General features: G+C 39.1%; 58 protein-coding genes, 1 pseudogene and 1 other annotated feature (1 of these 60 running past the window's edge). Of the genes and pseudogenes, 14 read left to right on the top strand and 45 right to left on the bottom strand.

Translation table 11 applies throughout. From position 1 onward, the window contains the following. The 16 genes from ACH0AK_RS01465 to ACH0AK_RS01390 all read right to left on the bottom strand — a co-directional run. Window positions 1-610, bottom strand: partial view of a hypothetical protein gene (locus ACH0AK_RS01465; protein ID WP_499796702.1) — the 5' portion only. 80 nt of this gene lie to the left of the window's left edge; only the first 610 of its 690 coding nucleotides appear in the window; its start codon is at window positions 608-610; its stop codon lies off the left edge, out of view. A 766-nt stretch (window positions 611-1,376) separates the two neighbouring features. Beyond that, a complete protein-coding gene (locus tag ACH0AK_RS01460) occupies window positions 1,377-2,030 on the bottom strand; it encodes a hypothetical protein (protein WP_016619796.1) in 654 nt (217 codons plus the stop codon). A gap of 111 nt (window positions 2,031-2,141) precedes the next feature. Further along, window positions 2,142-3,176 (bottom strand): Abi family protein, encoded by a 1,035-nt coding sequence (locus ACH0AK_RS01455; protein ID WP_499796701.1) that lies wholly within the window; start codon window positions 3,174-3,176, stop codon window positions 2,142-2,144. 371 nt (window positions 3,177-3,547) lie between these two features. After that, entirely contained in the window at window positions 3,548-4,099 is a 552-nt protein-coding gene (locus ACH0AK_RS01450) for a hypothetical protein (RefSeq protein WP_499796700.1), read from the bottom strand. Continuing rightward, window positions 4,099-4,359, bottom strand: coding sequence for a hypothetical protein (locus ACH0AK_RS01445; RefSeq protein ID WP_016619800.1), 261 nt, complete (start codon window positions 4,357-4,359; stop codon window positions 4,099-4,101). Before ACH0AK_RS01445 ends, ACH0AK_RS01450 begins: the two co-directional genes overlap by 1 nt. Window positions 4,360-4,614: 255 nt before the next feature. Then, window positions 4,615-4,983, bottom strand: a complete 369-nt coding sequence (locus tag ACH0AK_RS01440) for a hypothetical protein (protein WP_499796699.1) — start codon at window positions 4,981-4,983, stop codon at window positions 4,615-4,617. A gap of 16 nt (window positions 4,984-4,999) precedes the next feature. Beyond that, a complete protein-coding gene (locus tag ACH0AK_RS01435; protein ID WP_499796698.1) occupies window positions 5,000-5,548 on the bottom strand; it encodes a hypothetical protein in 549 nt (182 codons plus the stop codon). Beyond that, a complete protein-coding gene (locus ACH0AK_RS01430; protein ID WP_499796697.1) occupies window positions 5,538-6,041 on the bottom strand; it encodes a hypothetical protein in 504 nt (167 codons plus the stop codon). The genes ACH0AK_RS01435 and ACH0AK_RS01430 overlap by 11 nt, the downstream gene beginning before the upstream one ends. Window positions 6,042-6,139: 98 nt before the next feature. Next, the gene (locus tag ACH0AK_RS01425) at window positions 6,140-6,274 is read right to left on the bottom strand and encodes a DUF2292 domain-containing protein (RefSeq protein WP_206854264.1); all 135 of its coding nucleotides are present in this window, start codon (window positions 6,272-6,274) and stop codon (window positions 6,140-6,142) included. Window positions 6,275-6,606: 332 nt separating this feature from the next. Next, window positions 6,607-7,086, bottom strand: coding sequence for a hypothetical protein (locus ACH0AK_RS01420; protein WP_016619805.1), 480 nt, complete (start codon window positions 7,084-7,086; stop codon window positions 6,607-6,609). Window positions 7,087-7,358: 272 nt separating this feature from the next. After that, window positions 7,359-8,306 (bottom strand): AAA family ATPase, encoded by a 948-nt coding sequence (locus ACH0AK_RS01415; protein ID WP_499796696.1) that lies wholly within the window; start codon window positions 8,304-8,306, stop codon window positions 7,359-7,361. 56 nt (window positions 8,307-8,362) lie between these two features. Then, a complete protein-coding gene (locus tag ACH0AK_RS01410) occupies window positions 8,363-8,584 on the bottom strand; it encodes a hypothetical protein (RefSeq protein ID WP_206854272.1) in 222 nt (73 codons plus the stop codon). Continuing rightward, window positions 8,577-8,726: a hypothetical protein gene (locus tag ACH0AK_RS01405; protein ID WP_499796695.1), complete on the bottom strand. Its 150-nt coding sequence runs from the start codon at window positions 8,724-8,726 to the stop codon at window positions 8,577-8,579. Before ACH0AK_RS01405 ends, ACH0AK_RS01410 begins: the two co-directional genes overlap by 8 nt. A 237-nt stretch (window positions 8,727-8,963) precedes the next feature. Beyond that, window positions 8,964-9,263, bottom strand: coding sequence for a DNA-binding protein (locus ACH0AK_RS01400; protein ID WP_206854279.1), 300 nt, complete (start codon window positions 9,261-9,263; stop codon window positions 8,964-8,966). A gap of 11 nt (window positions 9,264-9,274) precedes the next feature. After that, entirely contained in the window at window positions 9,275-9,979 is a 705-nt protein-coding gene (locus ACH0AK_RS01395; RefSeq protein WP_499796694.1) for a BRO family protein, read from the bottom strand. Beyond that, window positions 9,967-10,194 carry a helix-turn-helix domain-containing protein gene (locus tag ACH0AK_RS01390; RefSeq protein ID WP_206854284.1) on the bottom strand — a complete coding sequence of 76 codons (228 nt, stop codon included), beginning with the start codon at window positions 10,192-10,194 and terminating at the stop codon, window positions 9,967-9,969. The genes ACH0AK_RS01395 and ACH0AK_RS01390 overlap by 13 nt, the downstream gene beginning before the upstream one ends. A gap of 155 nt (window positions 10,195-10,349) precedes the next feature. Between ACH0AK_RS01390 and ACH0AK_RS01385 the strand changes: the two genes are divergently transcribed. Together ACH0AK_RS01385 and ACH0AK_RS01380 are read left to right on the top strand one after the other, a co-directional pair. Beyond that, window positions 10,350-10,970 carry a helix-turn-helix domain-containing protein gene (locus tag ACH0AK_RS01385; RefSeq protein ID WP_499796693.1) on the top strand — a complete coding sequence of 207 codons (621 nt, stop codon included), beginning with the start codon at window positions 10,350-10,352 and terminating at the stop codon, window positions 10,968-10,970. Window positions 10,971-11,020: 50 nt separating this feature from the next. Then, a complete protein-coding gene (locus ACH0AK_RS01380) occupies window positions 11,021-12,247 on the top strand; it encodes a tyrosine-type recombinase/integrase (protein WP_499796692.1) in 1,227 nt (408 codons plus the stop codon). Between the two features lie 37 nt (window positions 12,248-12,284). Here ACH0AK_RS01380 and rplT read toward each other — a convergent pair whose 3' ends face one another. The 3 genes from rplT to infC form a co-directional block, all read right to left on the bottom strand. After that, window positions 12,285-12,644, bottom strand: coding sequence for a 50S ribosomal protein L20 (rplT, locus tag ACH0AK_RS01375; RefSeq protein WP_206854292.1), 360 nt, complete (start codon window positions 12,642-12,644; stop codon window positions 12,285-12,287). A 53-nt stretch (window positions 12,645-12,697) separates the two neighbouring features. After that, a complete protein-coding gene (gene rpmI, locus ACH0AK_RS01370) occupies window positions 12,698-12,898 on the bottom strand; it encodes a 50S ribosomal protein L35 (RefSeq protein WP_010736566.1) in 201 nt (66 codons plus the stop codon). 71 nt (window positions 12,899-12,969) lie between these two features. Beyond that, on the bottom strand, window positions 12,970-13,494 hold the full coding sequence (gene infC / locus ACH0AK_RS01365) for a translation initiation factor IF-3 (protein WP_010736567.1): 525 nt from the start codon (window positions 13,492-13,494) through the stop codon (window positions 12,970-12,972). 43 nt (window positions 13,495-13,537) lie between these two features. After that, window positions 13,538-13,667: a sequence feature (ribosomal protein L20 leader region), on the bottom strand. A 498-nt stretch (window positions 13,668-14,165) separates the two neighbouring features. Between infC and ACH0AK_RS01360 the strand changes: the two genes are divergently transcribed. Together ACH0AK_RS01360 and ACH0AK_RS01355 are read left to right on the top strand one after the other, a co-directional pair. Further along, window positions 14,166-15,536 carry a lytic polysaccharide monooxygenase gene (locus ACH0AK_RS01360; RefSeq protein ID WP_137071930.1) on the top strand — a complete coding sequence of 457 codons (1,371 nt, stop codon included), beginning with the start codon at window positions 14,166-14,168 and terminating at the stop codon, window positions 15,534-15,536. 771 nt (window positions 15,537-16,307) lie between these two features. Then, a complete protein-coding gene (locus ACH0AK_RS01355) occupies window positions 16,308-17,705 on the top strand; it encodes a lytic polysaccharide monooxygenase (protein ID WP_499796691.1) in 1,398 nt (465 codons plus the stop codon). A gap of 132 nt (window positions 17,706-17,837) precedes the next feature. On the opposite strand, the gene ACH0AK_RS01350 is transcribed toward ACH0AK_RS01355, so the two are convergent. Beyond that, window positions 17,838-18,494 (bottom strand): deoxynucleoside kinase, encoded by a 657-nt coding sequence (locus ACH0AK_RS01350; protein WP_023518966.1) that lies wholly within the window; start codon window positions 18,492-18,494, stop codon window positions 17,838-17,840. Between the two features lie 296 nt (window positions 18,495-18,790). On the opposite strand from ACH0AK_RS01350, the gene mvk reads away from it, so the two are divergent. Genes mvk through fni form a run of 4 tightly spaced genes read left to right on the top strand, consistent with a single transcriptional unit; the run spans window position 18,791 to window position 22,846 of the window. Next, complete coding sequence (gene mvk, locus ACH0AK_RS01345; protein ID WP_010736572.1) at window positions 18,791-19,738, top strand: mevalonate kinase; 948 nt, start codon at window positions 18,791-18,793, stop codon at window positions 19,736-19,738. Next, entirely contained in the window at window positions 19,731-20,708 is a 978-nt protein-coding gene (mvaD, locus tag ACH0AK_RS01340) for a diphosphomevalonate decarboxylase (RefSeq protein ID WP_010736573.1), read from the top strand. The genes mvk and mvaD overlap by 8 nt, the downstream gene beginning before the upstream one ends. 12 nt (window positions 20,709-20,720) lie before the next feature. Then, a complete protein-coding gene (locus ACH0AK_RS01335; protein WP_023518965.1) occupies window positions 20,721-21,806 on the top strand; it encodes a phosphomevalonate kinase in 1,086 nt (361 codons plus the stop codon). After that, complete coding sequence (gene fni / locus ACH0AK_RS01330) at window positions 21,803-22,846, top strand: type 2 isopentenyl-diphosphate Delta-isomerase (RefSeq protein ID WP_010736575.1); 1,044 nt, start codon at window positions 21,803-21,805, stop codon at window positions 22,844-22,846. Before ACH0AK_RS01335 ends, fni begins: the two co-directional genes overlap by 4 nt. Window positions 22,847-22,887: 41 nt before the next feature. On the opposite strand, the gene ACH0AK_RS01325 is transcribed toward fni, so the two are convergent. The 15 genes from ACH0AK_RS01325 to tgt all read right to left on the bottom strand — a co-directional run bounded on the left by ACH0AK_RS01325 (window position 22,888) and on the right by tgt (window position 38,145). Beyond that, the gene (locus tag ACH0AK_RS01325) at window positions 22,888-23,691 is read right to left on the bottom strand and encodes a gluconate 5-dehydrogenase (protein WP_010736576.1); all 804 of its coding nucleotides are present in this window, start codon (window positions 23,689-23,691) and stop codon (window positions 22,888-22,890) included. Between the two features lie 15 nt (window positions 23,692-23,706). After that, complete coding sequence (gene kduI, locus ACH0AK_RS01320; protein ID WP_023518963.1) at window positions 23,707-24,549, bottom strand: 5-dehydro-4-deoxy-D-glucuronate isomerase; 843 nt, start codon at window positions 24,547-24,549, stop codon at window positions 23,707-23,709. A 16-nt stretch (window positions 24,550-24,565) separates the two neighbouring features. Next, window positions 24,566-25,573, bottom strand: a complete 1,008-nt coding sequence (locus ACH0AK_RS01315; RefSeq protein WP_010736578.1) for a sugar kinase — start codon at window positions 25,571-25,573, stop codon at window positions 24,566-24,568. Between the two features lie 6 nt (window positions 25,574-25,579). Continuing rightward, window positions 25,580-26,224 (bottom strand): bifunctional 4-hydroxy-2-oxoglutarate aldolase/2-dehydro-3-deoxy-phosphogluconate aldolase, encoded by a 645-nt coding sequence (locus ACH0AK_RS01310; RefSeq protein WP_041684164.1) that lies wholly within the window; start codon window positions 26,222-26,224, stop codon window positions 25,580-25,582. 93 nt (window positions 26,225-26,317) lie between these two features. Then, a complete protein-coding gene (locus ACH0AK_RS01305) occupies window positions 26,318-27,079 on the bottom strand; it encodes an IclR family transcriptional regulator (RefSeq protein WP_010736580.1) in 762 nt (253 codons plus the stop codon). A gap of 51 nt (window positions 27,080-27,130) precedes the next feature. Further along, complete coding sequence (locus ACH0AK_RS01300) at window positions 27,131-28,042, bottom strand: AraC family transcriptional regulator (protein ID WP_023518961.1); 912 nt, start codon at window positions 28,040-28,042, stop codon at window positions 27,131-27,133. Between the two features lie 57 nt (window positions 28,043-28,099). Continuing rightward, window positions 28,100-28,942, bottom strand: coding sequence for a sugar phosphate isomerase/epimerase family protein (locus tag ACH0AK_RS01295; protein ID WP_041684163.1), 843 nt, complete (start codon window positions 28,940-28,942; stop codon window positions 28,100-28,102). A 10-nt stretch (window positions 28,943-28,952) separates the two neighbouring features. Next, window positions 28,953-30,248, bottom strand: coding sequence for a TRAP transporter large permease (locus ACH0AK_RS01290; RefSeq protein ID WP_499796690.1), 1,296 nt, complete (start codon window positions 30,246-30,248; stop codon window positions 28,953-28,955). A 10-nt stretch (window positions 30,249-30,258) separates the two neighbouring features. Continuing rightward, on the bottom strand, window positions 30,259-30,738 hold the full coding sequence (locus ACH0AK_RS01285) for a TRAP transporter small permease (protein ID WP_010736585.1): 480 nt from the start codon (window positions 30,736-30,738) through the stop codon (window positions 30,259-30,261). A gap of 3 nt (window positions 30,739-30,741) precedes the next feature. Continuing rightward, window positions 30,742-31,761 (bottom strand): TRAP transporter substrate-binding protein, encoded by a 1,020-nt coding sequence (locus tag ACH0AK_RS01280; protein WP_010736586.1) that lies wholly within the window; start codon window positions 31,759-31,761, stop codon window positions 30,742-30,744. A gap of 16 nt (window positions 31,762-31,777) precedes the next feature. Continuing rightward, the gene (gene bglB, locus ACH0AK_RS01275; RefSeq protein WP_499796689.1) at window positions 31,778-32,884 is read right to left on the bottom strand and encodes a beta-galactosidase BglB; all 1,107 of its coding nucleotides are present in this window, start codon (window positions 32,882-32,884) and stop codon (window positions 31,778-31,780) included. Between the two features lie 199 nt (window positions 32,885-33,083). Next, window positions 33,084-33,338 carry a hypothetical protein gene (locus tag ACH0AK_RS01270; RefSeq protein ID WP_010736588.1) on the bottom strand — a complete coding sequence of 85 codons (255 nt, stop codon included), beginning with the start codon at window positions 33,336-33,338 and terminating at the stop codon, window positions 33,084-33,086. 278 nt (window positions 33,339-33,616) lie between these two features. After that, complete coding sequence (gene adhE / locus ACH0AK_RS01265; RefSeq protein ID WP_019722420.1) at window positions 33,617-36,214, bottom strand: bifunctional acetaldehyde-CoA/alcohol dehydrogenase; 2,598 nt, start codon at window positions 36,212-36,214, stop codon at window positions 33,617-33,619. 314 nt (window positions 36,215-36,528) lie between these two features. After that, complete coding sequence (gene yajC, locus ACH0AK_RS01260) at window positions 36,529-36,906, bottom strand: preprotein translocase subunit YajC (protein ID WP_010736590.1); 378 nt, start codon at window positions 36,904-36,906, stop codon at window positions 36,529-36,531. 93 nt (window positions 36,907-36,999) lie between these two features. After that, window positions 37,000-38,145 carry a tRNA guanosine(34) transglycosylase Tgt gene (gene tgt / locus ACH0AK_RS01255; RefSeq protein WP_010736591.1) on the bottom strand — a complete coding sequence of 382 codons (1,146 nt, stop codon included), beginning with the start codon at window positions 38,143-38,145 and terminating at the stop codon, window positions 37,000-37,002. A gap of 206 nt (window positions 38,146-38,351) precedes the next feature. On the opposite strand from tgt, the gene ACH0AK_RS01250 reads away from it, so the two are divergent. Further along, window positions 38,352-39,044 carry a DUF975 family protein gene (locus ACH0AK_RS01250; protein ID WP_023518956.1) on the top strand — a complete coding sequence of 231 codons (693 nt, stop codon included), beginning with the start codon at window positions 38,352-38,354 and terminating at the stop codon, window positions 39,042-39,044. Between the two features lie 64 nt (window positions 39,045-39,108). Here the strand turns inward: ACH0AK_RS01250 and ACH0AK_RS01245 are convergent, their stop codons facing one another. After that, entirely contained in the window at window positions 39,109-41,769 is a 2,661-nt protein-coding gene (locus tag ACH0AK_RS01245) for a calcium-translocating P-type ATPase, PMCA-type (RefSeq protein WP_010736593.1), read from the bottom strand. A gap of 571 nt (window positions 41,770-42,340) precedes the next feature. After that, on the bottom strand, window positions 42,341-43,372 hold the full coding sequence (queA, locus tag ACH0AK_RS01240; protein WP_023518954.1) for a tRNA preQ1(34) S-adenosylmethionine ribosyltransferase-isomerase QueA: 1,032 nt from the start codon (window positions 43,370-43,372) through the stop codon (window positions 42,341-42,343). A 261-nt stretch (window positions 43,373-43,633) separates the two neighbouring features. On the opposite strand from queA, the gene ACH0AK_RS01235 reads away from it, so the two are divergent. The 4 genes from ACH0AK_RS01235 to ACH0AK_RS01220 are packed head-to-tail and all read left to right on the top strand — an operon-like array spanning window position 43,634 to window position 47,030. Then, window positions 43,634-44,803 carry a betaine/proline/choline family ABC transporter ATP-binding protein gene (locus ACH0AK_RS01235; protein ID WP_023518953.1) on the top strand — a complete coding sequence of 390 codons (1,170 nt, stop codon included), beginning with the start codon at window positions 43,634-43,636 and terminating at the stop codon, window positions 44,801-44,803. A gap of 3 nt (window positions 44,804-44,806) precedes the next feature. Then, window positions 44,807-45,448 carry an ABC transporter permease gene (locus ACH0AK_RS01230; protein WP_010736596.1) on the top strand — a complete coding sequence of 214 codons (642 nt, stop codon included), beginning with the start codon at window positions 44,807-44,809 and terminating at the stop codon, window positions 45,446-45,448. Then, window positions 45,445-46,362: an osmoprotectant ABC transporter substrate-binding protein gene (locus tag ACH0AK_RS01225; RefSeq protein WP_023518952.1), complete on the top strand. Its 918-nt coding sequence runs from the start codon at window positions 45,445-45,447 to the stop codon at window positions 46,360-46,362. The genes ACH0AK_RS01230 and ACH0AK_RS01225 overlap by 4 nt, the downstream gene beginning before the upstream one ends. Window positions 46,363-46,367: 5 nt before the next feature. Further along, window positions 46,368-47,030 carry an ABC transporter permease gene (locus tag ACH0AK_RS01220; protein ID WP_062806264.1) on the top strand — a complete coding sequence of 221 codons (663 nt, stop codon included), beginning with the start codon at window positions 46,368-46,370 and terminating at the stop codon, window positions 47,028-47,030. A 318-nt stretch (window positions 47,031-47,348) separates the two neighbouring features. On the opposite strand, the gene ACH0AK_RS01215 is transcribed toward ACH0AK_RS01220, so the two are convergent. From ACH0AK_RS01215 to acpS, 7 genes and pseudogenes are all read right to left on the bottom strand, one after another. After that, window positions 47,349-47,585 carry a type II toxin-antitoxin system PemK/MazF family toxin gene (locus ACH0AK_RS01215; RefSeq protein ID WP_010736600.1) on the bottom strand — a complete coding sequence of 79 codons (237 nt, stop codon included), beginning with the start codon at window positions 47,583-47,585 and terminating at the stop codon, window positions 47,349-47,351. Then, window positions 47,585-47,805 (bottom strand): annotated as a pseudogene (gene mazE, locus ACH0AK_RS01210) (type II toxin-antitoxin system PemI/MazE family antitoxin). The gene ACH0AK_RS01215 and the pseudogene mazE overlap by 1 nt, the downstream one beginning before the upstream one ends. A 164-nt stretch (window positions 47,806-47,969) precedes the next feature. Then, on the bottom strand, window positions 47,970-49,793 hold the full coding sequence (kimA, locus tag ACH0AK_RS01205) for a potassium transporter KimA (protein ID WP_499796688.1): 1,824 nt from the start codon (window positions 49,791-49,793) through the stop codon (window positions 47,970-47,972). 300 nt (window positions 49,794-50,093) lie between these two features. After that, entirely contained in the window at window positions 50,094-52,799 is a 2,706-nt protein-coding gene (locus ACH0AK_RS01200) for a YhgE/Pip domain-containing protein (protein ID WP_062805853.1), read from the bottom strand. A 649-nt stretch (window positions 52,800-53,448) separates the two neighbouring features. Further along, the gene (locus ACH0AK_RS01195; RefSeq protein WP_019722700.1) at window positions 53,449-53,811 is read right to left on the bottom strand and encodes a type II toxin-antitoxin system PemK/MazF family toxin; all 363 of its coding nucleotides are present in this window, start codon (window positions 53,809-53,811) and stop codon (window positions 53,449-53,451) included. Between the two features lie 10 nt (window positions 53,812-53,821). Next, window positions 53,822-54,940 carry an alanine racemase gene (gene alr, locus ACH0AK_RS01190; RefSeq protein ID WP_010736605.1) on the bottom strand — a complete coding sequence of 373 codons (1,119 nt, stop codon included), beginning with the start codon at window positions 54,938-54,940 and terminating at the stop codon, window positions 53,822-53,824. Window positions 54,941-54,955: 15 nt separating this feature from the next. Further along, window positions 54,956-55,306, bottom strand: a complete 351-nt coding sequence (acpS, locus tag ACH0AK_RS01185) for a holo-ACP synthase (protein ID WP_010736606.1) — start codon at window positions 55,304-55,306, stop codon at window positions 54,956-54,958. Between the two features lie 303 nt (window positions 55,307-55,609). On the opposite strand from acpS, the gene ACH0AK_RS01180 reads away from it, so the two are divergent. Further along, window positions 55,610-55,768: a cysteine peptidase family C39 domain-containing protein gene (locus ACH0AK_RS01180; RefSeq protein WP_137073070.1), complete on the top strand. Its 159-nt coding sequence runs from the start codon at window positions 55,610-55,612 to the stop codon at window positions 55,766-55,768. 256 nt (window positions 55,769-56,024) lie between these two features. Here the strand turns inward: ACH0AK_RS01180 and cshA are convergent, their stop codons facing one another. Beyond that, a complete protein-coding gene (cshA, locus tag ACH0AK_RS01175) occupies window positions 56,025-57,560 on the bottom strand; it encodes a degradosome RNA helicase CshA (protein WP_010734353.1) in 1,536 nt (511 codons plus the stop codon). Window positions 57,561-57,671 lie beyond the last annotated feature (111 nt).

Genomic DNA, 57,671 nt, shown 5'->3' with positions numbered 1-57,671 from the left:
TATTTTTAAAAATAGTAAGCCCACTTTTTTTTGAGAACCCAATGGTTCTCTTTTTATTTTTTCCATTGGATGCCACATCTATTTGTACCTTAATAAAACTGGCTTTGCCATCACTGATTGCTTTCATGGCTTCTTTATTTTTGTCTACTCTTACACCGTTGAAACTCTTAGTTCTTGCATGTGTATCGGAGGTACTGAACCAAACTTGATCAACTAAAGCTTTATTTCTCACTATCTTAACAAAATCAAAATCAATACCAGAATATGAAACTAATTCAGGATTACTCTGTTTTAAATACTTCAAAAATGGAGTACAAATACCAATACTACAATTGGCAATTAACAATTTTTCTTTAGATGAGTAGTATATTTTAAAGGGATTTACTTCCTTAAACTCAGTAACTGGATTTCCATCAACAATTATATCGGACTTCTTTTCTTTAAAATATTTACAATTAAAAATTTTAAATTCTATATTACCTATTTTTATTGAAGAATCGGTTTTTAATATCTCGCCGACAATTATTGTTGAGTTTTCCGTTCGTGTTACTTCTATTTTTGTTCCATCAATATTAAATTTACTCACTGATCTTATTCCATAAGATTCCATCATAATCCCTCTTTCTTCTATTTATATCCGTTAACATTATTAAATCAAAAGTGGACCTAGAAAACAAGCGTTTTCCTAGCCCACTCAACGGATATAATCATAAGGATTATGCCAATATTATACCATAACTCCCCAAAAAAAGGCGAACGTAAATTCGCAAATAAGTACTCACACTTTTTCGTGGCTGGTTTTTGAGGCCGAGAGCCTTTTCTAGCTGTTCTGGCGTTTCATGCACTAATTGACCAGAGCAGTTTTATTCTCGTTGATTTTCACGCCTCCTAAAGTCGTTCAAAGCGACCTTGTCCATTTCGCAAGATTTTGCGATGACCTCCTGATCCGTTAGATCATCTTATGGGGTAGCGTTCTGCTAGGTCGTTCCTACAGTATGGGTTTATCTGAAAAATCCGATAAACTAAATGTTCTCAAAAATGCGAACATGCTCTATTCAGCGGAATATTCCGCCGAATGATTTTTCATATCGTCCATTTGGGCGGGTATGGATCACGACTGCCGACGGATTTCGTCTCACCCTTAACTAGGTCGAAAATTTCGACGCTGTTCGTTACAGACATTTTTGTCTAACACGGTCATATAAGCGTTGACAGAGGTTCCTAGCTACTCGTTGCCACTTGTAGAGCGTTTGCTGATAGGTCAATTTACCTGTAAACCAAGTTACAATTTGTAGCGCTGTTTACACTCACAAAAAAGAACGAAGGAAAAATCTCTTTCGCCCTCTATAACCAAGCTTATTTGAAACTTTCACATTCTATTCTTGAACATATTCCATCATCGTGTCTATATCCTCAGCTCCGACATTTCCAGCATAGTTTCTAGTAGCAAGCGATAATTTCCCTTGATTGTTATAAAACAGATACATAATATCACCATCAAAAGTTTCAAAAGGAAATGCTGATTCCTCATAAGAATTATTAAATTTTAATTGCAACTGAGTATTTACTTTAACCGACCGTTCCCCTGATTCAGATCCTGGACCATTAAAAAGTGTGATTTCCTTTGTCGGGATATTGGTTATAGTAGCAGAATATATGGCATCGATGATTGGATCGCCTCCCGCACCTTCACTATCTTCAAAACTATAAATATTGATAGTTAGATCTGATCCGTATTTCACACCATCTTCAAAAATAATTAAAGGAGGTGCATTCACTCCAGCACTATACAATGCATGGCTACTAAATCCACTACCTACCAACTCATCAAATGCAACTGCATACGGAAAACTTTCTTCATTGTCACTAGTTTGATTGTCGGGGTGATTTTCAATACTTTCGTTACTATCAGTTTCTGTAGTTGATTCTATTGTAATTGGATTTTTTGATTCACCTGATAATTCTCCATCGTTTTTCGTGCAACCAGTTAAGCTCAGCACACCAAAAGCTAATATAATTAACAGTTTCATTATTTTCACTCCTTAAATCAATAGTATTGAGATTCTATATAGAAAAAGAAAACGGACAAGGAAAAAACTCCCTATCCATTATTTGCTTCTATTCATATACTGAACCATAGTTCATGTTTGTTGATTCGGTACTGCACCACTCAGTAACTCTATGAAGTTTTTAGGAATGCCTACCGAGCAAAGAATTTTATCATGGAGGTACTCATTTTCACAATTCAATTTATTAAACAACTGTCGAAGCTCTTCAAGATACCTGCCGCGAACAGTCCCACGCTTGGAAAGCATCAAGGTAACTGTAAGAAATAATGAAAAAACATCCCCATTTAAAAATCCATCATCGTAAACGTGTATCAGCTCATTCCTATTGACCACATATAGTTGAAGCAGGTTGATTTTTATATTGTGTGCAGACTTATGATTCATGATTCGATTACCATGAGCAGCCCTATTTCTATATTCCTTTACAATCATCAACAGATTAATAAAAAGCTCCATACTCTCCTCTTTATCTGTTAAATGATCAAAAGGAAACTGAGTATAATCAAACAACATTGTTGATACAGTTTTCTCTTTAATATCTCTATTTGACAGTTTATACCAATAAATTAATGAATCAAGAGAGACACTACTTGCAAGAACCCACGGCGGTGTATAGGAGTACTTGCTCCTATAATGAATCAATTGCGGAGATAATCCATCCTGAATGAGCGAGTATAGCCTATCACGCAAGACATCCCGCTCAAAGCCACTAGTCTTTTTTAGCGATCTCCCTTTCTTAATAGCTTGATTTGATAAATAAACAACTTGATCATGCCCATACTTCTTTCCGGTATAGTAAGAAAATATAGCTTTAAAGGAATCTTCTATTCTTAATAGATACTTAAATAAGAGCGCTGAAAGTTCTTTATCAAAGTCATAGGAATCTCGAAGATTTAAAAATGATTCATTACAAAAATCATCTTCGTCACCTTCGCTTAGTTCTGGACAGAATAAATCCTTATAGCCATTGATCACAGCATAGTAAGAGTTATTTTGTAGTGTGTATTTTGCATTCTTTCTTTCTAAATCACTGGCAAAATACAGGTTACGTTCTTCAAGTTTCATTACCTGCTCTTCTAGCGAAAGAAATATTTTCTCCTGAGACATCCGCTCCACCTTCTGCTTGATTATAGGGAAATAGCCCCACTCCACTTAAGTGAAATGAGGCTATCTTACCCTAGGCATCTCGCCCTTCGTCATAATTAATATAACATCATCGACAATTGTTGTAAATAATTTTATCCTAAAATAAATATTAAATTTAAATATTAATTTAACCATATGAAACCCCACTAAATAAAAAAAGATTCATTTAGCTTCGTTTAGATTAGTTTAGCAACTGTATGAAACTTTCCGAAATTTTCTATTTCTCTACATTAAATAACAAAAAAACGAGGTGATTTGAGGTACCCTCATTCTTGACCAAACCATTTTTGGCTTCGGCTAGTCGACTACAACAATCTCAATACATTACACTACTAAAAACTAACTTTCTTCTTAATCTTGTCAGTGACAGACATTTTAAAACTATTATTAGAGTACCTTATACCATTAACCACAAAATCAATTGTATCATGTGTTAAATATGGTTCAAATAAAATAACTTTCCTAATAGCATTATCTTTAAACTCTTGATAACTTCTTTCCTGCACTTCTAAAATCTCATTTAAGCGTGATATTAACTCTTCAACTTCTTCCATTAACGGCTCTTCAATGTCTTCTTGAAATACCGTATAGATTTCTTTAAAAGCCTGACTTCTTAGCTTATTGCCTAACCTCTTGCTCGTTTCATTTACTATCAAATTGCGTTTAGCATCAAGATCCTGCTTTAACGACTGAATTTCACTTAGTTCTCTTTCAGCCGTTAATTTTCTCTTAATATTCTCTTGAGAATACATCCTATCTGTCTGAGTCGCATTTCTCAACTCTTCTCTAAAGTAAGATATACTTCCTTCTAAATCAACTCTATTGAGATCAATCTCTTTATATTTCCTTTTCTGTTCTTCCAGTAACTCATTATATAGCGGCATTATGAAGTGATTCTCCATTCATTAAGTTTATTAACGCTAGTCTTTTTTTCATTTTCTGCAGCATTTCTTGCATTGATTTCTTCAATAAATTTTGAATTAAGTGTGGTTTCAAGCTTTTGTTTACCATCAATTTCCATCAAACCGCTTTTGATTAGCTCGTTATTCATGCTATCAAATAGCCCTCTAACTTCCTCTACACCTTCAAAATTATTATTATTTACAAAATCATTTAATGTTTTATACGCTTGCTCATAGTTCATTTCTTTTCCTTCTCTCTTATTGTAGTATTTTGTAGTACTTTTTTTGTAGTACTCCGATAAAGTACTGCAATCAATTATCTATTTAAAAAGGGATGCAACATGATGCAACGCTCCTTTAGAACGTTGCAACGTTACCTTTGAGCGCTTCTTTTAAAAGATTGTCACATCAATGGTTTGGTTATTTATTACACCCCTTGAATTGTGTTTGTTTTGGGAAAAACCATATATTTTCGGAGTGTTCCTTTTGATGTGCCGTTAACGTTTAAACGGATTGATACGGATTTCACCATCCAATACCTTCTCTCGGTAGTAACACACCGCTTCATAGCTCCATTGATCATGTTCAATCAGCAATTCTTCAATCCTGGCCATCTGAAATTTATACATTAGATTGCTGTTAAAGCCATGTTTATAAGCATTGTTGTTACCAATCGGCGCACCACCTCCCTTATTTCCTACGGCGTTCTTGTTGCCGTATGGCGCTCCTCGCTTTCTAGGTATCTTTACCCTTACTGTCCCTTCAGAACGGCTGAGATCGTAATTATGACGACCTAGGGCGATGAGTACCTCATGTTTGATTCTGCGATGCTTTTTGTGATGAATAAGTAGCTTTTGATCACTCATATGCCGCCACTCCCCACTAATGAAAGTACTCGTTCGGATGAATCGGAACCTTCTCAAATCCTAACATCTGCAAAGACAAGATTCTTTCTTTATCTGTATGATTTGTGAATTTCCTCGCCTCAAGTGGCGTACCTAGAACAAACTGTTCGGAGTACTTACCCTTGTCTAAAAATGCTACTAAGTACAACCGTTTATTCAAACGAAGCACACAAGTCTCTCCAATCTCAGCTAGAATTTGTTGCATTTTCTTTTGTAAAGCATTCTGGGCTAGCCTGCGCGTATTGGCAAAACGATCACTGGTTACTTGATACTTTTTAGCCATCACCTGATCTTGAATGGGCTTAAGCGAATGATAATACCCCGTTTTCTCATTGAAACTGCAAAGCTCCTCTGATCGGTAATACACATCGGTCAGCAGTTTTCTTTCCTCGTCATCAAGGCGTTTTAAAGCATTGAAAAAGATTTTTGCATCGCTTAGTTCGGATTGATTTAAGTCATGTCGAGCAGTTTCATAGTATCGCCACTTTTTCAGATAGTATGAAGCTCTGATGCTATCATAATGCAAAGAAATCACACATCCTTTCTAAATTTTCTTCTACATCTCCTGTTAACTCGTTTTCCAGAACATCAGGCTCAATCCCTTCACGAAAACAGATTGCTGTCTCAATCTCATTAATTTCATCTACTACACTCTCAGTAAGCGCTAGAGGGACATCACTTTCTTTTTGATGAATGAATCGATCATGTAGCAAAGTTCGCTCCAGCGCATCAAGAGAGCCCCAAAACGAGGAAAAATGTTTCTTTCTAAATCGATAGCGATCAATTCGCTGATCTACTCTTTCTATGTTTAACAGTAACTTCTCCACTTCACGATCAGGTCGAAAGCCTTTGGTGACCATCGCATACGTATCTTTTACCAGTCTGACATATTCGATGTGAGTAGCCATGTTCTGTAAATAGAACATCTTTCTCAGCTGTTTCTTGTATGAATAGAGCGTTTGAATTCGCTGATCTAAGGAGAGATAATTTTTTATCAAAATTTCATCGAATGGATCCAAAGAACTACCTCCCTTGTTGGAATAAAATAAGAGGACACAAGCAAGGTTGCCTACTGGAAGGCGCTCCTTTGCTCATGTCCTCTAGTGATCTAGTCAGACTATTTCAGCTTTTTTGATATGGTGGTTTCTGTACGGATCACACGACCGTCTTGTACAATTAATTTTACCGTACCATGGGTAGGCAAGTCCACCTTTTCCGTTTTAGTCTGTCCATCAATATAAACTTTATCCATTGGATCACTCTCCTTTATTTTTACCATCATTTACCATCATTTTTACTAGCAATTACTAGCATCTTTTAGTCACACAGTGGCGATGCATCGCTGGTTTTCGTTGCAACCAAGGCTAAAAGGTTGCAAAAAAATGTTAGAGAGCGTTAGGGTACGCTCCCTTTTCTATGTGTCAGAAATGTCGGGATGCATCGCCTTCTTATGGATGCCGAAAAGATGGCTGCCCCTTTCCCCACTTCTGGGGGTATAATGATTTACACCCCAATTACTGAGTAAGACATGTCCAATTTTGTCTTGGTCTCACTCAGCCGATAATTTCTAGTGTTCGAGATTCCTCATAACATATTCTGACCAATACAGGTACCATCCTTATTTACAATAATTCGACCATTATAAGTTGCAGTTATGAATACTAAATTTAATATATGTTTTTTAGTAGCTAAGAATTGAATCACTTCGCTCTCTAATGGCGAAAATTCTTCTTCAGGATCTCTATAACGAAGTAGCGGCATCAGATCTATTTTGTCTCGGGTTAATGCATCAAAAACTTTTTTTCCATATGCTGTCTTTGTTTCTCTGTTAAGTTTTCTATTTTCTTCTCCATAATTCACACCGTGCCATACATAGCCATCATCTTCCGAATAGGATGTCACCAAGAAGTTCCAACTCCTTGCTTGTTGGAAAACATACCCCATCACCTTGCTAGTTTTTATCCACTCAATTGCGGCACTTTTATTTTCCACTAAAGGCATATTCGCAATTTCTAAAAAATTCCTATCACGCACATCTCTAAATGGTTTTTTCTTTCTAGCCATACCACACACCCCTTCGTAATTCCGTTATTTTTAACATGCTACAATTTAATGTGTATTTTTAACCTCACCCCCCTTTCCCTTGTGTATATCTACTCTCTAACGAGAGATATACACAAGGGTAAAGAAAGGTTGTTATATCAACGTTTATCTTGTAACGTAACATACCTTTTTTTTAACACCCTGACGGACAAGTAACATGTTACTATGGTGTAGCATGTTACAAGAAAAGTTACATTAACATACCGTAACATGTTACAAGCAACGTTACAGTGTTACTTGTTATTTACAGGCTTAACTATCCCTAATTGAACTTCAAAATTATCAAGCTTTTTTATTCTTCGATATAGAGACTCTCTGGCAACCCCTAAGTGATCAGCTAATTCCAATACTGAGACATTCTTTCCCTCTAAGCTCAACTTGTAAAAAGCCTCTTCAAATTCCTGAACAGATTTTTCTTTTTTTAAATTGTTGGCTCGCTTTACATCTTTAAAATTATATCTTCCTATGGCTTGCATTGTTGGATACTCATACTTTAATAGTTGCTGGTCAGTGTCAGTCTTTTGGTAGGTATTATTTTCGATGGATAGCCTGAAATCACTGACTGCTTTATCACCTGTTGGAATCAATTTAGCCACGCTATCGCATAAGGTCTCTATTGGTGGGTTCCCTGCACTCGTAGTAAATGCAATGCACGCATTAGTTTGAATCATCAGGTTGTCTAATAATCGATTAATATGACGACTAGCCTCAAACTCGGAAAAACCTTGTACATAATCGATTGAATCAATAATGATCAATCTATATTTGTTCCCATTTGCGATATTCTGTATACTATCCATAAAATGAATGTAGTTATCCGCCAAAGCATTTCCTTTATAGTTAATGACATCAATTTGCTCTACATTACTAGGTTCAATGTTTAAAGATGAATAAATTTCATGCACTCTACTGAACATCATGTACGTTGATAAACCAAAATTTACAAATAGTACACCACCTTGTGCGCATTCGTTTTCTAGCCAACACGTCCCTTCAGCTACTGCAATCGCCAACTGGATAGCTAAAGATGTTTTCCCAGACTTACTAGCCCCCGAAATAATTAATTTTTGATGTCTTCTCAGCACATTTTTCACTAGTGGTGGCTCATACAATGGTAACTTTTCCCATACACTCATAAGACTGGGCTGTGGTATTTCGTACAATTCTAAGTGCCTATCCATTTTTATCACCTCCTTTCAAAGAATAAAGACGGCTAAGGGTCTGCGGTATTTTCGTTTCATAATAGCAACGCCAAATGCTTCGCCACATCGTTAAGTTCTCCTGCGATGATCAGTTCGCAAAGGTCATCAATAAAATTTTGCCCCCCTTCGGACAACTCGCCTTCGAGACCTTCCTTGAGCCATTTTGCCGCACCTTCTCTTTTTTGTTGATCAGCATTCTTTAATACAGATAAAAATTGGCTAACTGCTTGCTCCAGTAATTCATCGGATTTAGTCATGGCAAAGCACCTCTTGCAAGTTGTTCTCTACGACAATGCCTGTTGTGCCATCACAAAACTGGATCAAAAAAATTTGTGGTTGAACCTCCTGTATAATTGTTCCAATCATGCCGTTAAATTGTCCTTTAATTACGCTTATCATTTAAATTACGCCCTTTCTGTGATAGAATAGGACAAAAGAATAGGGGTGTCCCACCTTTTTAGGTAGGGTGTCCCACTATATGTTGCCTTTTGCTGAAATTCCGCCAAGAATATACACAGCAAAGGCTTTTTCTTTTGTCCTCGTTTCATTTTGTTCCTCTTTCTGACATTTGACTGAGTGACGTTGCAACTAAGTGACGCCAATTCTGGCGATTTCTTCCTGCGCCCCACGCTAGGATTATTTTTTGTGTTTCTCAAGAAATGCATCTGCATCTCGTTGATCAATTTTTTCATAACCATCGATCATTACGACACGTAAGCCTAATTTTTCAATGAATACATACTTCACAGTGTTGTAACTGGTGTTCATGTATTTTGCAGCTTGCGCCATACCCATAAATCTAGGAAGCTCTAGCTTCTTCTTGTACTCCTCGATTAAAAGCTGGGCTTGTTGCTTCCCTTCCTCTGCCGCTGTTTCTTTTATTACGTCAAGCAGTGAGGGAGATAGGTCTAATTCGTCAATACTTAGCTTCGCCATGATTTCACCACCTAACGAGCCGTCTCAGGCATTTTGAGCGTAGTTTGATAAATAACCCCACCATTGGCTAGAATCTCTTTTATTTGCTCGTACTCCATTCCTAGACCTATTAACGTGGCGATTTGTTGCTCTCTTTTATTCACTGCCTCGTGCTCTTCAATAGTTAAAAAATCTAAAATATTGTTGCCTTTCTCAACTCCTCGAGCTTTGCGGATTTGAGTAGCATTAAATCCAATTGCTGACTTATAGCATAAATTAGTAAAGTGCTTATAGAAATGTGGTGAAAACCCTGCATCACGGATTGCATCTGTCATAGATAAACGGATTTGTTTTCCGATTACTCTTTTTTCCTTCCAAATGATTTGACCATCCATAAAAGCAGTAAGGACTTTCCTTGCCCATGCTCTGAATTCACGAGCCTTTGGTTTCTGAGATAAGAAGGAGACCTCCATTATTCCATCACGTGTAAATAATCTACGTTCTCGCTTAACTACTCTATCCCCCTCAACCTCCGACAGTTTGTCGGTAGTTGAAAATTCTTTGTCCTTTAGATACGGATTCCTCTCAACAATTTTCTCAATCCCTTTTCTGTCGGTATATCCAAGTGCTTCAGCAAGCTGATCCATACTCATGAACGGATTTCTATCTTTATCCATCCACAAATCACAATGAATACCTTGGAACAATTCTTCTTTAGCTAAAACTAATCCCTGCATCGCTTACCCTCCTTATTTTTTGGTACGTACTCGATTAGTTCACTAAGTGGAATCTGCAAGTAATCACAAATTTTAACCAATGTATCCAACTGAATGTTCATGGCACGCTGATAGTAAATTTCGCCTAGAGTTGCACGACTCAACCCAGTTGCCCTGTGAACCTCTGAAATCTTTACCAAGCGCTCGCCTAAGATTCGAGAAAAATTATTTTTCATTGTAAATACTCCTTCCTTATAATAAAAAAGTACAACTGAAGATGTACATTGTACAACCGTATGTTACACACGTATTTTGTAAAAGTCAACAAAAAAATAAAAGTAATTGTATTTTGTACACCTGAATGGTACTATTGATGCGTGAGGTGAACATTATGATTGAATTTAGATTGAAAGAAATGCTTGCTAAAAATAATATGACCATGGCTGATATAAATAAGAAAACTGGTATTTCTAAGAATGCATTAAGCCAATTAGCAAGCGGAACTTCCAAAGGGATACAGTTTCATACCCTTGAAAAAATTATTGAAGCATTAAAAGTACCAGTAGAAGACTTGATTGTTTACATTCCAAATTCACAGCAAAATATCAAATTTTCATTCGATTTGAATAAAGCAACAGGAGGGGTTATAGTTCCTGTCTTTAGTGAAAGTATTGGTGGAAGTGATGAAGAGAGTGCATTCGAGTATGTCGATAACATTCGATTTGTTATCCATCCGTTAGAAGTATTGATTGAAGCAGACGGTTTTACAGCCTCATTTAACCTTACTTGCGATATACAGCTTATTATCACTGAATCGAAAGAATTAGATGCCGTTATCGTCACTACTAATTTCCCAAGATCTGCTACTGAACTTTTATCCGTGCGTTTTGATTCTTATGACTTTAGAGAGGCTTTTGTAGAATATATAACCGATCTAGCTTCAGTTGAATTTAGCGAATATGTGACCGATTTTTATCCATCTGAATTTGTTCTAAACGGTGACATAGGTTAACGATCCTACATACCAGCGCCCCACGCTAGGTACTGGGAGGAAAAAATACAATGGCAACAAAGCCAAATCCAATAAAAAAGTATACAAAAAAAGACGGTTCAACCGCCTACATGTTCAAGAAATATTTAGGAATTGATCCCGTTACTGGGAAACAAAGAGAAACCACAAGGCGGGGCTTCGCATCACTAAAAGAAGCCAAGCTAGCCTATGCTAGGTTAGACATCGATGTGGCTGAGAATGGAATTAAACAACGCTCGTCAAATCGAGCATACAAGGAAGTATTCGAGGATTGGTTTAATCTGGTGTATAAAACAAAAGTCAAAGAGAGCACCTATTGGAACACGAGGATCATCTTTGACAAGCATATTCTGCCTGCATTAGGATCTTACAACATCAAAGCGATCACTGTAACAGCTTGCCAAAAACAGGCAAATGCTTGGTGCAAAGATAATCCGAATCGCTACGATCGCTATATCAACTACGCAGGAATGATTTTTAAGTATGCTGAATCCATAGGAGAAATCCAATCTAACCCGATGCAAAAAATAATTCTCCCTACTCCTGTAGAAAGTATAGAAGGCGATGAACCAGAAGTGATTAATTTTTGCGATCGTCAAGAACTGCTATCCCTTCTAAAGGAACTCAAGGAAAATTATCCTTTTAAACGATTTGTATTCTTCTCACTCCTTGCTTATACAGGTTTGCGAAAAGGTGAGGCATTGGCTCTAACATGGCGAGACATTGACTTCAAACATCAGACTCTAACAGTAAACAAAACGCTTGCTGTTGGCAAGAATGGAACTGCCTTGATCCAAAAACCAAAGACTAAAGCAGGAGTTAGAACAATTAGTATAGATTCCGACACTGCAGACCTATTAAAAGAATGGCGCTATCATCAAAAGAAACATATCAATTTACTAGCTATGATGCCGTCCATCGAACAGCTAGTATTTGCAAAAGACGAGGATAACGGCTTGATGAATCCAAGAACACCACAAACATGGCTCGATACCCTTTATCGCAAAAACAAATCATTGCATCAGATAACGCCTCATGGATTCCGTCATACTCATGCATCGCTATTATTTGAAGCAGGTGCAAGTATGAAGCAAGTGCAAGCTCGTCTGGGGCACAGTAATATAAAAACAACGATGAATGTTTACACTCATGTCACTAAAGAAGGCAAAGAAGAAACTGCAGATATTTTCGGTGAATTTATGAGGAATGGGAAAAGTCTGGGTCAATCTCTGGGTCAAAATAAAAACCCCGCTCAATAAAGGCGGGGTAAACGTTGGCGTAACAACGTTAGTTAGATTATTTGTTTAAAGCGTCTTTTGCTTGGTCAGCTAATGCAGTAAATGCTGCTGCATCATGGACAGCCAAGTCAGCTAACATTTTGCGGTTGATGTCGATTTCAGCTAATTTCAAACCGTGCATCAATTTTGAGTAGCTTAAGCCATTCATACGAGCCGCTGCGTTGATACGAGCGATCCACAATTTGCGGAAGTCGCGTTTCTTTTGACGACGATCGCGATATGCGTAGTTGTATGAATTCATTACTTGTTCTTTTGCTGTTTTAAATAAAGTGTGTTTTGAACCGTAGTAACCTTTTGCTAATTTCAGCATTTTTTTGCGACGTTTACGAGTTACTGTTCCACCTTTTACACGTGCCATGTATAATTCCTCCTAATAAAAATAAATCTTTAAATTTCAATTATTTTACGTTCTTATTTCATTTTTGCTAGTTGTTGACGAATACGTTTGAAATCGCCACTAGAAACCATGCGCGCTTTACGTAATTGACGGCGTTGTTTTTTAGTTTTGCCGTGGAAACGGTGACTTGTAAACGCACGGAAGCGTTTCAATCCGCCTTTACCAGTACGTTTGAAACGTTTTGCTGATCCGCGGTGTGTTTTTTGTTTTGGCATGACTATATTTCCTCCTCAAAATCTTTCGTTATCCGACTATTGACTGTCCAACAATCAGTTAGTCATTCAAATTACTTACTGTCGTTTTTCGGTGCCAGCGTCAAGAACATGCTGCGTCCGTCCATTTTCGCTTTTTGTTCCACTGTTGCAATATCAGCAGTTTCTTCAGCTAAGCGATCCAAGACTTTTTGACCAATTTCTTTGTGGGTAATGGCACGGCCTTTGAAACGGATAGAAGCTTTCACTTTATCGCCTTTCTCTAAGAACTTACGTGCATTACGAAGTTTTGTATTGAAGTCATTCAAATCAATCGTTGGACTTAAACGAACTTCTTTTACATTGATCACTTTTTGTTTTTTACGCGCTTCGCGGTCTTTCTTTTGTTGCTCGAAACGGTATTTTCCGTAGTCCATGATTCGCGCTACTGGTGGTTTCGCACCTGGAGCAACTAACACAAGATCCAAGTTTGATTGTTCTGCAATTTGCAATGCTTCTGCTTTTGACTTAACTCCTAATTGCTCACCATCTGAACCGATCAATCGTAATTCACGTGCACGAATGCCGTCGTTAACCATCATATCCTTTGCTATGGTCATTCACCTCCAAATATTATGAGAGAAAGAAAAGCTTACCGAATGAACGGCAATAAAAAAACGAGTTCTTTTGATAGAACCCGCACGTACTCCACCTATACTACATATAGATGAAAACTATCTAGCCCAGTGACTGTATCAACTAAGGCGAGAAGCGGGTGCTTCTGCTTTTATTTCTCAACTTAATTATCATACCAAATCTATTTCTTTTTGTCAATCATTTCTTCACTTTTTTCTATTTAATCGTAGCAGTTCTTCTTCTCATACAGCTCAGCAATTAGATATTTTTGTTACTTCCCTTATCACCAATCGAATCTGTCACCCTTCTGCTACTACCTCATTTACGTTTTATATAATTTCACTTCTTTTATTTTAAGATAACTAAAATAGAATCTGAACAAAATCATTCAATTCTTAATCCCAAGAAATATTTTTTTATAAAAAAATGTTCTCATTTTCCAAATATGGTACCTAAATCCTTAAAAAATCAACGTTATAACAAATCATACTATTTATGTTTCTATCATTTTTTTACCTACACATCGGTATAAACTGATTCGTAACTATTCATTTTATTTGATAATCTTAATCCCAGATAACACAAAAGAGAGATAATTACGAAATTCGTTTTTTATTATTCGTTATCTAAATCTTATTTACATATGGAGGAAAAAATGAAAAAACAAATTTTTGGTACAGTTTTATGCTCGGGGATTTTATTTGGAGCAAGCTTAACGATTGGGGAACAAGACGCTTCTGCTCACGGTTATGTCGAATCACCGATCAGTCGTGCGTATCAAGGACACTTAGACCGTAATGTTAATTTATCCGCTGCAGCAGCAAAATATGGTCCAGTGATTTATGAACCACAATCATTAGAAACTGCTAAAGGCTTCCCAGCAGCTGGCCCTGCTGACGGACGCATCGCTTCTGCAAATGGTGCAGTTGGAGGAAGCTTCTTACTAGATAACCAAACAGAAACGATGTGGACAAAACAAAACTTAGATACTGGTGTGAATACATTCAGATGGCGTTATACACAATCTCACCGTACCACTAAATGGCATTATTATATTACTAAAGTAGGTTGGAACCCAAATGAGCCCTTAAAACGTAGCGATTTGGAATTATTAGCAACTATCGATCATCACGGGGCACAAGCTTCGACTAATCCATCGCATTCAGTGAATATACCAAAGGATCGGCTTGGTTACCATGTCGTTCTAGCTGTTTGGGATATCCATGACACAGGCGCTGCATTCTATCAAGTAGTCGACGTCAACTTGAAAGGTGATTCAGCAATTCCAGTAGCACCAACAGCACCACAAAACGTTCGTGCGACGAATGTGACTTCTTCAACTGTCCAATTAGCTTGGAACAGCCAAGCGAATACTGCCTCTTACAACGTTTACCGTGATGGCGTATTGCTTGGAAACACAACAACACCAGATTTCAGTGATACAAACTTAACTGCGGATACATCTTATAATTATGAAATCGAAGCAGTTGGACAAACTGGCTTAGTCTCTGCTAAAACAGCTTTGACAGTAAAAACTACAACAGAAAATACACAAGAAAAACCAACTACACCAACTCACTTACACTCGATGGGTCAAACAAGTTCAAGTGTTTCATTGATGTGGGGCGCTTCTACTCATTCAAAAGGAATCAAACAATACAACATCTACCGTAACAATCAATTGATTGGTTCAACAAAAGAAACAGAATACGAAGTGTCTGGATTAGCTGCAAACACTACCTACTCATTCGTGGTTCGCGCAGTCAGCAATACGGATGAACTATCTGATGCAAGCAATGCGTTATCTATTACGACAGATCGCGATGACAATGGCGGCGACGGGGGTGGTGAAGTCACTCCAGGACGTCAATGGACAGTAGGAAGCTTATTCGCACCGGTTTCTTATACAGCCGGTGAAGAAGTTGTTCACAACGGTGTGACATATATCACTTGGCAATCTCACTTGAACTATGGTGATACAAACTGGGCGCCAGGAATTGCCCATGCCTTATTCTATCCTAAATAAAATAAACCTTATCAACGTAATTAAAACGATAATATAGAAAACATTCCACGTAAACAAAACCCTATAAAAATGAGGCTAGAACAACTTTCTTTGCCTCAAAAATAAGCCAGCACCTGTAACATTCGAGACGAATATTACAGGTGCTATTTTTTTCAAAGCGCTTATCCATTATCACAGATTGCAAAATACATTCCCTCCCACTTCGTATCCCGTTCCTTCTATAAATAGATAAAATAGATAGAATTGCTTGAGAGGTGGTATTTAGTCCTCTCGAAACTCTTGAATCCAAATAAACGATATTCTAATTTGACTTTTTTCGATAATAAGACCGAACGCTCCTATCACAATCTCAGACCAAAAAATTGATGGTCAAATCCATAAAAAAGGAATAAAACAGCCAATAAAAAGATATATTTTAAAAATAAGTAAACGTTAAAAATAACTATAAACGCTACTTCAACCTTTCTCAATTAGAATCAAATTTTATCTTTTTATTTTTTCCTTTTTATTTATTATGCAAAATAAATAACTAATAACAAATAAAAAAGACAACAAAAACGCCTTTAAAACAATATTTATTCATGTTTTGGATAAAAATACCATCATTTGAAGTCAAGACCCAATTTTACCTAATGTTCGGTATAAACAGATTATTCAATAGTGCAATTCTCTGATAATATTAAATACAGATAACAACGAGGCACATCGAACGAGTCATACTCATCGACCTTATTAGTTATCTAAAATATCATTTTATCTATGGAGGGAAACATGAAAAAACAAATTTTAGCAACAGTTCTATGCTCTAGCGTTTTATTAGGAGTAGGTTTATCTATCGGAGGACAAGACGCTTCAGCTCACGGTTATGTGCAGTCACCGATCAGTCGTTCATACCAAGGTTCCTTAGACCGTAATGTGAACCATAATGCAGCATTAGCAAAATACGGTCCAGTGATTTATGAACCACAATCATTAGAAGCATTAAAAGGTTTTCCGCAAGCTGGCCCTGCTGACGGACGCATCGCTTCTGCAAACGGTGCTGTTGGAAACAACTTCAACTTAGACCGTCAAACTTCGACCATGTGGACAAAACAAGATTTGAACACAGGTCCTAATACATTTACTTGGCGTTATACCGCGACTCACCCTACAACTAAATGGCATTACTATATCACAAAAGCAGATTGGAATCGCTACGATCAATTAGATCGTAGCGATTTTGAATTGTTAACAACGATCAACCATGGTGGGGCTCAAGCTTCAACAAATCCATCACACTTAGTGAACATCCCTAATGACCGTCTTGGTTACCATGTTGTTCTAGCTGTTTGGGATGTAGATGATACAGCAATGGCATTCTACCAAGTAATCGATGTGAACTTGAAAGGTGATTCAGCAATTCCAGTAGCACCAACAGCACCACGTAACGTTCGTACTACTAATGTAACTTCTTCAACAACTCAATTGACTTGGGATGGACAAGCAAATGCTTCATCATTCAACGTTTACCGTGATGGTCAATTATTAGGAAACACAGCTTCACCAGATTTCAGCGATCAAAACCTAACTGCAGAAACTACATATAAATATGAAATCGAAGCAGTTGGACAAACAGGGCTAGTTTCTGAAAGAACAGCTTTATCTGTTACAACTTTATCTGAAACTACAGAAGAAAAACCAACTGCACCTAGCCACTTACACTCAATGGGTCAGACAAGTTCTAGCGTTTCATTGATGTGGGGAGCTTCTACTCACTCAAAAGGAATCAAAGAATACGAAATCTTGCGTGATGGCCAAGTAATTGGTTCAACAACTGAAACTGTTTTTGAAGTAGAAGGCTTAAAAGCTGAGACACAATACTCATTTGTAGTACGCGCAATCAGCAATGAAGGCGATGTTTCAGATGCAAGTAACACATTAACAATCACAACTGATCGCGATGAAAATGGCGGCGGTGACGAAAATGGTGGCGATGGCGGAAACGGCGGCGGTGAAGTCGTTACTGGACGTCAATGGACAGTAGGTAGCTTCTTCTCACCTGTTTCTTATACAGCCGGTGAAGAAGTTGTCCACAATGGTGTGACTTATATTACTTGGCAGTCTCACTTGAACTACGGTGATACAAACTGGGCACCAGGCATTGCTCACTCATTATTCTACCCTAAATAAATCAACTCACTACCCTTTATTCGACTAAACAACGATTCAAATAAGCAAGAGGCAATCACTCATTTGTGGTTGCCTCTTTTTTGTGATTTTTTATTCGGACAATTCAAAGTTCCACTTAAGTCAGAACATTTTTTATATGCTGACTTCTTCACGGATCTCCATTAGTTTTTCTTCAATCATTTGTAACACTTGTACTCTAGCTGCTTCATCTTCCACAAAGTTCAAACAGTCACCGTCGATTTGGATCTTAGGACTTTCATCGTAAGCTTCATACCATTCATCATAACGGCGATTCAATTCTTGATAATACTCATAGAGACTAGGGTCAAAAGAAAGTTGTTCATATGCCCGCCCTCTTTTTTCGATCCGTTCTAACATGGTTGAAAAAGATACGCGAATATGAACCAATAGATCGGGATGTTTTTTCGATGCCGCATAGGGCAATTCTTCCATCATGTTCGCCAATAATTCATCGTAGACTTGGACTTCTGTCGCTGTCGCTCGACCAAGATCTGCATTTAAATGAAATAATAATGAATCTTCATAAATCGAACGATCTAACACATTGTTATCCTCTTGCATCGCTTGCTTGATACTTGCAAATCGCTTATTCAAAAAATAAATTTGCAATAAAAACGCATATTGTTCAGGGTTTGCATAAAACAAAGGCAATACTTCGTTGTCATCGATTGATTCGTAAAACGCCTGACTCTTAAAATGGTCAGCAATCATTTTTGTTAAGCTTGATTTCCCTGCTCCTATCGTTCCTGCTAAAACAATCACACTCATTTCCCTCCAACTCACTTCTCCCACTAAATACAGTGTTTTTTTTTCATGTTTCTAAATATAACCCCAATATCTTGTGGTGTCAAACGAAATCGACAAGATTCTTTCCTATGAAAAATCAAAATTTTATTAAGAAAATCACGTTTTTTGTCGAGAAATCGTATTCTTTATTTTACTTCTTGACTGGTTTTAGTAAAATAAAGAAGGACTGTTTTTTTGGACAAACATTGCGCACATAGTAATAGGCGCTTTATTTTTTGTTAAAAAGCTACTCTTAGAGGAAAAGAAGGAGTTGTATTATGGCAATTCATGGCCAAGGGGAATCGAGTGGAAAACTGATTTTAATGGGTGAGCATGCTGTCGTTTACGGCGAGCCTGCCATTGCCTTTCCGTTTTATGCAACAAAAGTAACAGCTACACTTGAAGCACTCCAATCATTCAATAAAGATCAACTTATTTCTTCCTACTATATAGGAAATTTACATGATGCACCACATGCGTTGAATAATATCAAACAGCTGATTGCTGGTCTGAAAACTCACTACCATGTGCAAGACACCTTGCGTTTAACGATTGAAAGCACCATCCCTGCAGAACGTGGAATGGGTTCCAGTGCAGCCGTAGCTACTGCGATCACACGAGCTTTTTATTCCGCCTATGAGTTGCCATTATCACGAGAACAATTATTGGCGCATGTGCAAGTTTCTGAAAAAATCGCACATGGAAACCCCAGTGGAATCGATGCTGCCGCAACAAGTGGATTCGAACCGATTTATTTTACAAAAGGCCATCCTTTTGATTATTTTGCGTTGAATATCGATGCTTTCTTGATTGTCGCTGATACGGGAATCAAAGGACAAACACGTGCAGCGGTGAAAGATGTCGCACACCTTTTTGAGAAAGATGCGCAGAAAACTGGACAAAAAATCCAACAACTAGGATACTTGACGAAACAAGCTAAAAAAGCAATTATCGACAATTCGCCAGAAAAGTTAGCTGAAGCAATGAATGATGCCCAGCGCATTCTAAAAAGTTTGACGATCAGTAATGACTTTTTAGATACTCTGATCGCTACCGCACGTGCTGCTGGCGCTTTAGGAGCAAAATTGACCGGTGGCGGACGTGGTGGATGTATGATTGCCTTAGCACAAACAAAAACAGAAGCTCAAGAAATCAGCCACGCACTAATACAAGCAGGCGCAGCTGAAACTTGGATTCAAGGATTAGGAGTACATACCTATGCTTAGTGGTAAAGCCCGTGCTTATACAAATATCGCCTTGATCAAATATTGGGGCAAAAAAAATGAAGAATTGATTCTTCCGATGAACAACAGTTTATCTCTCACTCTCGATGCTTTCTACACAGAAACCGAAGTGATTTTTTCAGATTCGTTCACAGACGATCTGTTCTATTTAGATCATGAATTACAAACAGAAGCAGCCACCAAAAAAGTCAGTCGCTTCCTTGATCTTGTACGCATACAAGCGAATACAAACAAACGCGCAAAAGTGATCAGCCATAACTTTGTTCCAACAGCCGCAGGGTTAGCTTCCTCTGCAAGCGGTCTAGCTGCGTTAGCCGGCGCCTGTAATGAAGCCCTAGGACTAGAATTGGATAAACAATCCCTGTCCAGACTAGCTCGTCGCGGCTCTGGCTCTGCTTGTCGTAGTATTTTTGGTGGCTTCGTGGAATGGGAAAAAGGGCATGATGACCAAACTTCATATGCGCAACAAATCCCTTCTAATGGATTTGAAGACGAACTCGCCATGGTATTTGTATTGATCAATGATCAACAAAAAGATGTATCTAGTCGTGATGGAATGCGCCGAACAGTGAAAACTTCACATTTTTATCAAGGGTGGCTTGATTCAGTCGAAACAGATCTACGGGAGCTGAAACAAGCAATCGCTGAAAAATCGTTCCAAAAAATGGGCGAAATCATGGAGCGAAATGGGTTAAAAATGCACGGCACCACGTTAGCGGCTAATCCACCCTTCACCTACTGGTCTCCAGATAGTCTGAAGGCGATGCAAACGGTTCGTGAACTACGTGCTTCAGGCATTCCTTGCTATTTCACGATGGATGCAGGCCCAAACGTCAAAGTATTAGTTGAAAAGAAAAATCAAACGGCTGTTCAAGCAAAATTCATTGAATTATTTAGTCGTCAACAAGTGATTCTTGCTCATGCTGGGCAAGGAATCACGATTATTGAATAAAGGGAGATTGTTATGGTTGAAGTATCTGCACCTGGAAAACTTTATATCGCTGGAGAATACGCAGTTGTCGAAACGGGGCATCCTGCAATCATCGTGGCAGTCGATCAATTCGTCACAGTAACAGTGAAAGCTGCTCGGAAAGTCGGGAGTATCCAATCTGCACAATATAGCGAAATGCCTGTGCGTTGGACAAGACGAAAAGGCGAACTCATTCTAGATATCCGTGAAAACCCGTTCCATTATATCCTTGCTGCTATACGTTTAACTGAGAAATATGCACAGGAAAAAAACATTCTTCTTTCATTTTATGACTTGAAGGTAACCAGTGAATTAGATAGCTCAAATGGTAGGAAGTATGGACTAGGTTCTAGTGGCGCAGTAGCGGTAGCGACTGTACGAGCATTGAACCAATTTTATGCACTGAATTTATCTCAGCTTGAGATTTTTAAAATTGCAGCCTTAGCTAATCTAGCTGTCCAAGACAATGGTTCTTGTGGTGATATTGCGGCTAGCTGTTATGGTGGTTGGATCGCCTTCTCCACTTTTGACCACCAATGGCTCAAAGAACAAGAATCAAGTAAAACGATCAGTGAATTATTAGCGCTCGATTGGCCTGGTTTATCTATTGAATCCTTACACACTCCGGAAGATCTCCGTTTATTGATTGGTTGGACTGGTAGTCCTGCCTCTACTTCCGACTTAGTGGACCAAGTACATCGCTCTCGTGAAGATAAAATGGCGGCGTATCAACAATTCCTTGAAGATAGTACGCTTTGCGTCAACACGATGATCCAAGGTTTTAAAGAAAACGACGTTGCTTTGATCCAAGAAATGATTCGTAAAAATCGTGAATTATTGCGTGATCTGTCTGCCATCACTGGCGTGTTGATTGAAACACCAGCATTAAATAAACTGTGTTGTTTAGCTGAACAATTTGAAGGCGCGGCGAAATCTTCTGGCGCTGGCGGTGGGGATTGTGGCATCGTGATCGTGGACCAAAAATCAGGTATCCTTCCACTGATGAGTGCTTGGGAAGAAGCTGAAATCACCCCGCTTCCATTACATGTCTACCATCAACAGAAAGAGGACAAGTTATGAATCGAAAAGATGAACATGTATCATTAGCTAAAGCATTTCACAACAAACAAATAAATGAATTTGACTTCGTTCGACTTGTCCATCATCCACTTCCACAAAGCAAGGTCGATGAAGTGTCTTTGAAGACAGAAGTTGCAGGTTTTACTCTTTCTAGTCCTTTCTATATCAATGCCATGACTGGCGGTAGTGAAAAAACAAAAAAGATCAATCATGACCTTGCACAGATTGCTAAAAGTGCTGGATTGATGGTTGCTACCGGTTCTGTCAGCGCCGCCTTGAAAGATCCTTCCTTGGCAAATTCTTATACGGTGATGCGAGATGTCTATCCTGAAGGGAAGATTTTAGCGAATGTCGGTGCTGGTACTTCTGTCGCACGTGCCCAAGAAGCTGTAGCACTCTTCCAAGCGGATGCGTTACAGATCCATTTAAATGCACCACAAGAATTAGTCATGCCTGAAGGGGATCGCGATTTTTCGCAGTGGAAAGAACTGATCTCAGAAATCCAACAAACTCTTGATGTGCCAGTGATCGTAAAAGAAGTGGGCTTTGGGATGACGAGGGAGACCATCATTGAACTGTCTGAACTAGGTATCAAGACGATTGACGTCAGTGGACGTAGCGGAACAAGCTTCACACAAATCGAAAATGCTCGTCGTAAAAAACGTGAATTGGCTTATTTGACGGATTGGGGGCAATCTACTGTGTCCTCCTTACTTGAAGCGAACGAAGCAAATACAGCCGCCGAAATCATTGCTTCGGGTGGCATACGAAATGCTTATGATATCTTTAAAGCATTGTGTCTTGGTGCGAACGCTGTAGGGATTTCCGGAACGATCTTGACGCACTACATGACACACGGGATCGAGGAGACGATTGCTCTTATGGCACAGTGGCAAGAAGAACTACGAATGCTCTATGCTATGGTCGGTGCAACAAAAACAAGTGATTTAACCAAACAATCCTTGATTTTTTCTGGCCCGGTCAAAGAATGGTGCGAAGCCAGAGACATCCCATTATCAAAATATGGTCGGCGCAAATAAAAATGACGAGTGCATACGATGCACTCGTCATTCTTTGTTTATTATGGTTGTTTTCCGATATAAGCTAAGATACCGCCATCTACATACAAGATATGTCCGTTAACAAAATCAGACGCACTTGATGCTAAGAAGACAGATGGTCCAGCTAAGTCGATTGGATCACCCCAACGAGCGGCTGGTGTACGGCCAACGATAAATTGGTCAAATGGATGACGCTCCCCGTTTTCTTGTGTTTCTCTTAATGGCGCTGTTTGCGGCGTCGCGATATAGCCAGGTCCGATCCCATTACATTGAATGTTGTACTGACCATATTCTGAAGCAATGTTTTTCGTCAACATTTTTAATCCGCCTTTAGCAGCAGCATAGGCACTTACTGTCTCACGGCCAAGTTCACTCATCATTGAACAAATATTGATGATTTTCCCGCCACCTTTTTCAATCATATCTGGGATGACTGCTTTCGACATGATAAATGGTGCGTTCAAGTCTACGTCGATGACTTGACGGAAATCCGCCACATCCATTTCGATCATTGGTGTACGTTTGATGATGCCTGCGTTGTTGACCAAAATATCGATTGGACCAACTTCTGATTTGATTTGTTTGACCATTGCTTGTACTGCTGACTCATCCGTCACATCACAAACATAGCCTTTTGCTTCAATGCCAATTTCTTTGTAGTTGGCAATCCCTTCATCTACTGATTCCTGAGTTAAATTATTGAAGACGATCGTTGCTCCAGCTTCTGCTAATGAGCGAGCAATCTCAAAACCGATTCCGTATACCGCACCGGTGATTAAAGCGACTTTATTGTCTAAGCGAAACATATCCATATTGAATGACATTTTTATCTTCCTTTCCTATTTCAATTGATCCATTGATACCATATCCATATCTGTATAGGTGATATTTTCACCACACATTGCCCAGATAAACGAATAATTGCTTGTGCCAACACCTGAGTGGATCGACCAACTTGGCGAAATCACGGCTTGTTCATTATCTACGACTAAATGTTTGGTTTCATCTGGTTTACCCATCATATGGAACACACGTGTATCTTCATTTGCATAATCAAAGTAAACATAAGCTTCCATGCGACGTTCATGTGTATGACAAGGCATCGTGTTCCATGAACTACCCGGTTCTAAAATGGTATAACCCATCTGTAATTGACAGCTTTCACAAACGTTTGGATGGATATATTGGTAGATTTTGCGCTCATTCAATGTGACGCCTTCGCCTGTTTCCATGGGTTTCACTTGATCGATGCTGATTTTTACATTTGGATATTTGTGATGTGCTGGCACAGAACTGATGTAAAATTTTGCAGGGTTTTCTGGATCTACCGAGGAGAAAACTACATGCTCCGTTTCTTTACCGATGTAATACCCATCTTGTTTCTTCATTTCTTCTTTTTCACCGTCGATTTCAATGAATCCGAGTCCGCCGATGTTGATCACACCAAGCTCGCGACGTTCTAGGAAATAAGTAACACCTAGTTCTTTATCTAGTTTGATTTCTAATGGATGAGTTGTTGGTGTTACACCGCCGAAGATCATACGATCATTGTGCGTATAAGTAAGACTGATTTTCCCTGGAACAAATACTTTCTCTACCAAAAATTCATTTCTCAATTGTTCTGTTGAATAATGACGGATATCCTCTGGGCTATGTGTATAACGTGTTTCCATTTCTTGCATGTTGATAGACTCTCCTTTATCGAATGATTTTTCCAGAACCGCTAGTGATAAAACTAGCAACTTCTGCTTGATTGAATTGGTTGCAATCTCCATGAATCGTGTGTTTCAACGCAGAGGCTGCTGTCGCAAAATCAATAATTGCTTGTGGTTGCATCTCTTCTAAAATTCCATGAAGCAATCCCCCAGCAAACGCATCTCCTCCACCCACACGATCAACGATCGAAGTGACTTGATGAAGCGGCGATTCGAAATAGCTATCCTTCATCCACAAGGTACCTTGTAGATCATTTTCACTCGCTGAATGCACCGTACGTTTGGTTGAGTAAAACGTTTGGATGTTGGGAAATCTTTCTTGCATTTTTTCGTAATAATAAATAAGTGGATTTACTGTCGTTTCAGGTGCTTTTGCTATCCCTAACAAATAAAGCGCATCCATCTCACCCGCTGAACAAATATCAACGAGTGGTAATAATTGTTCTAACACTTTACCCGCTTCTTGTTGTGTCCACAGCTTGCCCCGATAATTGATATCAAAACTGATTTGACAACCTGCTTGTTTGGCTGCTTCCATAAGTTCTTTTGTCAGCCATCGCCAATTTTCTGATAATGCCGGTGTGATTCCTGAAACATGGAATAGATCGACTCCCTTAAAACAATCCTCTAGTGACCATTCCAAGCGATCCATCACCGCGAAACTAGAACCAGCACGATCATAAATGACTGAAGCCGCACGTTCACCGATCCCTGTTTCCATATAATATGTGCCAAGCCGAGGGCCGCCTTTCAGCAGTAGGCTAGTATCTACCCCATAGCTTCGTAAGTGTTTTTCGACTGCCAGACCCAGTGAATGTTCTGGGACTTTTGACATGAACGAAACCATATGTCCATAATTTGCTAATGAGATCGCGACATTCGCTTCCCCACCGCCATAATGCGCGCAAAAATGATCACTGTCTTGTAACCGTTGTCCCTGTTCTGTCGACAAGCGTAGCATGATTTCTCCGAGTGTCACGACTCTTCCCATCAGCGGTTACCTCGTAATTTCTTTCATTTTTGCCGCATATTGTTGTGCGACTTTTGTCACTTCCTCAAAATCTCCATGAGCTGCTGGAGCCAACAAGTTCCCACCAACACCAACAGTGATCACGCCTGCCTCAAACCATTCTTGCATGTTTTCTAAACTGACCCCACCAGTAGGCATGATATTGACATGGGGCATCGGCGCTTTGAATGCAGAGATGATACTTGGACCGAAAGCACTTCCAGGAAATAGTTTGACGATGTCTACGCCACTTTTTAGCGCTGTTTTGATTTCATCGATCGTCATACATCCTGGTAAATAAGGGATTTGGTATAAATTGCATAGTTCTGCGGTTTCCTGATCAAAACAGGGGCTGACGATATACTCAGCACCTGCTAAAATCGCTAAACGCGCAGTAATAGCATCCAACACTGTCCCTGCACCGATCACCACATCCTGTTGGTCTTTGTAGGTTTCTACTAGTTCTTTAATTACTCGATCTGCTTGTGGCACGGTGAAAGTCAACTCAATGCCAGTTAGTCCGCCTTTGATAATCGCGTGACAAGCATTCAGTGCTTCTTCATTTGTTGCTCCTCGTACGACTGCAATAACTCCCGCTTGTTTCAAACGAGATAAGATATCCATTTTTTTCATCTTCCCACCCATTTCTTATTTGGAAATTATAGTTTACAATAAAGAAATTTACATCTTCATTATACGGCAGGAATAAAAAAACGCAAACGCTTTTTAGCTTTTTTCAAAAGTTTTTTCGATTTCTTCTTTCGTTTGCAGGATCGTTTGAATGATTTGAGCCTTGCTTTCTTCACTTAATCGGTATTTCGGCATACTGACACTAAACGCTCCAACCACCTGGTTCTCATGAACTAAAGAGGTACCGATGCAAAAAATGTCTTTTTCGACTTCTTCATCATCGAAGGCGATTTTTGTTTGTTTAACTTGCTGGATCTCTTTTTTTAGTTTTAAAGAATTGGTAATTGTATATTCAGTGAAGGGGACCAGAGGACATTGTTCGATATACTGTTGATATTGCTCTTCCGTAAAATGCGCCAAGACGGCTTTCCCCATTGCTGAACTATATAAAGGTCTCGTGATACCGATTTTTGAAGACATACGGATCGTTTGATTTTTAGGGTCCAACTTATTGACATAGAGAATCTCGTTGTTGTCTAAAATACCTAGATGAATGGTTTCATCAATTGTTTGTTGTAGTTTTTCCAAAAATGGCAAAGTACGTTCAACTAGATCGATTTGATCGATATTTTTGTTTGCATATCGGACCAGTTTCCCACCTAAACGATAATTTTTTTCTTGATTTTTATTTACATAACCAATCATGGATAACGTATCTAAAATTTTTAATGCAGTAGATGACGTCATGTCGATACCTTTTGCAATTTCTTGTAATGAAGCATCTGGATGCTCTGCTAGATAATCTAAAATATGCGAAGCTTTGATTAAAACGGTCCCATAAGGTTTTTTATTTTCCATATTCCACTCTCCTATTTCTATATAGGAAATTATATCGGAAAGAACGATAATTTAAAAGGGATCTTTGTTTTCTTCTTCATAATGCGTATAATGAACAAACGCTCCTGCCAGATCTTTTTTCAAAAATTCTTTGGGAGTTACGCCAAATTCGGTTTTGAATGCGCGTAAATAGTGAGGATAAGAAGCGAAACCACATTTACTATAAACGGAACTTGAGTTGCCGTACTCTCTTAATAGTTGTTTTGAATAAAGTAGTTTTTTCTTCATCACGTATTGATGAAAGGTAAAACCAGTATGTTTTTTGAATTCGCGAGTCACGTGATATTTACTGATGAAAAATTCTTTTTCCATTTGTTTGAGTGAGAGGGGTTCACTCAAATTCTCTGCGACAAATTGGAGCATTTTTTCTAACCGTTCATTTGGTACAGTGAAATTTTCTTCCGAAATATGTTCTTCGATCTGTACCATACGGTTGAGAAAAATCAAATATTCGACTAGCGCTTGTTCATAACGAATATCTGCACCATAATCTTTTCGATCCAACGTTTGGTCGATAAAAGAAAGTTTTTCTTTTAGTACTTGTGGTTCAATATGTAATATCCGGCTTCGGCGTTCACCAATCGGCCAAAAACAGGCGGATAGATTGGACCACTTGGTGGAACGACTCTCTAAGAATGCAGGGGTGATAAACATGTAGACACGCTCGAATACATCAGTTGATTGACGAACGATCCGATGCAGATCTCTTGAATGGATCAATAAAACATTTCCTGATTGGATCGTAAACTGACGACCATCTAAATAAAAAATGGCTTCTCCTTCCAAAGTGGCATGGATCTCATAGAAATCATGATGATGATAGACCGTTTTATTTTGACTAACGATATCTTTCACGTGATAAATCTCATATTGATCAGAAATCATCGTATTGACTTCTTTTCCATTGATGTGTTTTTTCTCCATGCCTATCTCCCCTTTCGCATTGCTCAATAATGAGCAAATGCACATTCCTGCGTTTTCTTATCCAGTAACGTGACTCAGTATCGAGACAGCGTGCTTTAGCGCATCGTCTTTTGTTTCTTCTAAAACGATATAAAGATACGGACGATGCTCCTGCGCGATTGTTACGATGGCTTCGTAATCAATCAGTCCCGTACCTAAATCAGCCGGGATAATCTTCCCTTCATCAGAAACGAGGTAGTCTTTTAGATGTAATCCGCAAATTTTTTCTCCAAAACGTTCAAAGGCTTCTTCAACTAATCCAACTTGTTGGTGATGATTTTCTGCAGTGATCAAATTCGTTGGATCTAAAATGATACCCAGATAATCCGAATCGATTGTTTCAATTAACTCTGCTACGCGATCAAGCGAATACAAAGGATGATTCAACCCTGGTTCGATACCGACCATCATTCGATATTTTTCGCCAGCTCGCACTAACTGGCGAATCGCTTCAACGATTTGTGAAAAGGCCTCCTCCGAAAAGTTCTTCTCTGTATAACCTGCTTCACTCACGCTCCCCGTCTCGGTTGCGACCATCGTCGCCCCGAAGCTTGCAGCATATTGGAGATATCTTTCAAATTGACGAAGCACCGTTTCACGAACAAATAGATCAGGATGGATCATGTTGATATAACAGCTTAAGATACCGACACTTATGCCTTCTTTTGCGAGAATATTTTTCATATATTGCCCCATTCCAGCATTGATGGCTTGTCCATCTGATGGAAGTGTAGGAAATGAACGACTTAATGCCAATTGTAGCGTAGAAATTTTTTGTTGAGTCACTTTTTTTGCTAAATCATCCACGGTTTGTACATGGCTCAAGTCATGCCCTCTGGCGACTAGGTTTAATTTCATCATGGTTTCTCCTTTATCCTAATAGATCCGGTAACCACATCACGATTTTGGGGAAATACGTAATCAACAATAAAACTGTTAATATGACACCGTAAAATGGTAACAGCGGCTTCAACATCGCTTCTGCTTTAACTCCACCAACACTCGCTCCTACATATAGTCCGGTACCTACTGGTGGGGTAATGGAACCGACACAAAGATTCATGATCGAAAATAAGCCATAGTGGACTGGATCGACACCAACACTTGTCGCGATCGGCAAGAAAATCGGTGTAAAAATCAAAATCGCTGGCGCGACATCCATAAACATCCCAACAAGTAACAAAATGATATTGATCAATAATAAAATAATGAAGCGATTATCAGTGACTCCAATGATCAGACTGCTGATTGCTTGAGGTATCCCAGTAAATGCCATAGCGAATGACATCATGGAAGACGTCGCTAATAAAAACATGATCGTTCCCGACATCGCCACGGATTGTACCAACATCTTTGGTATATCTTGTAGTTTCACTGTCTTGTAGAAGAACATGGAGATCAATAAAGAATACAATACCGCAATCGCAGATGCTTCGATAGCTGTGAAGAATCCTGTTAAAATACCACCAATGATGATAACGATCAAAGCTAAACTTGGGATTGCTTCTTTTAACACTTTTCCGACTTGCTTCCCTTGTCCTTTTGGTACTGTCGGATATTTATTTTTCTTCGCCACTACAAATGCAACGAGCATGATTCCTAACGACCACAAAGCTCCCACTAAATAGCCACCCATAAATAGAGCTGAGATCGAAGCGCCTCCGGCAACTAAAGAATACATGATAAATGCTGTACTTGGTGGGATCACCATCCCTGTAGGTGCCGAAGCCATATTGACTGCTGTCGCAAATTTACGATCGTACCCTTCTTCGACTTGTTGCGGAATCAGCACGCCCCCAATCGCTGTCGAAGTAGCAATCGCCGAACTGGAGATTGAGCCGAACAATGCGTTTCCTAAAACATTCGTATGGGCCAAAGACCCAGGGATCCGACCAACAAACAACATAGCAAAATCAACTAATTTTTTAGCAATCCCACCATGGTTCATAATGATTCCTGAAAAAACGAAAAATGGAATGGCAATCAATGAGAAACTATTGATACTCCCGACCATTTTTTGCGCAGAACTAAACGCTGCGACATCAAAGGGAATCACTAATAACAACGTGAGCATCGATGAAAAAGCGATACTGATTGCAATGGGCATTCCAACAATCAATAAAAAGACAAAAACAAAAAATAAAATTGCACCTGCTTCTAAAGCCATCAAATTCCTCCTATCCCTTTTCCTGAACGACAGACTTCCTATTCATTGCTTCAATCAAATTGATCAAACTGTAGATAATGATCAAAACACCTGAGACCGGCACCGATAAATAGACATAGCCCATCGGAATCCCTAATGAAGGGGAAATTTGCCCCATCGTCAATGTCACAGCATTCCAACCACCATAAACCATGATCGTGATTGCAAAAGCCAGAAAAAGACACTGAACGACGATCTCCAATACATTCGCTTTCTTACCAGTCAGTTTCTCACTTAACAGTGTAACTGCTAAGTGCCCTTTTTGACCCACTACATAAGCGGAAGATAGCATCGCAAACCAGACTAATCCAAAACGCACTAATTCTTCTGTTACAGTATTTGGATTACCCAAAATCGTTCGCGAGAATACTTGCCACAAGACAATGATGATCATACCGATCAACAGACATGCTCCTAGAAATTCTAACAGCCGACTGATTCCTTTTTTCATCGATTACACCCCTTCTTCTTGGATCATTCGGTAAAGCGTCTGAAAATCCGGATGATTTTTGAATTCGTCATGCAACGGTGCGACTGCTTCACGAAATGGCGTATTGTCCACTTCATTGAACTGGACGCCATATTCTTCCGTTGCCACTCTTTTTTCTTCTTCGATTGCTTGAGCGAATGCTTCGATTTCAAAAATCGTTGATGCTTTCGCCGCTTCTTCGATTGCTTGTTGTTGCTCAGCAGTCAAACGTTCTTTGATCGCATCGTTCATGATGATGATATCCGGCACTCGTGTATGCTCATCATAGGAATAATACTTGGCTACACCACCATGCCCGGCTGTATACAAAACAAATTCATTGTTCTCTGATCCGTTGATCAAGTTTGACTGTAGCGAAGTATATACTTCGTCACTGCCCATCGGCACAGGTGATCCACCTAGTAGTTCCACCATTCTAATGGCCGTTTCACTTTGCATCACGCGGATTTTTTTCCCTTTTAGATCATCCGGTGTGTGGATCGGGCCATCGACCATATAAAAACTACGTTGCCCTGAATCATAATAGGTGAGACCAGAAAAACCTAAATCTGTCGTTGATTGATAAATGGGTGGCATGATCTCTTCGTTCTCCATGACATTGAAGAAATGTTGCTCATCATTGAACAAGTAAGGAACTGAAAAAATCGAATAGACTTTAGAGAAACTTTCTAACGCAGAAGCACTGACTTTCGTAAAATCAATCGCACCTGATTGAGTCAGTTCGATCAATTCACGTTCTCCCCCCAATTGACCATCAGGAAAATATTTTACTTTGACTGAGCCAGCTGTTTTTTCTTCTACTAACTCTCCGAATTTATTCATTGCATCAATGACTGGCTGACTATTACTGGCATAAGCAAAACGTAAAGTGATTGTTGCTTCTTCCTCTGCATTTGCGACAACACCAACACTTGACTGACTACTACAACCACTCAAACCGATGATTCCCAGTAAACAAAAAGCAAAAGCAAGTGTTTTTTTCATTTTTTTCTCCTTTCTATCAACAATACGACACAAGTAATTCTGTCAGACATAATACAAGTAACGATTGGCCATAAGGCATCGCTGTCTTGCCAATCGTACGGTAAAACTCTAAATCATCGCCCATCCCTGTACCTACCGAAACATTTTGAACTTCGCCAGTTTCATCTACTTGCTCAAGCAACCCTTGGATCGCACGATAGGCGGTTTCTAAATATTTCTTTGGCAAGTAGCGCTCATGCACTGCTTTTAAAATACCGTAAGCAAAACCTGCTGTCGCAGATGATTCTAAGTATGAGGTTGGATCATCGATCAAGGTATGCCATAAGCCACTTTCTGATTGCTGATCTGCTAAGGTTTGCACTTGGGCTTCTAGCGTTTCTATTAATAATTTACGGAAAGCATCTCCTTCTTTTAGTTCCAGAATCGCGATGATTTCAGGAATCGCAATCGTCAACCAACAATTTCCCCTTCCCCAAAATGCTTCCGCATAATTATGATTACCTTCAAAGGTCCACCCGTGGTACCAAAGACCTGTACATTTATCCATCAAATATTTGATGTGGATCATAAATTGGTATCTGGCTTCCTCTAGGTATTCTGGACGATCTAGGAGCTTACCGATTTTGGCTAATGGCAAAACCGTCATCATCAAGGTGTCATCCCACAATTGATTCTTATTTTCCGGTCCATATGTAGCGTGCTGTAATCCGTCTTCCTCTGTCCGAGGCATATCATTCATGACCCATTCCGCCCATTGCTTCAAGTAAGGCAAGTAGCGTGTATCACCTGTCTCCTCATATAAATACGCCATCGTGAGGATTGGTGCCATCGTATTGACGTTCTTCGGCGGTGCGCCTTCTTGCATCCGTGCTTCAAACCATTCCTTCACCACTTCCGCCGCACGAGGATTTTTAGTCAACTGATAATTTTTATAGATACCGTATAGCCCTACACCTTGTGGCCAGTTCCAAATAGACCAACTTTTGTCATCCACCTTTAACCCATCAAAATCCAATAAAAATTCACCTGAATCATCGTTGATCGTCGTCAAATTCTCCACTAATCGGTCAATCGTTCCTTCTACAACTTCTTTCTGTACAAATAGTTCCTCTTTAATAATCAATTTCCCCTCTCCTTTTTAAACGCTTTCATTCTATGCTGTTAATATATCAGTAAACGCTTTCTCAATAAATAGCATCATTTGAACAAAAACTATCTAAAATTGACATAACGAGATTATTAATGGGTTTTCTGTAAAAAAGAGCCCTATCAAAAGAAAAACCATGACGCCTACCGCTCGTCATGGCTTCAAAATCAACCGTTTATAAAAATGTATACACCATAAAAAATGGCAAACATGCAAGTAAAGGAAACCAAAAGTAGTTCTTACGAAAACCCAACTCGCTATTTTCCTGATTCGCTCGCATGCGATCCCCTGAAACTGCTGTGCCAGAAAGTGCAATTCCGATCAAAAGTAACCCAATGCCAATGTTACGTAAGATTTCTCGTTCCAAAAGAAAGGATAGTCCAAGAGAAACGACACACGCAATCAACAAAGTAACAATATATTTCTTCAAGATCTCATCTCCTTTTTTATAGAAAAATAGTAGCATAGCATATTCATCAAAATACCTATTATTCGAGTTATCTAATACTTCTTTTTTTAGATATTAGAAAAAAAAGCTACGACATTTTTCTCTTCTAACAACATATTGAGCGATTCTACAAGAATTATTTCCGGAAATTCTTCTGGTGTATCGCTTGATAGACATTATCTTAAAAAGAAAAAACAACGAACCAAGTGAGAAGATTCTCTCATGCTTGATTCGTTGTTGGGACAACTTTTAGTTATGAATTACGCATTATATGCGTCGATAATGATTTGTTTCAACTCACTGATCAATGGTTCTTTTGGATTGGCTGTTGTACATTGATCTTCATACGCTAATTCAGCCATGCGATCAACTGTTGTGTCTAATGTTTCTTGCGTCACGCCTTGCGCTCTCAAGCTCATGTCGATACCAACAGATTTTCCTAAGTCGCTAACAGCTGTTGCCAATGCTTCTACAAGCTCTGCTGTTGTTTTCCCTTTCAAACCTAAGAACTTCGCGATATCCGCGTAGTCTGTATCCGCACGGAAGTAGTCATATTTAGGGAACATCGCATGTTTTTGTGGATCTTTCGCATTATAGCGGATGATATGCGGCAATAGGATCGCATTTGTACGTCCATGAGGGATACCGTATTCTCCACCGATTTTATGCGCAACTGAGTGACAAATTCCTAAGAAGGCATTGGCAAAGGCCATACCAGCCATTGTTGACGCATTATGCATTTTTTCGCGTGATTCCATATCTGGTGTTTTCACTGATTTTTCCAAGTAGTCAAAGACTAATTTGATTGCTTGTAAACTCAACCCACGAGTGTAATCAGAAGCCATCACAGAGACATAAGATTCGATAGCATGTGTCAGTACATCCATACCTGTATCCGCTGTAACAGAAGCGGGAACTGACATCACAAATTGTGGATCAACGATTGCCACATCTGGTGTCAATGCGTAGTCAGCTAATGGATATTTCACATGTGTTTCGCTATCTGTGATTACTGCGAATGGTGTCACTTCTGAACCAGTTCCTGATGTTGTTGGGATACATACAAACTGTGTTTTTTCAGGTTTGTCGATTTTATACGTACGTTTACGGATATCTAAGAATTTTTGTTTTGCGCCAAAGAATGAAGTATCTGGGTGCTCATAGAACATCCACATGCCTTTCGCCGCATCCATTGCTGATCCGCCCCCAAGAGCGATCACTGTATCTGGTTTGAAGTCCGCCATCATTTTTGTACCAGCGTAAACTGTATTTGTTGAAGGGTTTGGTTCAACATCTGAAAAGATCTCGATTTTCACATCATTTTTACGACGTGCTAATACTTCTCTTACAGTGTCACAGTAGCCGAATTGGACCATACCTGGGTCACAAACGATCATGACACGTTCAACGTTTTCCATTTTTTCCAAGTAAAGCAAAGAATTCTTTTCAAAAAAGATTTTTGGTGGTAATTTGAACCATTGCATGTTATTTCTCCGTTTCGCTACAGTTTTGACGTTGATTAAGTTGACTGCTGATACGTTTCTTGAAACAGAATTCTTTCCGTATGAACCACAACCTAGTGTCAATGATGGAATCATTTCGTTGTAGATATTTCCGATTCCGCCTTCTGCTGATGGTGTGTTGACTAAGATACGGCAAGCTTTCATGCGTAGTCCAAATTGAACATGCAACTCTTCGTTTTCTGAATGGATGACAGCTGTATGCCCTAATCCACCAAGGTTCAACATTCCTTCACATAATTCGAAAGCATGTTCTGTACTGTTTGATTTGACCATTGCTAAAACCGGTGAAAGTTTCTCACGTGAAAGTGGATAATCAGGCCCTACGCCTTCTAATTCTGCCACTAATAATTTGGTTCCTTCTGGTACATTGATCCCTGCTAATTTTGCAATATCCATTGCTGAATGTCCCACGATTGCAGGATTTACAGCGTATTTACCTTCATTCATGACAGCATCTTCTAATTTTGAAAGCTCTGCTGGTTTGACGAAGTACACTTGGTGAGCTTGGAATTCTGCTTTTACGGCTGCATAGATTTCTTTATCTACGATGACTGCTTGCTCAGAAGCACAAATCATGCCGTTATCGAATGTTTTTGATACGATCAAGTCATTCACTGCACGTTTTACTTTTGCTGTTTTTTCGATATATGCAGGAACGTTACCCGGTCCAACACCTAAAGCTGGTTTACCAGTTGAATAAGCGGATTTTACCATGCCTGCGCCACCAGTTGCTAATACGATTGCAATTCCTGGGTGGTTCATCAACATTGAAGTCGCATCGATCGATGGATGCTCGATCCATTGGATACAGTTTTCTGGCGCACCTGCTGCGATGGCTGCATCACGAACGACTCTTGCTGCCTCAGCGGAACATTTTTGAGCGCTTGGATGGAAAGCAAAAACGATTGGGTTTCTGGTTTTCAAAGCGATCATTGATTTAAAGATTGTTGTTGAAGTTGGGTTTGTTGTTGGTGTTACGCCACAAACGACGCCGACTGGTTCAGCAATCTCAATCAATCCTTTTTGAGTGTCTTCATTGATTACTCCGACAGTTTTGTCATATTTGATACTGTTCCAAATATATTCTGAAGCATACATATTTTTGATTGCTTTATCTTCATAGATGCCACGGCCAGTTTCTTCGACAGCCATTTTTGCTAGAGGCATGTGCTGATCTAATGCAGCCATTGCCATTTCATGCACAATGTGATCTACTTTTTCTTGATCAAAACTTTCCATTTCTTTCAACGCAACATTTGCTTTTGTCGCTAAATCGTCGATCATCGCTTGTACATCAACAGTTTTTGTCTCTTCTTTTTCCATTATTTTAGCCATTATGTTCCTCCTACTGAGTCATGGTTATTTGTTAATTATTTCACATACACATCATACAACACTTTTTTTTCGATGTAAATACTTTTTTGTGATTTTTTTCACAGTTATATTTTTCTTTAGAAACAGTCCGTTCCACAAGAGAGATTATCGAGTGACCGCTCCATAATGGCAGATGTGATTTATTTAGCAAAGTCACACAAAAAAGACTGATCGCCTTCTTATCTCTATACGAGATAGGAATGACGACAGTCTTTTTGATAAAGAATGATCGAACTCCGTATACATTTAGCCCACGCGTGGCAAACAACCGGTGTCTATAATTCTTTTTCTTCTTTTTTCTCTTCAGGTGTTTCTGGAACTTCAACAGTTTCAATTACTTCTGGTTCTGTCGGTTCTTCTACTGGTGCGATTGGTGTGCTTGTCATCGCGCCTGTACCTGGTTTTACCGTTTTGATGGCTGCTCGATCGTATTCTAAAAAGATCCCTTCGCAGTCTAAAACAACTGTACGATTTGTCTCGTCGATTTCTGAGACTACGCCATGAAGTCCACCGATCGTGACTACTTCATCGCCAGCTTTCATACTATCAAGCAAGTTTTGACGTTCTTGTTGTTGTTTCTTTTGTGTACGTGACATAAAGAACCACATCCCTAATAGGGCAACGAACATCACTAACATTGGTAATGAACCCATTTTTTTCACCTCACTAACTAAATATCTACACTAAACACTTTAGCAGAAAAAGGCGCTAGAAACTAGTTTTTTAACTAAATTTCACAAATCCTGCTAGAAACTTTTTGCGTTTTCTTTATTGAACCCATACTCTTCGAAAAAGGCTGCACGAAACTCTAATAAGTTATCATCCATAATCGCTTGTCGAACTTGTTTCATCAAGTTTAATAAGAAGTATAGATTGTGATAAGACGTTAAACGGATGCCAAATGTTTCATCACATTTGATCAAGTGACGAATATATGCTCTCGTATAATTTTTACAAGTATAGCAATCACATTTTTCATCGATTGGACGGAAGTCCCGGGCATATTGCGCATTTTTTACGACTAATCGTCCTTGCGATGTCATACATGTTCCGTTACGAGCGATTCGGGTTGGTAGAACACAGTCGAACATATCGACTCCACGAATCACGCCATCAATCAATGAATCCGCAGCTCCTACCCCCATCAAATAACGTGGCTTATGATCTGGGATCAATGGCGTCGTAAATTCTAAGACACGGTTCATCTCAGCTTTTGGTTCACCGACAGATAAACCTCCGATGGAATACCCAGGGAAATCCATACTGATTAAGTCTTTCGCACTTTGTTTACGTAAATCTTCAAAACCAGCTCCTTGGATGATACCAAATAATCCTTGACGATCTGGATTCGCATGAGCTTTCAATCCACGTTCTGCCCAACGAGAAGTTCGTTCAACTGATTTTTTCACATAATCATAGCTCTCATCAAATGGAGGACATTCATCAAAACTCATCATGATATCAGAACCTAATTTATTTTGGATGTTGATGGCTTTTTCAGGAGACAAGAACATTTTTGAGCCGTTCAAGTGGTTTTTGAAATGCACACCTTCTTCAACGATGTTACGCATATCACTTAATGAGAAGACTTGAAATCCACCAGAATCAGTTAAAATCGGCTGGTCCCAATTCATAAATTTATGCAAGCCACCTGCTTCTTCGACCAAATCTTCTCCAGGACGAAGCCATAAATGATAGGTATTACTCAAAATCACGCCTGCACCCATTTCTTTTAGTTCTTCCGGCGACATAGTTTTAACGGTAGCTAGTGTACCCACAGGCATAAACATCGGCGTTGGAAAAGTTCCATGGGGAGTAATCAATTCACCAAGGCGGGCGCCTGTATGTTTTTCTTTTTTTATTAAACGATAACGAATGGCAGGTTCTGTCATTCAATTCCCTACTTTCTTTTATAGAATCGCGTTTGCAACTCCCACCATCATAATCTTTTCAACTACTTTTTGCAAGAGCTTCTCTTTTTTTATAGTTCTTTTTAACCTGCTTTTTTTGCGAACCTTTCAATAATGAAAGAGTAATCCCTGAGCTAATTCGGCCCTTCTTTGATATACTAAGGGTATCAAAAAAAGGAGTGAAGTGTATGGTATCTTCTGGGGAACTAAAAAAACAAGCAAAAGATAGCTTAAAGGGACGCTGGGGGCAAGCAATTTTGTTGAATCTGATTCCAACATTGATCACAATTGCTATTATTCTTATTTTAGCTTTGCCTACCGCTTTACTGATTGCATCGATGCAAGACAGTAGTTCAATACAAGAAATGGTGAATGGCTCAAGTAGCAGTAGTTCAGGTGGAGGGATCGTTTCTACGATCATCAGTGCATTATTCATGAGTGGGATTTCTTGGACCTATTTAGACATTATCCGTGGGAAACGAACAACGATCGAACCATTCAAAGATGCTTTCCGAGGTTTTTCAGGCGTATTCTTCGGTGGCGTTCTATTGTTAGCACTAGTGACAACAATTTTCACTACGTTATGGGCATTGCTTTTAGTCATTCCTGGGATCATCAAAGGGTATGCCTATTCTCAAAGTTATTTCATTTACTATGATGTCGTAACAGAAACAGGTGAAAAACCAAAAATCCTTGATACGATTACAGCAAGCCGTAAATTGATGGATGGCTACAAAGGAAAATTATTCTGGTTAGACTTATCGTTTATCGGATGGCACATCTTAGCAATTGCCACAGTCGGTATCGGTTATCTATGGTTGAATCCATACATCACTGCAACTAAAGCTGCTTTTTACGAACAATTACCAAAACAAGTTTAACCAGCTTTTTCACCATAATAAAAAGGATTGGAAAATTTCCAATCCTTTTTTGGTGTTTATTTTTTTACATTTCAGATTCTGGTGCTTCTACTGTCTCTTCCTCATCTGGCAATTGGTGGAACTTGATCAATTCATTGACCCCAATCGGTATGAGCGACAAGATTCCTACTAAGAACCAATGATTCAAACTAATATGAACTAACCCAAATAATTCTTGCGTGAATGGTAATAAAGCGACTGCTGACGTGATAAGAAGGGAAAGAATCGCCATTTCCACTAACGATTTATTCGTTGCTAAGTTCACTTTGAAAATCGATTGACTACTACGAACATTAAAGACATGAATGATCGAAGAGTAAGCCAATACTAGAAATGCAACGGTTTGGCCAACTTCTTGACTAGCATCAACCCAAGGGCTGATCGTATCGACGAAGCTTCCTAAGTAGTAACCAAATAAAGTGACTACCGTAAATATTCCTGCATTGATGGCAATTTTCTTCATTAGACCACGAGCGAAAATTCCTTCATTTTTAGGAATTGGTGCTTCATTCATGATCCCTTCCTCTGCTGGTTCTCTTCCTAGAGCGAAACCAGGTAGTCCATCAGCAACAACGTTTACGAACAACAGTTGAACGGCTGTAAATGGTGCCCCCCAACCAACTAACATCGCAATCAATACGATAAAAATCTCAGAGATATTACAGCTTAATAAGAAGTTGATCGCTTTTCGAATATTTTGATAAACGGAACGTCCTTGGCTAACTGCATCTACGATCGTAGCGAAGTTGTCATCGGTCAAAATCATGTCAGCGGCACTTTGCGCTACATCTGTACCGGTGATCCCCATCGCACATCCAACGTCACTCGCTTTCAATGCTGGCGCATCGTTCACACCATCACCTGTCATTGCGACCACAGCACCTGTTCGTTGCCATGATTTGACGATTCGGATTTTATCTTCTGGGGTTACGCGAGCATAAACGGATAAATCTTTTACTCGATCATCCAACTCTTCATCAGATAACGCACGGAGTTCCGCACCTGAAAGAGCTTCGTTACTATTGGTCAAAATTCCCAATTCTTTGGCAATCGCACTGGCAGTGACGACATGATCCCCAGTGATCATCACTGTTTTGATACCAGCTTTTTTCGCACGCTTGATAGCACCTTTACTTTCAGGACGCGGCGGATCGATCATACCGATCAAGCCAATCAAACGTAGATCTTTTTCTAAAGCTTCTGAAGTGATTTCTTGTGGTTTTTCGTCATACGTTCGATAACCTACTGCAATTACACGTAAGGCACGTTTCCCAAAACGGTCGTTGACCACTTCTGCTTGTTCAACGTCTCCAGACGTAAATTTTGGTGCTAAGACATCAAATGCGCCTTTAGTGATAGAGATATACTTATCACCCATTTTATGGACAGTCGTCATCATTTTTCGATCAGAGTCGAATGGAAGTTCGTCAACCCTTGGGTATTTTTCTTCTAATTCTTCTTTTGTATGATAGTTTTCCTCAACTGCACGTACAATTGCTGCTTCCGTTGGATTACCTTTGACGATCAATTCATCGTCCTCTTTTTCAACCGTCACATCTGTACATAATGCAGCCATTTTTAAAATTTCCATCGCGCTATTTGTCATTGAATCTTCGACATCTGTTACCTCATCTTCTTTACTCCACACACGACGTACGCGCATCCGGTTTTGTGTCAGTGTACCGGTTTTATCCGAACAGATGACATTCGCAGTACCGAGCGTTTCAACAGCTGGCAGCTGACGAATAATCGCATGTTTTTTCGCCATTTTCTGTACACCATAAGCAAGTGTCAATGTAACGATAACAGTTAATGTTTCTGGTACTGCGGCAACAGCTAAGGAAATCGAAGTCATGAACATTTCAAGTAACGGTTCCCCTTGAAGTTCACCAATCAAAAAGACTAAGGCAGCAGCTGCTAATGCAATCACACTGATTCGCTTCCCTAATTGATTCAAACGGACTTGTAGTGGTGTTTTCTGCATTGTATGGTCATTTAATAATCCGGCGATTTTTCCCATTTCGGTCTGCATACCAATCGCTGTGACGATCGCTTTCCCACGACCAGCAGCAACGGTACAACCTTTAAAGACCATGTTCAATTGGTCACCGAGAGAGTCATCTTCTTGACTTATGTAACCTGCGTCTTTTTCGACAGCCTCACTTTCACCGGTTAGAGCTGATTCTTCTACACGTAATTGTGATGTTTCAACTAAGCGAGCATCCGCAGCAATCGCTGATCCTGCTTCTAATACCAGCACATCCCCGACAACTAGATTCTCAGCATCTACTTTTTCTACTTTACCATCTCTGAGGACCGTAGCGGTTTGTTTATTCATATCTTGTAGGGATTCTAATGCTTTTTCTGCATTTCCTTCTTGAACAATCGCTAGAACTGAATTGATGATAACAATCGCAATGATCAAGAGTCCTTCGAACAGGTCTCCATGTTCAGTTGCAAATGCGGTGTAAAATGAAATGACTGCGGCAACTAACAAAACAATCGTGGTGAAATCTGAAAGACTTCGTATAAATTTTTTGAAGAGTGATTCTTTGGGGGCTTCTTCGAATTGATTTTTGCCTTGTTTTTGACTTCTTTCTTTTGCTTCAGTCATCGACAAGCCTTGATCTATATCTACTTTTGTTTCTTCTGCTATTTCTTCTATTGTTTTTTTGTAACTATCCATCCTATACCTCCTTTAAAAATCATACGTTATGTATAACGCACTATTTTAGTATAACATCATTTTTTTAATTAATTCAACTATATCGCATATATACATATGAAGAGAAATATTTTAAAATAATCAATACATATCAATTGCAAACGCTACCAAAACGTGGTATGATTTAACCATAAGGAAGGAGGAAAAGACAAATAGATAGAAGAATTTCTCGATAGAGTAGTATAAGCAAACAAAGTTGTTAGAAGTACAAGTTTCACCTTAACGAGCATGTGAAGTAACCATTATAAATAGCGAATGCGTATGATTGTTTGAAACGAAAATCGTTCAAAAAAAGAAGTAGTGGGATACGTAACAATTAAATAACATGAACATCTGAAAATTGAATAGGAACAAGAGATGATTCAACTGTTGAAGATGTAAAGAAAACAAGATTTTTTGTTTATCAAGAAGAAATTCAACACCGTACTTTGCATGTTCTATGGAAAGTTACACTAATTCTATTTATTTGTTTCCTTCCGAAGCACAAAAGCCCCGACTAATCGAGAGTCGGGGTCTTTTTTATCTTAAAAAGTTACTTTACAAACATCGCATCTCCAAAACTGAAGAAACGGTAACGTTCATCGATGGCATGTTGATAAGCTGATAATGTTAATTCTCTACCAGCAAACGCACTGACTAGCATCACTAAAGTGGATTTTGGCAAATGGAAATTCGTAGAAAAAGCTTCAACTACTTTGAACTCATACCCTGGCGTAATAAAGATATCAGTCCAACCACTATCTGCTTTGATCTCCCCATCAAATTTCGTACCAATCGTTTCTAATGTGCGGATTGAAGTCGTTCCTACTGCCACGATTTTCCCGCCATTTTGGCGAACTTGATTCAAACGAGTAGCAGCTTCTTCGGTCAAACGATAAAATTCACTGTGCATTTCATGCTCTTCGATTTTATCGACACTCACTGGACGGAAGGTTCCTAGACCGACATGCAGTGTCAAATACACAAGCTCCACGCCTTTTGCTTTGATTTCATCTAATAATTCTGTCGTGAAATGTAAGCCAGCAGTTGGTGCAGCTGCTGAGCCATTCTCTTCTGCATAGACAGTTTGATAGCGATCTGGATCTTCTAAACGTTCTTTGATATAAGGCGGTAACGGCATTTCGCCAAGCGCTTCTAGATTCTCTAAGAAAATCCCCTCATAGGCAAACTCAATGATTCGTCCACCATGATCCAGCTCTTCTTTCACAACTGCTTTTAAACGGCCGTCACCAAAAATGATCTCTGTCCCTACTTTGGCACGTTTGGCTGGTTTGATCAGTGTCTCCCACGTGTCACCTTCTGTATTGGTCAAAAGCAATACTTCTAAGTGGGCACCCGTCTCTACTTTTTCACCGTATAAGCGCGCAGGCAATACGCGTGTATTATTCATCACTAACGCATCACCAGGATTTAATTCCTCAATGATTTCATGGAAATGTTTATCCATCATCCCACCTGTCTTACGGTCAACTACAAGTAATCGGGAATGATCCCGGTCTTTTAATGGTGTTTGGGCAATCAGTTCTTCGGGTAACTCAAAATCGAAATCTTCTGTTGTTAACATATCGTCACTCACTTTCTCTGTTTGGCCCTTTTATTTTACCATTTTATGCCGACAATGCCAAAAAGCAAAAATCTTATCCTTCCATTCATTTATGATTGGTTGCGTTATCTTTTCAGCTATATTTTATTTATAATTTCAAAAAACGCCTACTAGTCTAGTTATTTGTATAGTAAATAAATCATCAAATTTGTATTCCTTAGTTATTTTAGGCATACTATTATAAGAACATTCTTTATGGAAAAGAAAAGAAGAGGTGCAATGATGATCGAATTTCAGAATGTATCAAAAATTTATAAAGGTGGAAAAGTCGCGGTCGAGAACGTCAATATTTCTTTTGAAAAAGGCGAATTCATCTGTTTTATCGGTACAAGTGGTAGCGGAAAAACCACTACGATGCGAATGCTTAACCGCATGACGGACCCGACAGAAGGTCAGATTTTGATTGATGGAAAGTCGATCCAAGAAATCAATCCCGTTGAACTCCGACGACAAATCGGCTATGTGATTCAAAGTATCGGTTTGATGCCTCACATGACGATCCGGGAAAATATCACTCTTGTCCAAAAATTATTGAAGGTCAGCCAAGAAGAACGGAACAAAACAGCAGATAAAATGATCGACCTGGTGGAACTTCCTCGTGAAATGCTTGATCGTTACCCACATGAATTATCTGGTGGTCAACAGCAGCGTATCGGTGTCGTTCGCGCGTTAGCGGCGAATCAAGACATCATTTTGATGGATGAACCTTTTGGAGCATTAGACCCTATCACAAGAGATTCCTTACAAGATTTAGTCAAGGATCTGCAAGAACGTCTAGGAAAAACCATCGTCTTCGTGACACATGATATGGATGAAGCAATCAAATTATCCAGTCGTATCGCGATCATGAGTGAAGGTAGAGTCATTCAATTTGATACGCCACAAAATATTTTACGCCACCCTGCCAATGAATTTGTCGAAGAATTGATCGGTGAAGATCGCTTACTTCAAGCCAAACCAGATACCACAAAAGTAGGCGAAGTCATGCTGAACCAAGCCATCACGATCACGCCAGAAAAATCATTGCAAGAAGCCATCAAATTGATGCGTGAAAAACGCGTCGATACGCTTTTAGTGACGGATAATTCAAATACCTTAAAAGGATTTATCGATGTTGAAACAATCGATAAGAAACGTGGAAAAGTCTCGAGTGTTGGCGATATCTTGAACAAGGATGTTTTTTATGTAAAACAATCTGCTTATTTACGTGATACCTTACAACGAATCTTAAAACGTGGTTTAAAATATGTGCCAGTAGTTGATGAACAAAATAAAGTCGTTGGTATTTTAACTCGAGCCTCTCTTGTCGACATCGTCTATGACGTGATCTGGGGCGAAGAACCATCGCTTACTGATGCAATTGGTACGCCATCTGAAACAAAGGAGGTTTAACCAATGGCCGAATTTTTTCAACAACATGGCGCTGAGATCCTCTCAAAAAGTCTCGAACATCTCTATATTTCAGCAATTGCATTGGTCATCGGGATTGCCGTTGCTGTTCCTTTAGGTGTTCTTTTGACGCGTTTTCCTAAAGTCGCAACGATTGTTATTGGACTGACCAGTGCGTTACAAACAGTCCCTTCTCTTGCCCTATTAGCACTTATGATTCCTTTATTCGGTGTCGGTAAATTGCCTGCAATCATTGCCCTATTTATCTATTCCCTTTTACCTATTTTAAGAAATACCTATATTGGGATGAAAAATGTGGATTGGAATTACCGCGATGTCGCAAAAGGCATGGGAATGACAAATATCCAATCGATTTTTTCTGTCGAATTGCCGATCGCTATGCCGACGATCATGGCAGGTATCCGGTTAGCAGCAGTCTATGTGATTGCATGGGCAACCCTCGCCTCTTACATCGGCGCAGGCGGGCTAGGCGATTTGATTTTTAGCGGTTTGAATAATTATCAACCCGATTTGATTTTCGCTGGAACGATCCCTGTAACGATCTTAGCATTGCTTGCAGATTTCTTATTAGGACTATTGGAGAATCGGTTAACTCCGATCGCATTGAGGGAGGAGAATGACGAATGAAACGAATCAGAAATAGTGTCGTTCTCGTATTGACCGTCTTATTACTTGCAAGTTGCTCCTTCCCAGGATTGGCAAGTAATACTGATGAAGATACGATTTCTATCACCGGTGGGATCACTTCTGAAGCTCAGATCATTGCCAGTATCGTTGCTGGGATGGTTGAACACTATACGGAAAAAAATACGACGATCATCAATAACTTAGCAACGACGACGATCAATCATCAAGCAATGATGAACGGCGACGCGTCTATTTCTGCCGCTCGCTATACAGGGACGGATTTGACTACTACCCTTAATTTACCGCCTGAGAAAGATCCTGAAAAAGCATTTGATATCGTAAAACGTGAATTTGAAAAAAGGTATGATCAAACCTGGTTTCCTTCTTATGGGTTCGAGAACACCTACGTTTTTCTTGTTCGCAAAGATACTGCGGAAAAATACAATTTAAAGAAAGTCAGTGACTTGAAAAATGTCGCCGATGAACTTGTCGCTGGAGTGGATACTTCCTGGATCAATCGTAAAGGAGATGGCTATGACGGCTTCAAAGAAACATATGGCTTTTCATTTGATTCCATCTTGCCTATGCAGATCGGTCTAGTCTATGACGCTGTAGAAGCTGGGAGAATGGATATCGTTTTAGGTTATTCGACAGACGGACGTATTGCTAGTTATGATCTAGTCATGCTAGAAGATGACTTGAGTTTTTTCCCACCTTATGACGCTGCACCGGTTGTAGATAATCAACTATTAAAAGATACGCCGGGTTTAGCAGAAGCATTAACAAAATTAAGTAATACGATCAGCACTGAAAAAATGCAACAATTGAACTATGAAGCAGACAATAATTTGGTTGAGCCTTCTGTCGTCGCAGAACGCTTTTTAAAAGAAAACCAATACTTTGGAGGGGAGTGACGATGATGGAAAACATGAATTGGCTTGAACAATTTATTTATTATTTTCAAGAGAATGGTACGTATGTCTTTTCACAGTTCCTACGTCACTTTCTCATTTCGATCTATGGCGTACTTTTTGCAGCAATCGTCGGTATCCCCGTTGGTATTCTCATTTCACGAAAACGTAAGTTAGCCAATTGGGTGATCCGTTTTACAAATATCATCCAAACGATTCCTTCTTTAGCGATGGTTTCGATTTTGATGATTGGTTTAGGTTTAGGGGTCAATGTCGTGATCGTCACGGTGTTCTTGTATTCGCTATTGCCGATCATCAAGAACACGTACACTGGGATGATCCAAGTCGACAAAAATATCCTTGATGTCGGTAAAGGGATGGGGATGACAGCCAGCCAACGTCTCTTTATGGTAGAACTACCGCTATCTGTGTCAGTCATTATGGCAGGCATTAGAAATGCTTTAGTCGTTGCCATCGGGATCACCGCCATCGGTGCCTTCGTCGGAGCTGGCGGACTAGGAGACATTATCATTCGTGGGACAAATGCCACAGATGGTACGTCGATCATCTTAGCCGGAGCCTTGCCAACAGCCTTCATGGCAATCATCACCGACTGGGTCTTAGGGATCATCGAACGCCGTTTAGACCCTGCGGCAAAGCATTCAAGATGACGAACATAGAGAATCCATATTGAACCCAATGGATTTCTATTTTTAAATAGTTGAAAACACCACCAGTTCAAGAAATAAATTCTTGATTTGGTGGTGTTTTTTTATTTGAAATTCAGATAGATAGTCATTGACTGAATCTTCTGGTATGTACAGTTCTACATAAACTATAAATAAATGAGTTGCTACTCACTCTGACAATAATGACGAAAAATCAAACACCATATCAATGATTTGCGCCACTTCACCTAATTCAGCCAGAGTGGCTTTCTCTACGAAGCGTATATTTCTCTGCTTTTCCATAAAATCAAATGTTTTGATTTAAAAAGGATTGATATATCCTTGTAGTTTATGCCTCTTATCTAATGCAATATGGTTTTTATATTTCGTATCAGTAATTGGACAAACCGCACACATTCCTGTTACTGCATTATAATGGTTCGCACTGACAACAATTGCAGGTCTTCTTTTTTTAATCTCTCTACCTATACTGGGATTGAAATTAATAATCACAAAATCGCCTTGTTTAGGCGTATAGCCATTAATAGTATATGCCATTAAATAATTTCCTTTCCTACCAGTGAATCCTCAGGAAAACCAGCACTTGCATCAATTGTTTCATCATTTTCAAATGCTTCATCAAAAATATTTTTTTCTTTTTTATAAACGTGATTGTATCGTCTTCTCCCTTAACAGCACTATACTCAACATTTTCTTCTATGCCAAATTTAGTAGGTACAGTTAAAACAATCGCATTACCTTGTTTCCTAGTCTTCATAATCTTCGCCCTCCATTCTATCTATTATCATCATAATATAAATACAACGTGAATACATTTTTCGTAAAATTGAATACCCAACCCAATTTCATGTAACTATAAAAAAACCTTAGAACACCAAAGTGCTGTTCTAAGGTCAAAAATTGTTACTCGCTATCATGTAATTATTTTTTCAAATGATAACTATACGTACTTACGACGATATTTTCACGCCAAGAAAGACGTAAACGCAATCTCAGACTCGTCTGATTATGCAAGATATTCTGCCATCTGCGATTTGGTACAAACTGTGGAATCAATACGGTCGTCGTATAATTTTGTTTTGCAGCATTCTTGCTGACTATGTCCACATAACGCAAAATCGGATTTTGAATCGACCGATAAGAAGAATGGACGATTGAAAGACGAACATCTGGAAAATGCTTTTTAAATTCTGCTTGGATCTCTTTTTCCTTTTCGATATCCTCATCTAATGAAACGTGCATAGCAACAACATAATCACCAATCGAACGCGCATAATTCAACGCTCCGGTATTTACCCGCGTAACGTTCCCTACAAGTACCAAAACCGTATTTCCTTTATACTCGTGTAAGTTTACTTCGTCTTCTAATCGAAGTTGTTCTGCTACTTTTTTATAATGATCATGAATTTTATAGAAGACGAACATGACGATTGGCATGATGATGAAGAACGGCCAAATATCCCCTAAGCGGTAAACAAATAAAATTGCAATGATGGCATAAGAGATAAATGCACCCGTAATATTCGCAATTGATTTCGTCCACCACTTTTTGCCTTCTTTTTTCCATTTGATGACCATTCCTGTTTGCGATAATGCAAAGGGGATAAATACACCAATGGAATACAATGGAATCAATCGTTCAGTAGAGCCATTGAAAATAAACAATAGCACAATCGACCCTAATGCAAGCGTGATGATCCCATTTGAGTACCCTAAACGATCACCACGATCTTGGTACATATGAGGCATGAATTTATCTTTTGCTAAGTTATAGGCTAATACTGGAAAGGCAGAAAACCCTGTATTTGCTGCCACTGCCAAAATCAAAGCTGTCGCAAATTGCAAGATATAATACAAGATCCCATGTCCAAAAACAGCTTGTCCGATTTGGGAAAGAACAGTTACTTCTTTTTCAGGAACGATTCCATACCAATAGTTGATAAACGTGATCCCTACAAAAAAGAATCCTAAGATCAATGCCATCATCGTCAAGGTCATCGCTGCGTTTTTCGCCCGTGGCTTTTTGAAGAACGGTACTGCATTACTGATTGCCTCTACACCAGTCAATGAAGAAGAACCAGAAGAAAAAGCCCGTAAGATCAATGCGACGGAAACCCCAGGGACAACTGCACCAGGCAATGCTGTTGCTTGTAATGGTACTGCCCCAGTCACAATATTAAACAAACCAACGACAATCAATAAGGAGATGACGAGAATAAATGTATAGACTGGGAATAGTAAAAACGAAGCTGACTCTCTCAGTCCACGTAAGTTCAACATCATCAACAAGAGGACGATAGTCACTGAAATCGCTACTTGATGCCCATATAGAGCTGGTATAGCAGAAGTAATCGCCTCTGCACCGGCTGAGACGGAAACCGCAACAGTCAGCATATAATCGATCAATAAAGACCCGCCCGAAATCAGTCCAGCATTTTTACCGAGGTTCTCACTACTAACAACGTAAGCCCCACCCCCGTGTGGATATGCGTGAATGATCTGCCGATAAGAAAGAGTTAATGAAATCAATAAAATAATAACAAATGCAGCAATTGGCAATGAATACCAGATCGCAGCAGCAGACAACGCCACTAATACCACAACGATTTGTTCTGTTCCGTACGCAATCGATGACAACGCATCGGAAGATAGTAGTGCTAACGCAGCAAACCTTGTTAATTTATGCTCGTCGTTTTCCGCCGACTTCAACGGCTTCCCTACTAACAACCTTTTTAAGTAATCCAATTTCTATGCTCCTTTACACACCTTTTCCCCTACGAATTACAGGTGTCATTTTTTATAGTAAACAAGATGTTATAGTACGCCCTTGACCTTTAAATGTCAACAAAATTCGGGAAAAATATCGATAGAAAATCCCCATATTTTTTTAATTCATTTTTAGAGTGATTTCCATAATTAAACCACTTGCTTTCTCTGGTATAGAAAAAAGACGAGCTTAGGAAAATAACGTTATCCTAAACTCGTCTTCACTTAAAAACTGAGACTTCAAACCTTTACGAGAAACGAATAGATGGCATCACGTTTCTAGTGGAAGATTCGACTTTCATGCGCAGCTTCTTTGAATTTCTTCATTTTTTCACTTACAAATGGATAGGATACTGTACCAACGATTCCTACGACAATAAATATGCCGACTAATATCAAAATCGCATGTAGCGCATTTGGCCAATAGATACCACCAGCTGATTCACGTAAGAGGTTGACTGCATGAGTAAATGGCAAGAAAGGATTGATCATTTGGAAAAATTTCCCTGAAACTTGAATTGGATAGTTCCCACCACCACCAGATATGGACAAGACAAGAATAATGATGGCTATCCCTTTGCCGACATTGTCAAACAGTGCTGCTAAAACATAGACGATCATCATAAATGACAAAGCAATCAAAACAGCAAACAGTACACTGTAAACTGGATTCACTACATACACACCAAGCAAGAACATGTTCCCTAAAGTAACGATCAAGCTTTGAGCGATCGCCATCGTCAAGAAGGTCAACATGCGGGCGCCAAACTGTTCCCGTTTTGTATAGTTTTTACGCGCTTTTTTATCTAAATAATAATCTGTTGTAGCGACACTTGAAAGTAAGACCGCACCTACCCACAAACATAGCGCAGTATAGAACGGTGTACTTGCTGATCCATTATTAGGGATTGGATACAACGAATTAGTTTGCAGTTCCACAGGCATCGTAAAGAATTCACTTTCCTTTGTCGCATCTAATTTCAAGAGTTTGATGACTTCCCCAAGATCAACCTCTTCTTCTCCTTTACGGATCGTGTCTGCGGCTTTTTGGATACCAGCTTTGATGTTTGGCCAGTCGTTCGTGATCAAGTCTGCCGCAGCATTCACTGCTGTTTCGACTTCTGGCATTTTATCGTTGACGGTGGTCATTGTGGTATTGATTTCATTTTTGATCGTTGGCCAATCATTTTGGATAAAATCAGCAGCTAAACCAAGTTTCTCTTCTAATACAGGTAAGTCGTTATTGTATAGGTCAGCTCCCTTATTGATTCCATTTACGATCGTTTCCATATTACCATTTAGCATCGTATTTGCATCATGGACCTCTTGACCGATTGCAGGCATTTCTTTTTGATATTTCTCTAAGATCGCCACCGCATTTGTCACGGTTGCTTTGGTTGAATTTAATAGCGAATCAAAGTCGATTTGATCTGCTTTACTCAACGCACCTTGCGCCGTACTGATCGTATCGATCACTTGAGTCAAGATTGATTCAACGGTGGTGCTGACTTCATTTACATTGATACTACTGATCAATCTGTTGACAGAATTAGCAGCAGCTTGTACTTCTTCTAAAAGGCTAGTAACTTGAGAAACATCTCCTGCTTGAACAGCTTCATTTAATCGTGTTAAACGATTTTGTAAATCAGTTAATACTGGTTTAACACTCTTCAATGTATCAATAATAGGTTGTAGTTTTGTATTACCAGCGTTGGCTTGTAAATCTTCCAAAAATGAAATCAACTTGTCAGTTGCTTGTTGTTGCTCATTAATACTGTTGATAAAATTAGTTAACAAGTTATTGATATTCGTTTTTTCATCATCTGTCAATTGCCCATCTTTGACAGCATTTTCGATTGTTTTCGCTAATGAACCTGTTGTGGTCGCTACTTGCCCAATCGAATCTAACGTCGTCTTCACGCTTGTCGTGATACCTGGTACTGCTTCTTTTAATTGTTCAGCGCCCGTTTTGGTATCCTCTGCGAGATTCTTCGCTTGTGATTCTAAATTTTTCACATCAGGTAAAATGTCTTGGACTTGTTGGATGATGGTCAATCCTTGTTTTGCTTCCTCGATTCCTTGATTCATCGTTTCTTCGATTGATGAAAAATCGTTGTCGATTTCAGCAATTTGTCGTCCAGCATCTTGGATCTCCGGGATTTTTTGTTGAAGGTCAAGAATGATTTTGGCTTGTTCCTTTAATTCTGGCATTTTATCGTTCAATTCAACGACCTTTTGTCCCATCTCATCCACTTCTGGGAGATAATCAACAAATTCATTTGCTTTCGCTAATTTGTCTTTGATATCTGGTAGTTGTTTTTGTAGATCAAGTACTTGTTGGGTATAGCCATCGATCGTATCTAAGTTTTCATCTGTTGATAAAATCATTGATTTTACTTTATTGATACTTACCAGATTTGTATCGATATCGTACCCAATTTCATTAAAGACTTTTAGTAAAGTTTCGCTCGCCGTCCGAATAAATTCACTGGAGATTTGTGATTGGATCGTAGATGCACCTTTATCTGTGATTTTTGGTGCAATGGCATTGATTTTTTCATTGACTGTATATTCAATTTCCGGCTTTTTGATATCACCACTCGTAAAGCTTAATAAATCCTCCGAGAAATTCTCTGGCAAATAGATACCAGCATAATACTCCCCAGACCGTACACCGTCTTCTAATTCTTTTTTAGAGTCAACAAACTGCCAACCTAAATCTTTATTTTCATGTAATGATTTCAGTACTTCTTTTCCGATGGCAACGTCTTGTCCTTCAAACTCAGCCGGCTTGTCTGCACTATAAACAGCAATCGGTAATTCCCCTGTATTGCCATAAGGGTCCCATAATGCTTTGATATTGAACCAAGCATATAATGAAGGAATGATCATAATTGCGATGATCAAGAGAGTCGCAACAGGATTTTTAAAAATTCGTTTCCAATCAAGTAAATATAAGTTTATTGTATTTTTTATTGATTTCATATTCATCACCTTTTTTTGTTTCAGCTGCATCACTTTATCATGAAAACCATACGATTTTCAATCCTATTTTCAATCCAGCAACTAATTTTTTGACAGTTAAATCAAACTGTCCGAATGTTGTCATCTTTTGCTTAATAAATAATTAATCTTCTTTTATCCACTAGTCCACTATCAAATGTAGCATCCCGATAAATTTTTTATGTGTAGTCAAATAAATCTGTTATAAAAAGCTTACCATAGTTTCTAAAAAAATGTCTAAATTGGTTACTCATAAAATTATAATCTTATTTTCAATATATATATTGTTATTTTATAAACCATATCTTCCGATAGAACTGGAAAATCCGGCAAAACTGAACCACACAAACAAAAAAAGGCACGACAGCCAGAGGTCGGGATCAAAATGTTTAGCTTCGAGAAATAAGGCACCATCCACGAAAATTATTTTTCAAATTTTTGTGGATGGCGCCTTATTTTCGAAGAGGTTACTTCTGTTCCCGCCGTTTATTCGGTTTTAGGTGGTGCGATAGGACGAATGTCCCAGACCATTGAAGTTCCTCTTTTTTGTTGTTGCCAAGCGCTGAATCGCGCAATGATTGACTAAACACACGGTGCTATTTTTTATGTATAAGCGTGCTGTTTTTGTCTTTTATTTTGACACTGGGACAAGCGCTTCGATACCAACACTGATTTTTAATGCACGATCGACATCTAACATGATCGATCGTTCCAAATGACAGACTTTTTCTTTTAATCTGGACTTATCAATCGTTCTGATTTGTTCAAGTAAAATGACTGAGTCTCTTTCGATCCCTGTTCCGGTCGCTTTGATTCCTATATGTGTGGGCAATTTAGGTTTCGCCATTTTCGCAGTAATTGCTGCTACGATGACCGTTGGACTAAAATGATTACCTAAATTGTTCTGAATCACTAAGACCGGTCTTGTCCCACCTTGTTCTGATCCTACCACCGGAGAAAGATCAGCAAAATAAATATCTCCTCTTTTTACCATACGCCTCTCCTCACTCTTGATATTCTCTAGGTATGCGGGGCCCTAGCACACATGCGACTTCGTAATGGATCGTACCCAATTGATCTGCTACATCTTGCATTGTGATTTTAGCCTGTTGATTTTCCCCAATCAACGTCACTTTAGTTCCTACTGGCATTTGATAGGGCAGACGGATCATCAATTGATCCATGCATACACGACCAATGATCTCACAATAATTCCCCTCCACTAATAATGAGAAACCTTGCATTTTCCGTAACCAACCATCTGCGTAACCGATTGGTACAGTTCCGATCCATTCTGAAGCTGAAGTCGTATAGGTTTTTCCATAACCTACACCTTCTCCTGCTGGCAACTCTTTCACTTGGATCAATTCAGATACAAGTTCAAGCGCTGGTTGTAGGGGATACACTTCCGCTAACGCGTGACCGGATGGATTCAAGCCATACATTGCTACCCCATAGCGGATCATATTGCCTGTAGCTTTTTCGTGCCATAATGCAGTAGCACTATTACTGCTGTGGACATATCTTGGTAAAGTAGGTAGACTTTCGATGATCTCACTGAATTTTTGGTTCTGCTGTTCCCAATAGGTGGTATCTGCTTGATCTGCTGTAGAAAAATGAGTATAGATCCCTTCCCATTCTAAATTGGGACTATCCTGGATGATTTCCACTGCCTCATTCACTTCTGCACTATTGAGAAAGCCAATTCTTCCCATTCCGGTATCGACTTTCAAATGCAATTTCAATAAATATTCTAGATGTCGTTCTGCTATATAAGTAGCCGCAGCTTCCAACCATTCTTTTATTCCCGCAGTAATAGATAGATCGTGGATGACTGCAAGTGTCAACGCATCGATCGGAACCATATTCAATACAAGAATAGGTTGTGTGAAACCTGCCTCTCTCAGCTCGATTCCCTCATCTAAAGTAGCTACGCAAAAACCAGAAGCTCCACCTTTTTTTGCAGCTTCTGCTGTTTCGATTGCTCCATGACCGTAACCATCTGCTTTGACAACAGCAAACAATTCTTTCCCATTCAATCGAGCTATTTCATTTGCTACATTTTCTGTAATTGCCTGTTTATGTACAATTGCTTTTGTCGGACGATGCCAAGCAATAACCATTGTTCTTCCTTCTTTCTAGTCTTCTAAAATAATCTGTGCAAAAGCTAACTCGTCTGTATGTGTGATGCTGACCCAGACTGCTCCTTCATGTGGAGATTTCGTTACAATTGGTTGTCCTGATCCATTTTTTAAAATTTCGATCTCTTGAAAGGTAACTTTACCGATCCCTGTTCCCCAAGCCTTTGAAAAAGCTTCTTTACATGCATAACGACCGCCTAAAAACTCAACCTGACGATGAAATGGCAGCAAACGAAACATTTCGATTTCACTTGGTGTCAGTACACGATCAATAAAGTTTTGCTTTTCTTTAATGATCTTAGCAATCCTCGACAGTTCAACTGCATCAATCCCAATCCCTTTTATCATACACGATTCTCTTTTCAAAAAATTTTAGAACACTCTAATTCTACCAAATTTTAGACAATTTACCACCAATAAGTCTAGAAATAACAAAAATGAAAGTTGTTTCCTAGTGAAAACCCACTTCTTCATTTTCTCCAATAAAAAACCATTGAGAATTGATTGATAAAAATCTCTGATGCAAAGAAAACAGTTCAAGTCACTTCATTTCTTTTTTTACGAACGTTTTTCAAAAAAATAAGACTTACAATTCGAAAAACAGCTGATATATAAATCATTTTCCGCCTTGTTTGTTTATAAAATCATTTTATTGGTATTAATTCTAATTTACCATGGATCACGCATAAAAAAAGAAATTATTTTTACTTAATAAACAAAAAAAACAAAAAAAACAAAAATTTGTTGCTATATCCTAAAAAAGCTAAATATTTTATTTTTTTAAATAACATTTTTATTAAAGTTATCTAAATTACCTACTAAAAAGAGGAACTACGTTAAATTTATACTTAATACTCTTAGACTTCCCATTATTAGTAGGTTTTTACCCTATGATCTCTACTTCTTTATGTAATGAAAGAGAGAGTATGTTTGTTTTTTTCATTATCTATCATTGCCAAATAAACAATACAAAATAAGCCCGCCAAGGCCAAAAATAGGTAAGCTATTTTTGGATCTGACGGGCTTATTCGGATGGTCCTTCTAAGACCACCACTTTACATGTGGATTAGTCGTTGTTCGTGCGGATCACGAAACCACGTTTTTTGTCGTTTGTGCGTTTTCCACCATTGTCTTTTTGTTTGTTATGGTTTTTGCTGTAGCTACCGCTACCTTTTGAATTTTTGTTGCCACGGTAGTTGCCATTATCACGACGATTACGGTTGTTTCCGCCGCCACTTCCGCCACCACGTTTACCATTTTTGTTGTAGCCTTTTTTCTGCATAGGCAATGGACGTTCTGGTGTGATTTTTACTGGTGTTGCATCTGATGGATCTTTGGCTATTGTTTTCAACAATAAAGCGACTAAATCTTGAGCAGAGTATTCTTCCAATAATTTATCCGCAGTTTGCAGATATTTATCTAAGCCATTCTCTTCAAGTTTTTCTTCGATTTGTTCAATAGCAGCGCCTAGTTGTCCTTTGAATGCTTCTTTTTCAGTCGGTGGACGTAAAGTTGTCATACGTTTTTTCGTTAAGTTTTCAATAACATGTAAGTAACCCATTTCGTTTGGTGTAACGAAAGTTACTGACATACCACCTTTACCTGCACGACCAGTACGACCGATACGGTGAACATAGCTTTCTGGGTCTTGTGGGATATCATAGTTGTATACATGAGTAACTCCTGAGATATCTAAACCACGGGCAGCTACGTCTGTAGCAACTAAAATATCTAAATGACCACTCTTGAATGAACGTAATACGCTCATACGTTTTTGTTGGGAAAGGTCGCCATGGATACCTTCTGCACGATAGCCACGAGCTTCTAAGCCACGAGCTAATTCATCTACACGACGTTTTGTACGTCCGAAGACGATCGTTAATTCTGGTGATTGTACATCGAGCAAGCGAGTCATCACATCGAATTTTTCGTATTCTTTTGCGCGTACATAGTATTGATCGATCAAATCAGCAGTCATTTCTTTGGTTTTGATTTTCACGTGTGTTGGATCTTTCATGAATTTCACACCGATGTTTTTGATTGCTGGTGGCATTGTTGCTGAGAACAATAGTGTTTGACGTTGGTCTGGTACTTTAGAGATAATACTTTCAATATCTTCTAAGAAGCCCATGTTCAACATTTCGTCTGCTTCATCTAATACTAATGTTTCAACTGTTCCAAGTTTCAATGTGTGACGGTTGATATGGTCTAACATACGACCCGGTGTACCAACGACGATATGTGGACGGTCTTTCAATCCACGGATTTGGCGACCGATATCGGCGCCACCATAGACAGCTTGGACACGGACACGTTTGTCACGTCCTAAACGATAAAGTTCTTCTTGTGTTTGGATCGCTAATTCACGTGTTGGTGCAATAACCAATCCTTGTAGTTCTTGACGATTTGCATCGATTTTCTCTAACATCGGTAAGCCAAACGCAGCAGTTTTACCTGTTCCTGTTTGTGCTTGTCCAATCACATCTTTGCCTTCCAAGGCTAGTGGGATCGTTTCTGATTGGATCGGTGTTGCTTCTTCAAATCCTGCACGTTCTACTGATTTTAATAATTCTGGTGACAATTCTAGTTCTTTAAATTTCAAATGAATCCTCCTATATGGTTGTTAACTGAGGATGTAGCTATAGTTTGCTACCCCGTCTTTTGTTCGGTCAAAGTGTCTGTTGCTTTTTTGACAGTGGCCACGCACGTTTCC

Origin of the sequence: Enterococcus pernyi, from assembly GCF_045371165.1 — a bacterium.
GTDB classification, from domain to species: Bacteria; Bacillota; Bacilli; order Lactobacillales; family Enterococcaceae; genus Enterococcus_B; species Enterococcus_B pernyi.
This window is presented reverse-complemented; position numbering and strand designations above follow the sequence as displayed.

Coding starts and splice junctions, on each gene's coding strand:
- ACH0AK_RS01460 (WP_016619796.1), bottom strand. CDS start 2,030: ATGAAACTGTTAATTATATTAGCTTTTGGTGTGCTGAGCTTAACTGGT.
- ACH0AK_RS01455 (WP_499796701.1), bottom strand. CDS start 3,176: ATGTCTCAGGAGAAAATATTTCTTTCGCTAGAAGAGCAGGTAATGAAA.
- ACH0AK_RS01450 (WP_499796700.1), bottom strand. CDS start 4,099: ATGCCGCTATATAATGAGTTACTGGAAGAACAGAAAAGGAAATATAAA.
- ACH0AK_RS01445 (WP_016619800.1), bottom strand. CDS start 4,359: ATGAACTATGAGCAAGCGTATAAAACATTAAATGATTTTGTAAATAAT.
- ACH0AK_RS01440 (WP_499796699.1), bottom strand. CDS start 4,983: ATGAGTGATCAAAAGCTACTTATTCATCACAAAAAGCATCGCAGAATC.
- ACH0AK_RS01425 (WP_206854264.1), bottom strand. CDS start 6,274: ATGGATAAAGTTTATATTGATGGACAGACTAAAACGGAAAAGGTGGAC.
- ACH0AK_RS01420 (WP_016619805.1), bottom strand. CDS start 7,086: ATGGCTAGAAAGAAAAAACCATTTAGAGATGTGCGTGATAGGAATTTT.
- ACH0AK_RS01415 (WP_499796696.1), bottom strand. CDS start 8,306: ATGGATAGGCACTTAGAATTGTACGAAATACCACAGCCCAGTCTTATG.
- ACH0AK_RS01410 (WP_206854272.1), bottom strand. CDS start 8,584: ATGACTAAATCCGATGAATTACTGGAGCAAGCAGTTAGCCAATTTTTA.
- ACH0AK_RS01405 (WP_499796695.1), bottom strand. CDS start 8,726: ATGATAAGCGTAATTAAAGGACAATTTAACGGCATGATTGGAACAATT.
- ACH0AK_RS01400 (WP_206854279.1), bottom strand. CDS start 9,263: ATGGCGAAGCTAAGTATTGACGAATTAGACCTATCTCCCTCACTGCTT.
- ACH0AK_RS01395 (WP_499796694.1), bottom strand. CDS start 9,979: ATGCAGGGATTAGTTTTAGCTAAAGAAGAATTGTTCCAAGGTATTCAT.
- ACH0AK_RS01390 (WP_206854284.1), bottom strand. CDS start 10,194: ATGAAAAATAATTTTTCTCGAATCTTAGGCGAGCGCTTGGTAAAGATT.
- ACH0AK_RS01385 (WP_499796693.1), top strand. CDS start 10,350: ATGATTGAATTTAGATTGAAAGAAATGCTTGCTAAAAATAATATGACC.
- ACH0AK_RS01380 (WP_499796692.1), top strand. CDS start 11,021: ATGGCAACAAAGCCAAATCCAATAAAAAAGTATACAAAAAAAGACGGT.
- rplT (WP_206854292.1), bottom strand. CDS start 12,644: ATGGCACGTGTAAAAGGTGGAACAGTAACTCGTAAACGTCGCAAAAAA.
- rpmI (WP_010736566.1), bottom strand. CDS start 12,898: ATGCCAAAACAAAAAACACACCGCGGATCAGCAAAACGTTTCAAACGT.
- infC (WP_010736567.1), bottom strand. CDS start 13,494: ATGACCATAGCAAAGGATATGATGGTTAACGACGGCATTCGTGCACGT.
- ACH0AK_RS01360 (WP_137071930.1), top strand. CDS start 14,166: ATGAAAAAACAAATTTTTGGTACAGTTTTATGCTCGGGGATTTTATTT.
- ACH0AK_RS01355 (WP_499796691.1), top strand. CDS start 16,308: ATGAAAAAACAAATTTTAGCAACAGTTCTATGCTCTAGCGTTTTATTA.
- ACH0AK_RS01350 (WP_023518966.1), bottom strand. CDS start 18,494: ATGAGTGTGATTGTTTTAGCAGGAACGATAGGAGCAGGGAAATCAAGC.
- mvk (WP_010736572.1), top strand. CDS start 18,791: ATGGCAATTCATGGCCAAGGGGAATCGAGTGGAAAACTGATTTTAATG.
- mvaD (WP_010736573.1), top strand. CDS start 19,731: ATGCTTAGTGGTAAAGCCCGTGCTTATACAAATATCGCCTTGATCAAA.
- ACH0AK_RS01335 (WP_023518965.1), top strand. CDS start 20,721: ATGGTTGAAGTATCTGCACCTGGAAAACTTTATATCGCTGGAGAATAC.
- fni (WP_010736575.1), top strand. CDS start 21,803: ATGAATCGAAAAGATGAACATGTATCATTAGCTAAAGCATTTCACAAC.
- ACH0AK_RS01325 (WP_010736576.1), bottom strand. CDS start 23,691: ATGTCATTCAATATGGATATGTTTCGCTTAGACAATAAAGTCGCTTTA.
- kduI (WP_023518963.1), bottom strand. CDS start 24,549: ATGCAAGAAATGGAAACACGTTATACACATAGCCCAGAGGATATCCGT.
- ACH0AK_RS01315 (WP_010736578.1), bottom strand. CDS start 25,573: ATGGGAAGAGTCGTGACACTCGGAGAAATCATGCTACGCTTGTCGACA.
- ACH0AK_RS01310 (WP_041684164.1), bottom strand. CDS start 26,224: ATGAAAAAAATGGATATCTTATCTCGTTTGAAACAAGCGGGAGTTATT.
- ACH0AK_RS01305 (WP_010736580.1), bottom strand. CDS start 27,079: ATGGAAAATAAAAAACCTTATGGGACCGTTTTAATCAAAGCTTCGCAT.
- ACH0AK_RS01300 (WP_023518961.1), bottom strand. CDS start 28,042: ATGGAGAAAAAACACATCAATGGAAAAGAAGTCAATACGATGATTTCT.
- ACH0AK_RS01295 (WP_041684163.1), bottom strand. CDS start 28,942: ATGATGAAATTAAACCTAGTCGCCAGAGGGCATGACTTGAGCCATGTA.
- ACH0AK_RS01290 (WP_499796690.1), bottom strand. CDS start 30,248: ATGGCTTTAGAAGCAGGTGCAATTTTATTTTTTGTTTTTGTCTTTTTA.
- ACH0AK_RS01285 (WP_010736585.1), bottom strand. CDS start 30,738: ATGAAAAAAGGAATCAGTCGGCTGTTAGAATTTCTAGGAGCATGTCTG.
- ACH0AK_RS01280 (WP_010736586.1), bottom strand. CDS start 31,761: ATGAAAAAAACACTTGCTTTTGCTTTTTGTTTACTGGGAATCATCGGT.
- adhE (WP_019722420.1), bottom strand. CDS start 36,214: ATGGCTAAAATAATGGAAAAAGAAGAGACAAAAACTGTTGATGTACAA.
- yajC (WP_010736590.1), bottom strand. CDS start 36,906: ATGGGTTCATTACCAATGTTAGTGATGTTCGTTGCCCTATTAGGGATG.
- tgt (WP_010736591.1), bottom strand. CDS start 38,145: ATGACAGAACCTGCCATTCGTTATCGTTTAATAAAAAAAGAAAAACAT.
- ACH0AK_RS01250 (WP_023518956.1), top strand. CDS start 38,352: ATGGTATCTTCTGGGGAACTAAAAAAACAAGCAAAAGATAGCTTAAAG.
- ACH0AK_RS01245 (WP_010736593.1), bottom strand. CDS start 41,769: ATGGATAGTTACAAAAAAACAATAGAAGAAATAGCAGAAGAAACAAAA.
- queA (WP_023518954.1), bottom strand. CDS start 43,372: ATGTTAACAACAGAAGATTTCGATTTTGAGTTACCCGAAGAACTGATT.
- ACH0AK_RS01235 (WP_023518953.1), top strand. CDS start 43,634: ATGATCGAATTTCAGAATGTATCAAAAATTTATAAAGGTGGAAAAGTC.
- ACH0AK_RS01230 (WP_010736596.1), top strand. CDS start 44,807: ATGGCCGAATTTTTTCAACAACATGGCGCTGAGATCCTCTCAAAAAGT.
- ACH0AK_RS01225 (WP_023518952.1), top strand. CDS start 45,445: ATGAAACGAATCAGAAATAGTGTCGTTCTCGTATTGACCGTCTTATTA.
- ACH0AK_RS01220 (WP_062806264.1), top strand. CDS start 46,368: ATGGAAAACATGAATTGGCTTGAACAATTTATTTATTATTTTCAAGAG.
- ACH0AK_RS01215 (WP_010736600.1), bottom strand. CDS start 47,585: ATGGCATATACTATTAATGGCTATACGCCTAAACAAGGCGATTTTGTG.
- ACH0AK_RS01200 (WP_062805853.1), bottom strand. CDS start 52,799: ATGAAATCAATAAAAAATACAATAAACTTATATTTACTTGATTGGAAA.
- ACH0AK_RS01195 (WP_019722700.1), bottom strand. CDS start 53,811: ATGGTAAAAAGAGGAGATATTTATTTTGCTGATCTTTCTCCGGTGGTA.
- alr (WP_010736605.1), bottom strand. CDS start 54,940: ATGGTTATTGCTTGGCATCGTCCGACAAAAGCAATTGTACATAAACAG.
- acpS (WP_010736606.1), bottom strand. CDS start 55,306: ATGATAAAAGGGATTGGGATTGATGCAGTTGAACTGTCGAGGATTGCT.